This is a genomic window from Paracoccus homiensis, from assembly GCF_900111675.1.
GTDB lineage: Bacteria > Pseudomonadota > Alphaproteobacteria > Rhodobacterales > Rhodobacteraceae > Paracoccus > Paracoccus homiensis.
In genome coordinates this window covers 55,368-110,835 of record NZ_FOHO01000005.1, presented here as the reverse complement: position 1 = coordinate 110,835, position 55,468 = coordinate 55,368, and the positions used below count along the sequence as shown (strand labels likewise).

Below are 55,468 nucleotides of genomic sequence, written 5' to 3'. Positions count from 1 at the left end.
CGGCACGAAGATCGTCAGCGACGGGCGCGAGGTCGGCGCCCTGTTCACCCAATCGGGCGGCAAGGCGATTGCGCATGTCCGCTTTGACCGGCTGGCCGAAGGGATGCAGGCCGACACCGCCCGCCTGTCCCCCCTGCGCGTCGACAGCGAATGAGCCACGGGGCCGACATGGCCCCGGACCCGGCGGCCATCCGCAAGATCATCCATATCGACATGGATGCGTTCTTTGCCTCGGTCGAACAACGCGATCACCCGGAATTGCGGGGCAAGCCGGTCGCGGTCGGCGGGTCGTCGGCGCGGGGCGTGGTTGCGGCCGCCAGCTATGAGGCGCGGGTCTACGGGGTGCGCTCGGCCATGCCATCGGTCCGGGCCGCGCGGCTTTGCCCGGACCTGATCTTCGTCAGGCACCGGTTCGAGGTCTACCGCGCGGTCAGCGCCCAGATCCGCGACATCTTTGCCGATTATACGCCGCTGATCGAACCCCTCTCGCTGGATGAGGCCTATCTGGACGTGACCGATCACCTGTGGCCCGGTCAGACCGCGACCCAGGTCGCCAAGGAAATCCGCGCGCGGATCCGCGACACCACACAGCTGACAGCCAGCGCGGGGGTCAGCTATAACAAGTTTCTGGCGAAGCTGGCCTCGGATCAGAACAAGCCCGACGGGCTTTGCGTGATTACCCCTGACCGCGGGCCGGACTTCGTGCTGACGCTGCCGGTGGGTAAGTTTCATGGCATCGGCCCGCAGACCGCGCGCAAGATGAACGCGATGGGCATTCAGACCGGCGCCGATCTGCGCGCGCAGGATCTGGACTTTCTGCTGCGGCGCTTTGGCAAGGCCGGACGCTATTACTGGAATATCTCGCGCGGGGTCGATCACCGCAGGGTCAGCCCCGACCGGGTGCGCAAATCGGTGGGGGCGGAAAATACCTATTCCGCCGATCTGATGCAGATGGATCAGATCGAACAGGCCCTGCTGCCGCTTGCCGACAAGGTCTGGCAGCATGTCGGCCGGCATGAATTGCAGGGCCGCACCGTCACGCTGAAGGTCAAGTTTTCGGATTTTCAGCAGATCACGCGCGCCCGCAGTCTTGGCCGCCCGGTGGCCTCGCAGGCCGAGATGCTGGCAATCGCGCTGGATCTGGCGGCCACCGTGCTGCCCGATCCGCGCGGGGTGCGGCTGCTGGGCATCACGTTGTCGGGTTTCGAAACCGATCACGACAATGCGCAGCTGGATCTGTTCGGGGGCGCGGATCCGGCGGGCTAGGGCGCGTGCAAAACGGGTGGCAGCGCCGCGATGTTAGCGATACAAGGTCGCGGCAATCACGAGGTGTCCCATGTCCCATTCCGCCGAACCCCGCCCGATGACCGCCAAGCGCAGCGGCCCCCTGACCGGCACGGCGCAGGTTCCCGGCGACAAGTCGATCAGCCACCGCGCGCTGATCCTTGGGGCCATGTCCGTCGGTGAAACCCGCATCACCGGGTTGCTGGAAGGTCAGGACGTGCTGGACACCGCCAAGGCGATGGCCGCCTTCGGGGCGCAGGTCGAACGCACCGGACCCGGCGAATGGGTGGTCAACGGTGTCGGCGTCGGCGGGTTCAGCGAACCCGAGGGCGTCATCGATTGCGGCAATTCGGGCACCGGCGTCCGTCTGATCATGGGCGCGATGGCCACGACGCCGATCACCGCCACCTTCGCCGGCGATGCCAGCCTGTCGCGCCGTCCCATGGCGCGGGTCACCGATCCGCTGGCTGAATTCGGCGCAAGTATCACCACCCGTGAAGGCGGGCGTCTGCCGATCACCATTCAGGGCGCTGCCGACCCGGTGCCACTGCGCTATCGCACGCCTGTCGCCAGCGCGCAGATCAAATCCGCGATCCTGCTGGCCGGTCTGAACGCCCCCGGCGACACCGTCGTGATCGAAGCCGAGCCGACCCGTGATCATTCCGAACGGATGCTGGCGGGATTTGGTGCGACGATCACGACCGAGACCACCGATGAGGGGCACGTCATCACCCTGACCGGTCGGCCCGAACTGCGGGCTCAGCCGGTTGCCGTGCCGCGCGACCCTTCCAGCGCGGCGTTTCCGGTGGCGGCGGCGCTGATCGTGCCGGGCTCGGAAATTCGCGTGCCCGGTGTCAGCCGCAATCCGACGCGCGACGGGCTGTATGTCACATTGCTGGAAATGGGTGCCGATATCCGTTTCGAAAACCAGCGCGAGGAAGGCGGCGAACCCGTGGCCGATCTGGTCGTCCGCCATGGTCCGCTGAAAGGGGTCAGCGTTCCCGCCGAACGCGCCGCCAGCATGATCGACGAATTTCCAATCCTGTCGGTGATCGCCGCCTTCGCCGAGGGCGCGACCGTGATGAATGGCGTGGCCGAGTTGCGGGTGAAGGAAAGCGACCGCATCGACGCCATGGCCCGTGGCCTTGAGGCGAATGGCGTCCGGGTCGAGGAAACCCGCGACAGCATGACGGTTCACGGCGCGGGCTCGGTTCCGGGCGGGGCGGTGGCGGTGACGCATCTGGATCACCGCATCGCCATGTCCTTCATGGTTCTGGGGCTGGCCGCCGACGCCCCGGTCAGCGTCGATGATGGCAGCCCGATCGCAACATCCTTCCCCGATTTCCTGCCTTTGATGCAGGGTCTGGGCGGCGATCTGGGCTGATGCCATTGACCGGGGCGATGTTCCCGGTCATATCCCGTCCCGCGCGGAGGGCTGGATGACCGCGTGGCACCGGGTCCAGGACCCGTCGCCGCGAGGAAAGTCCGGACTCCATGAGGCGACGGTGCCGGGTAACGCCCGGCGGGGGCAACCCCAGGGAAAGCGCCACAGAGAACAGACCGCCCGCGTCCGCGCGGGTAAGGGTGAAACGGTGGGGTAAGAGCCCACCGGGGGGCTGGCAACAGACCCCGCATGGCAAGCCCCACCGGGAGCAATGCCGAATAGGGACCGCGCGCGGGGGCAACCCCGCAGGGCCGCCTTGCCCCAGCAGGTCCGGGTAGGCAGCTAGATCCGGCCGGTAACGGCCGGGCCAGATGAATGGTCATCCAGAGGGGCAACCCCTTGGACAGAATCCGGCTTACAGGCCCTCCGCGCGTTTTGGTGCCGAATCGCTGTTTCATGCTAGCCTTGTGCCCGTTGTTTGCAGGTAGGGGGTGAAAGATGTGGAAAATGGTGGTGGCGGTCGGCATCGCATGCGGCACGGGGCTGCCCATGTCGGCGCAACAGCTGGACGTGCCGGTCGTCGAACATGAAGGCGACGGTCAGGCGGCAAGCTGTGGTCTCAGCGAGGTGCGTGGTCTGAAGGCTGGGGGCGACGGTTTTCTTGCCATCCGCAGCGGCCCCGGCACGACATATCGCAAGATCGGCGAATTGCATAATGGCGACCGGGTCAATCAGTTCAGCGCCCAGGGCGACTGGGTCGGCATCGCCACCAGCGACGGCATCATCGACCAGCCCGGCGTCTGTGCCAATGACGGGCCCGCGCGCAAGCTGACCGGCACGGGATTGGGCTGGGTTCACAGCGATTGGCTGTTGTGGATCGCACCCTGAGCCCCGCGTTTTCCGCATAGCTGCATTTCGGTGCCGCTTTTACCGGTTTTCTTGGCGATTCGCGGTTGACTTCATGCCGATGCGGGCTACAAGGCGGCTTCACACGAATTCCACGGGGTTTGCAGGCGTCTTTCCCCGAAGCAGGAGCGACGACTATGGCGAAGCCGACGACCATCAAGATCCGGCTGAACTCTTCGGCCGGGACCGGGCACTTCTATGTGACCAAGAAGAATGCCCGTACCATGACGGAAAAAATGACCGTTCGTAAATACGATCCGGTTGTCCGTCAGCACGTTGAGTACAAGGAAGGCAAGATCAAGTAAGATCTCGCCCTTTTTGTGACGCGGTAAGGCCGCACCCGTTTGGGTGGCGGTCTTTTCGCATTTTCGGGCTGCCGTAAAGGCAGGCGAATTCGGCGCAGATGCTTCCTTGCGGAACGGCGGGCCTGTACCTAGCTTGGGCGCATGCAAGTTACCGTGAACGGCCAGACCCATGATATCGACGCCGACCCGCAGATGCCGCTGTTGTGGGCGCTGCGCGAGGTGCTGAACCTGACCGGCACGAAATACGGCTGCGGCATCGCGCAATGCGGTGCCTGCACGGTGCATGTCGATGGCATGGCGGTGCGATCCTGCCAGCTGCGGCTGGGCGATCTGAACGGCGAGGTGACCACGATCGAGGGGCTGGGCCAGCCGCAGGCTTTGCACGCGGTCCAGGCCGCCTGGATCGATCATCAGGTTGCACAATGCGGCTATTGCCAATCGGGGCAGGTGATGTCGGCGGCGGCGCTGCTGATGCTGAACGCGTCCCCGACCGATCAGGATATCGACCGCGCCATGTCCGGCAACCTGTGTCGCTGCGCCACCTATCCGCGAATCCGCGCGGCCGTGCACGATGCCGCGCGTCGGCTGGCGGGCAGCTGATGTCGCGGGCGGGGCGGATCGCGCGGCGCGGCTTTCTGATCGGCTCGGCCGCGGTGCTGGGCGGTGTGGCTTTCGGGGCGTGGCGCTATGGCCGGCCACTGCCCGACCCTTTCATGGGCGATCTTCCGCAAGGCCAAAGCGCGCTGAACCCCTATGTGCTGATCGATGGCGAGGGCGTGACCCTGATTGCGCCACGGGCCGACAAGGGGCAGGGCAGCCGCTGGATGCAGGCCGCGCTGATCGCCGAGGAACTGGATGTCGACCCGGCCACGGCACGGATCGAGGCAGGTCCGGTCAGTGCCGCCTATTACAACACCTCGGTTCTGGGCGAGAGCCTGCCGTTCCGGCCCACGGATCGCGGCTGGCTGGCCGAGGCCGCGCGCGGGGCCGTGGATGTGCCCTCGCGCCTTTTGGGGTTCCAGATCACCGGCGGCTCGTCCTCGGCGCCGGACAGCTTTGAAAAGCTGCGCCTTGCCGGTGCCGTCGCGCGCGAGACGCTGAAACAGGCCGCCGCGCTGCGCGAAGGTCTGGATCGCAAGGACCTGTCCACGGCGGACGGTGCGGTCATCCTGCCCGACGGGCGGGCCATTCCCTATACGCAGCTGGCGACGGAGGCCGCGCAGATCGACCCGATCGATCAGGTGGTTCTGCGCGACAAATCGCAATGGCGCTGGCTGGGTCGGAAGATGCGTCGCGGCGATATCGTGGCGAAATCCACCGGCACGCAGGTCTATGGCGCGGATCTGCGCCTGCCCGACATGCTGTATGCCTCGGTCCGGGCGGTGCCGCAGGGCGGGCGGATCACCAGCCTCGACAGCGCGGATGCCGAACAGATGCGCGGCGTGCGTCGCGTGTTGCAGATCGGCGAGGCCGTGGCCGTCATCGCCGAGACAAGCTGGCACGCGATGCAGGCCCTTCAGGCGGTCGATCTGCAATGGGCCGCGCCGGACACCGCGGGCAATCAGGATCAGATCTGGGACAGCCTGACGCAGGCCTTGGATCAGGGCGATGTGGACAGCCGCCTGCGCAACGACGGGGATGTGGAGGCCGCGTTGGCCGATGGCCAGCCGGTGACGGCCGAATATCGCGTGCCGTTTCTGGCCCATGCCCCGTTAGAGCCGATGAACGCCACCGTGCGCGTCGATGCCGATCGCTGCGAGATCTGGACCGGGACACAGGTGCCTGATTTCGTCGTCTCGCATGTCGCCGATCTGACCGGTCTGCCGCAGGATGCGATCACGCTGCACAACCAGATGATGGGCGGCAGCTTTGGTCGGCGGCTGGAACTGGATTTCATCATGCAGGCGGTCCGCATCGCGGCCGAGATGCCCGGCCAGCCGATCCAGATGATCTGGAGCAGGGCCGAGGATTTCACCCATGACCAGCCGCGTCCGGCACAGATCGCGCGGGGCAGGGGGCTGGCCGACAAGACCGGCATCCGCGCGCTGGACCTGGCCGTCGCCTCGCCCTCGGTCACGGCGTCGTGGTTCGGGCGCGTCTGGATGGCGCCGCCAGGGCCGGACAACACGATCACGGCGGGCGCATGGGATCAGCCCTTCGCCATACCCGATTACCGCGTCACGGGGCATCGCGCCGCCGAAACGGTGCCGGTCAGCAGCTGGCGTTCGGTCGGCGCCTCGGCCAACGGGTTTTTCCACGGCAGCTTCATGGACGAGTTGTTCGATGCGGCGGGGATCGATCCCTTGCAGGGTCTGATCGACGCCTGCGACGATCGGGTCTCGCGGCTGGTGCTGGAAGAACTGCGCGAACTGTCGGGCTGGACCGGGCGCGATCTGAGACCGGGGCGCGGACGCGGGGTGGCCTTTTGCCTGTCCTTCGGCGTGCCCTGCGCCGAGGTGGTCGAGGTGACCGAAACGCCACAGGGCATCCGTCTGGATCGCGCCTTTGCCGTCGCCGATATCGGCACCGTTCTGGACCCCGTCAATGCCGAGGCGCAGCTGTCCGGCGGCATGCTGTTCGGGCTGGGCCATGCGATGAATTGCGAACTGACCTATCGGGATCACATGCCGCAGCAGACGAATTACCACGCCTATCAGGCCATGCGCCTGTATCAGGCCCCGCAGGTGCAGGTGCGCCTTCTGGAAAATGGTCCCGTGCGCGGACTGGGCGAGCCGGGCGTTCCGCCTGCGGCCCCGGCGCTGGCCAATGCGATCCATGCCGCCACCGGCATGCGGGTCAGGGAATTGCCGATGACCCGGCAGTTGCGCTTCGCATGAGGTGGGCTGCGCTGCTTCTGGCGCTTGCCGCCCCTGCGGGGGCCGAGGTCATGCCCTCGGTCGTGGCCCCGCCCGAGCCGGGATCCGTCAGCATCACGGACGGGTTGGCTGCATGGGCCCGCGTCTACGAGGTCGTGTCGCATCCGCGCTGCGCCAATTGTCACACCGGTTCAGATCATCGCCCGATGTGGTCCGGCCCCGAATATGACAATGCCGGGCCGCATGGCATGAACATCATTGCCGGGGAAAGCCGGATGGGCATCGAGACGCTGCCCTGCGCGACCTGCCATGTCACCGCCTCGACGCTGGACAGCGCGCCCCATGCGGCGCCCAACGCCATGATCGACTGGCGTCTTGCCCCCGTCGAGATGGAGTGGTTCGGCCTGACCAGCGCTCAGGTCTGTGCGCAGATGTCCGATCCCGAACGCAATGGTGATCGCGACTGGATAGAACTTGCCCGGCATCTGCAGGAAGACGCTGCCCATGGCGGCTTCGTCGCCTGGGGGTTTCAACCCGGCGGAGACCGCCAACCGGCGCCCCACGGGTTGCAGTCTCACATTGATGACGTCCTGAAATGGGGCGCGGCGGGGCAACCATGTCCGGAATGATGATGGATCCGTTCGATGCGCTTGCGGCCCGTCCGGGCGGTGCGCTTGCCCTGCTGATCGACGCCAGGGGTGGCTTTCCACGCAAGCCCGGTGCGGCAATGGCGCTGTGGCCCGATGGTGGCCGGGTGGGCCGTCTGGGTGCGGGCTGCATCGACGCCGATATCGCGACCTATCTGGAGGCAGGGCAGCCTGTCATCCATCTGACCTATGGGCAGGGCGGCCCGGTCGATCTGCCCTTGCCCTGCGGTGGCTCGGTCCGGATCGCGTTGATCCGGCGGCCCGATGCCGATTTTCTGGCTCAGGTTGCGCAGGCGCGGCGTGACCGTCTTCCGCGGCGCTGGCATGTCGATTTGACGACCGGTGCCGTCCGGGCGGATGATCCCCGCGATCCGGGTCTGTATCCCGATGGCTTCGTGTTGCAACTGACCCCGCCGCCCGCGCTGCATGTTCACGGCGAAGGGGACGAGGCCACCGCGCTGGCCGCGCTGTGCCGGGGATTGTCGCTGCCCCTGCATCTGGGGCCGGATCAGCCCCGACCCGATCCCTATAGCGCCGTCGTGACCCTGTTTCACGATCACGACCGGGAACTGCCCGCCCTGATCGCGGGACTGAACAGCCCGGCCTTCTATGTCGGTGCGCTGGGATCGCGTCGCGCCCAGCTGGCGCGGCAATCGGCGCTGTCGCAGGCCGGTGTCGATGCCCGGGATCTGGTGCGTCTGCGCGGGCCCATCGGTGTCATCGCACCGGTGCGCGATCCGCGTCTGCTGGCAAGTTCGGTCCTGACCGAAGTTCTGGACGCCTATGAAAAGGCCTTCGGGTGATCCTGACAGGTCTGCTGCTTGCGGCGGGGTCCTCGCGGCGCTTTGGTCCGTCCGACAAGCTTCTGCATCCGTTTCGGGGTCGTCCCCTGATCGCCCATGCCGCCACGGCCATGCGGCAGGCGCGGCTTGACCACCGCGTCGCCGTGATCAGCAATCCCGCGCTGAGCGTGCATCTTCAGGGGTTTCAGGTGATCCGGATCGTGCCCGCCGCCATAGCCGACAGTCTCAGGGCCGGGCTGGCTGCCGTGACGGGGACCGATCGGTTGCTGATCGCCCTGGGCGATATGCCCTTCGTGACGGCGGCGCATCTGGACCGGGTCGCCCGGACCGCGACCCCGGACCGACCAGCGGCAAGCGTCGATGACGGCCCACCCATGCCGCCGGCCTGTTTCCCCGCAGCGTGGTTGCCTCGGCTTGCAGAGCTGTCGGGGGATCAGGGTGCAGGCCGGCTTTTGCGGGATCTGTCACCAGATGCGCTTGTCGCCGGGCATGGCCTGCTCGGCGATATCGACCGTCCGGGCGATCTGCCCGGATAGCGATGCAGGGGCCATGGGCGCGACCCGCAGGGGGTCCGGGGGATGCGAAATCCCCCGGCCGTCGCGGGACGCAAGGTCACGGCCCGATGGTCAGCCCAACACCTCGGCAATCGCGTCCTTGGTGATCGACACGATCTGGTCCGCCTCGGCCCTGGTCAGGCACAGCGGCGGGGCAAAGCCGATGATGTCGCCCTGCGGCATGGCCCGCGCGATCAGCCCGCGCTTCAGCATCGCGGCGACGACCTTGGCGCCCTTGCCTTCCGAGGCTTCGAAGAACTGCCGCTTGTCCTTGTCGGCGACCAGCTCGACCGCGCACAGCATGCCTTCGCCGCGCACCTCGCCGACATGGGCATGTCCGCCGACCTCGTCGCGCATCGTCTGCCAGAAATAATTGCCGGTCTCGCCCGCATTCTTCACCAGACCCAGATCGTCGATCAGCTTCAGGTTGGCGATCCCGGCGGCGGCGCCGATCGGGTGGGCGGAATAGGTCCAGCCATGGCCCAGCACGCCATATTCATCGGTGCCCTGCATCAGCACATCCCACATCCGCTGGCCGACGATGCTGGCCGACAGCGGCGCATAGGCGCTGGTCAGACCCTTGGCGCTGGTGATCAGATCGGGCTTCATGCCGTAATGATCGCTGCCGAACATGCTGCCCAGACGGCCGAAGCCGGTCACGACCTCATCCGCGATCAGCAGGATGTCGTGCTTGTCCAGTACCTTCTGGATCGCGGGCCAATAGCCTGCCGGGGGCGGCACGATGCCGCCGGTGCCCAGAACCGGCTCGCCGATGAAGGCGGCGATGGTGTCGGCCCCCTCGGCGGCGATCAGCTCTTCCAGCTTCCGGACGCAATGGGCGACGAAATCGGCCTCGGACATGTTCGTGTCCTCGCGGCGATAGTAATAGGGTGCCTCGGTGTGGATCACCTGCGTCAGCGGCAGGTCGAATTTCTTGTGGAACAGCTCCAGCCCGGTCAGGCTGCCGGTCATCAGGCCCGACCCGTGATACCCGCGCCAGCGGCTGATGATCTTTTTCTTTTCGGGGCGGCCAAGGATGTTGTTGTAATACCAGACCAGCTTGATGTTGGTTTCATTCGCGTCCGATCCGCCAAGCCCGAAATAGACCCGCGCCATGCCTTCGGGCGCGCGGTCCATGACCATCTTGGCCAGGGTGATATTCGCCTCGGACCCGTGGCCGGCATAGGAATGGTAATAGGCCAGCTCGCGCGCCTGATCGGCGATGGCCTCGGCGATTTCCTTGCGGCCATAGCCGACATTCACGCAGTAAAGCCCGGCGAACCCGTCCAGCAGGCGGTTGCCGTCGCGATCGGTGATGAAAACGCCTTCACCGCCGGTCACGATACGCTGCGCGGCCTCGCCGCGGGCGAATTGCCCCAGATGGGTCGAGGGATGGAAAAAGCTTTCGCGGTCCCATTTGGCCAGTTCGTCATTCGTCAGCATGTTCATTCCTTTCTTTCCCGGGCCTCGCCCGTTCGGCGCTGAAAAAGGTCCGCGGACCTTTTCCCGGGCGCTTGCTCATCCCCAGTCGCGGCAGATGTATTTGATCTCGGTAAAGGCCTCGAGGCCCTGACGGGCGCCTTCGCGGCCGATCCCCGATTGCTTCATGCCCCCGAAGGGGATCGGTGCGCCGGTGACCTTGGTGCGGTTCACCGCGACCATGCCATATTGCAACGCCCGCGTCGCCCGATAGATCCGGCGGGGGTCCAGGCTGTGGACATAGGCGACCAGCCCGTATTCGGTTGCATTGGCGCGGGCGAACACCTCGTCCTCGTCGTCAAAGACGCTCAGCGCGGCGACCGGGCCAAAGGTTTCCTCGGACATGATCGCGGCTTCGTCGGTGACATCGGCCAGAACGGTCGGCTGGAAGAACAGCGGCCCCTTGTCCTGATCGACACCGCCCCCGGTCAGCAGCCGCGCGCCCTTGGCCAGCGCGTCCTGCACATGGGCGTTCTGCTTGTCGATCTGGCGATCATGGATCAGCGGCCCGATATCGGGGTCGTCCATGCCGTGACCAAGGGTCAGGCCCTGAACGGCGGCGGTGAATTTGGCGCAGAATTCGTCATAGATCTCGCGCTGGATGTAAAAGCGGTTGGCGCCCAGACAGTCCTGGCCCGAGGTGGCGAATTTCGCCTTGATCCCCTCGGTCACGGCGCGGTCCAGATCGGCGCCCTTGAAGACGATGAAGGGCGCGTGCCCGCCCAGCTCCATCACCAGACGTTTCACCGTATCCGCCGACTGGCGATACAGCAGCCGCCCCACCTCGGTCGAGCCGGTGAAGGACAGCGCCCGCACACGGGCATCGGCAGTCCATTCGCCGACGATGGTGGCGGCATCGCCGATCACCGTGTTCACCACGCCTTCCGGAAAGCCCGCGCGCCGCGCCAGTTCCGACAGCGCAAGCGCCGACAGCGGCGTTTCGGCCGAAGGGTGGATGACCACCGTACAGCCCGCCCCCAAGGCGGCCGCGGCCTTGCGGGTGATCATCGCGCAGGGAAAGTTCCACGGCGTGATCAGCGCGGCCACGCCGACCGGTTCGCGCCACAGCTCCATTTCCGCGTCGGGCAGGTGGCTGGTCACGCCTTCGATATTCGGGCGCAGCGCCTCTTCGGCATAGAACTGGACAAAGCTGGCGGCATAGTCGATTTCGCCGCGCGCCTCGCTGATCGGTTTGCCCTGTTCCGCGACCATGATGCGGGCCAGATCCTCTTTTGCGTCAAGGATCATCGCGTGCCAGCGATGCAGCACCTGCGCCCTATGCTGGGGCAGGGTCATCGACCAGCCGGCAAAGGCCGTCTGCGCGGCATCCACGGCGGCACGAGCCCCGGTGGCGTCGCTGATCCCGACCTGGGCGATCAGTTCGCCCGTGGCGGGGTCGCGCACGGCCAGACGGCCATCGCCCGAAAAATCGCCCTTGACCGGCAGCAGGCCGGGATCGGTGATCCGGTCGGTCAGTCGGGATGTCATATCGTCCAGCATCGCACACCTCCTTGCTTGGTCAGCAAGATGCGCGGGACGGCGCAGGCGATTTCACCAAAGAACGGCGGCGGGGCAGAGGATTCCTCTGATCCCGGCATGGCGGGCGGCAAAAAATCTGGTCAGTCGGCCAACAGCGCCAGAGCCGGGGGCAGTTCCTTGACCGGTTTGGTCACGATATAGCTGAAATACCGGCGCACCCCCGCGCGGCTTTCCAGCAGCCCGTCCATCAGCGTCTGAAAGCTGGCGACATCCTGCGTGACCACCTGCATCAGGTAGTCATAGCCACCGCCGATGGCCCAGCAGCCGACGACCTCGTCGATGCGGTCGATGGTGCGTTCGAAGATCTGAAAGCTTTCGGCGCGATGGCTTTCCAGTTCGACCGTGACGAAAACCTGCACATGCGGGCCAAGGCCGGCCAGGTCGATTTCGGCGCGATAGCCACGGATCAGCCCGGCCTTTTCCAGCCGCTTCATTCGTTCCCAGCAGGGCGTCGGCGACAGGTTCACCCGCGCCGCCAGATCGGTCTTGGCGATGCGCCCCTCGCGGCACAGCGTGGCAAGTATGGCGATGTCGCGATCATCAAGGCGGGTGGACTGCATAAGTCGCTTGTTTCCGCCGGGATCGGCTTTGTCAATCTGGACAAGTCTGTTTCGCTTGGCGATTTTGGCGACATGTCGCATTGGCCGCTTCGCAAGGAAGATATCACCCGCCCCGCCTATCGCAGTCTTGCGCAGGGGATTGCCGCCGCAATCGATTCGGGCAGCCTGCGACCGGGCGACCGACTGCCGCCCCACCGGGATCTGGCATGGCGGCTGCATCTGTCCGTCCAGACCGTCAGCCGCGCCTATGAGGAACTGATTCGCGCCGATCTGATCTCGGGCGAGGTGGGGCGCGGCAGTTTCGTGAAATCCGGTCCGCGTGAAACGGTCGAACTTCCGTGGTTCCGCGCCGCCACCGAACGGCCGCCGATCGACCTGTCGATGATGACGCCGGTGGCGTTGCCGCAGGTCACGCAGGCCTGGTCGGACAGCCTGCAACGGATCGCGACCCGGTTGCCGCATTCGGCGATGCATTCCTTTCGACCCCGTCAGGCGATGGCGCTGTATGGCGGCATGGCGGCGGGCTGGCTGGCGCGCTGCGGCATGGTGGTGCCCGCGCAGCGCATCATCATCACCAATGGCAACACACCGGCCTTCATGGTCGCGCTGATGACCGCGGCCCAACCGGGCGAGGAAATCGCCGTCGAAAGCTACAGCTGTCATGCGCTGAAACCCGCGATCCGGCATCTGCATCTGCGGATGCGCGGGATCGATTGCGATGATCGCGGCATGATCCCCCAGGCGCTGGCACAGGCGGCGCGGATGGCGGGGGGCAAGCTGCGGGCGGTTTTCCTGCTGCCCTCGGGGGCGGGGCCGCAGGCGCGAATCATCGACCGTGAACGGCGCGAGGATCTGGCCCAGACCGCCGCCGAACATGGGCTGATCATCATTGAAAACGACGCGCTTGGCCCGGTCGCGCCGCGCCGCCCGCCGCCCGTGTCCAGCTTTGCCCCCGAACGCAGCCTGTATTTCACCGGCCTGTCGAAATGCCTGTCACCGGGATTGCGGCTGGGTTTTCTTGCGCTGCCCGAAACTTTGGCAGAGCGGGCGATGAACCGTCATCTTTCGGTTGCATGGATGGCGACGCCCATGGTCGCCGAGATCGCCAATGACTGGATCACCAGTGGTGTCGCGGATGACTTGCTGGTGGCGCAACGGCAGGAGCTTGCGGCCCGCAACCGCATGGCCCAACGCATCCTTGGACCGCTGAGCGCGGGGTTCGGGCATGGTCTGCACCGCTGGATCGCCCTGCCCAACGATGTCGATGACCACGATCTGTTGCAGGCCGCGCTGGATCGCAATGTCGCGGTGACGGCCTCGACCGGCTTTTCGGTCAGTGACCGCAGCCCCGCCCTGCGGTTGTGTCTGGGCGGCCCGACACGCGGCGATCTTGAGCAGGCGCTGACGACCATTGCCGGAATTCTTGGCAACTGATCCGAGGATCGGCGGGCGTGATTGGGGCAGCTTGTTTGACACTCTGCCGCCAAATTGTCATGATTTAATATGCCGATTGACTTGAATTGTCATTGTCCCGAAGTCTCGGGCCAAGAGATGCGGGGCTTTGTTCCCCGATCCTGAAACCATCGGGGAAGGGCTGCGTTGCATCCCGAACGTCCCGAACAACAGGAGGTATCATGACCTATAAATCCCTGACCGCAGCCAGCCTTGTCGCCCTGATCATGGGTGCCGGCGGTGCGATGGCCGACACCTGGCGCTATGCGTTCGAAGAGGCGATGGAAGAGGTGCAGGGCAAGTTCGCCCAGAAGTTCAAGGAAGAGATCGAGGCGAATTCGGACCACGAAGTTCAGTTGTTCCCGTTCGGGACGCTGGGTGAATCCGCCGATATCATGGAACAGGCCCAGTCGGGCATCCTGCAATTCGTGGACCAGTCGCCCGGCTTTACCGGCGCCCTGATCCCCGAGGCGCAGGTATTCTTCGTGCCTTATCTGCTGCCGGCCGATCAGGATGAACTGGTCGAATTCTTCCGCAGTTCCAAGACGATCAAGGAACTGTTCCCGCCGCTTTATGCCGATCAGGGGCTGGAACTGCTGACCATGTTCCCCGAGGGCGAGGTCATGATGACCACTACCAACGAGGTGACGTCGCCAGCCGACCTGAACGAGGTCAAGTTCCGTGTGATGACCAACCCGTTGCTGGTTGAAGGCTACAAGGCCTTCGGCGCGACGCCGACGCCGCTGCCCTGGGGCGAGGTGTATGGCGCGTTGCAGACCGGCATCATCCAGGGTCAGGAAAACCCCGCCTTCTTCATCGAGTCGACGAAGATGTACGAGGTGACCGATTACATCACCCGCGCCGGGCACAACAATTTCACGACTGCGGTGATGGCCAACAAGGAATTCTTTGACGGCCTGCCCGACGAGGACAAGCAGCTGGTGCAGGACGCCATCGCGGCCTCCTTCGATTATATCGTGGATTATCAGGACGGTCTGACCGAAACCTCGCTTGAGAAGATCAAAGAGGCCAAGCCTTCGATCACGATCACCAACCTGACCGAGGAACAGCGCCAGCCGTTCCGCGACACGGCCGATGACGTGGAACAGCAGTTCCTGGAAATCGGTGGATCGCAGGCACAGGCCATTCTGGATCAGATGAAGGCCGATCTGGACGCGGTTTCGGGCGGTGCTGCCGATGCGGAAGGCGAAGCCGACGCCGACGCGGAAGCCAAGGCCGAAAACTGACCTGTCAGCCAGGGGGCCGGGCGCATGTGTCGCCCGGCCCGACCCAAACTTGCAACGAAAGGTTGCAGCATGACGCTTGATGACAAGCACACCCCCAAGCCTGATCCCGATGTCATCGCCGCCGCCGAGGCCGTTTCGGTCGATGACGATATCGACGATTCCGCCTATGTGTCGGGCCTGCCCGGCATTCTGGGCGTCGTCGATGTCGCCATCGCCCGAATAGAGGCCGTGTTGCTGGCCGTCGGCGTCCTGTTGATGGCGGTGAACACGATGGCGAATGTCGTCGGCCGCTTCGTGCTGGGACGCAGCATCTTCTTTACCGAGGAACTGAATCAGGCGCTGATCATCCTGATCACATGTGCCGGGATCTCTTATGCCGCGCGCCACGGGCGCCATATCCGCATGTCGGCCTTTTTCGATGCCGCGCCCTTCGGGCTGCGCAAGGCGATGATGGTGCTGATCGCCGTGGTGACGGCGGCGGCGATGTTCCTGCTGGCATGGTACAGCCTTGATTACGTGCTGACGCAGGCGTCGCGCGGGCGGGTTCTGCCGGCGCTGCAAATTCCGCAATGGTGGATCATTGTCTGGGCCCCCCTTGGGTTCGCCCTGACCGGGCTGCAATACGCCCTGACCGCCATCAAGAACTTTCTGGACAAAGACATCTGGCTGTCGACCAGCACGCTGGAAGGCTATGACGACAGCGCGGAAGAGGAGGTCTGAGCGATGACCTGGGCCATCTTCGGGACGATGATCGTCCTTCTTCTTCTGGGCTTTCCGATGATGATCCCGCTGATCGCGGGGTCATTGATCGGGTTTGTCGGGCTTTTCGGCGGCTTCGGGCAGCTGGATACGATGGTGCAACAGATCCTGGGCGGCATTCGTCCCGCCAGCCTGATCGCAGTGCCTATGTTCATCTTTGCCGCCGATATCATGACGCGGGGCCAGTCCGCGACGCGGCTGATCGACCTGGTGATGGCCTTTGTCGGCCATCTGAAGGGCGGGCTGGCCGTATCGACCGCCACGGCCTGCACGCTGTTCGGGGCGGTGTCGGGGTCGACACAGGCGACGGTCGTTGCCGTCGGTGGGCCGCTGCGGCCACGGATGCTGAAGGCGGGCTACAAGGACAGCTTCATCCTGGCGCTGATCGTCAATGCGTCCGACATCGCCTTCCTGATCCCGCCCTCGATCGGGATGATCATCTATGGCGTGGTGTCCGGCACCTCGATTTCGGAACTGTTCATCGCGGGCATCGGGCCGGGGCTGCTGATCCTGCTGATGTTTTCGATCTATTCCTACATCTATGCCGTGCGCAACAATGTCCCGGTCGAGGAAAAGGCCACATGGGCCGAACGTGGCGCGGCTGTGCGGCGCGCGCTGTGGCCGCTGGGTTTTCCGGCGATCATCATCGGCGGCATCTATGGCGGCATCTTTTCCCCGACCGAAGCCGCCGCGGCCTGTGTCCTGTACGCCCTGTTCCTGGAAATGGTCGTCTTTCGCGAGATGAGCATGAAACAGCTGTACTCGACGGCGAAATCGACCGGGTTGATTACCGCCGTGGTGTTCATTCTGGTCGGCGCGGGCGCGGCTTTTTCCTATGTGATCAGCTTTGCGCAGATCCCGCAGCAGATCCTTGCGGGGATCGGCATCAATGAAATGGGCCAGTATGGCGTGCTGTTCACCATCTCGATCGCGTTCTTCATCGGCTGCATGTTCGTCGATCCGATCGTGGTGATCCTGATCTTCGTGCCGATCTTTGCGCCGGTCGTGTCCTCGGTCGGTCTGGACCCGGTGCTGGTCGGCACGATCATCACCCTGCAGGTCGCCATCGGCAGTGCGACGCCGCCCTTCGGCTGCGACATCTTCACCGCGATCGCGGTGTTCAAGCGGCCCTATGTCGAGGTGATCAAGGGCACGCCGCCCTTCATCTTCATGCTGCTGTCGGTGTCGGTGCTGCTGATCTTCTTCCCGCAGATCGCCCTGTTCCTGCGCGATCTGGCCTTTGCGAAGTAAGGAGTGTCCGCGATGTATAGCAAGATCCTGGTGCCCTATGACGGATCCAGCGGGGCCGAGCGGGCGCTGATGCAGGCGGCGGAACTGGCCAAGCTGTGTGACAGCCAGCTGATCGTCGTGACCGTCTATCGCCATCATTCCATGCTGGAGGCGTCGCTGTCGATGGTGCGCGGCAGCCTGGAACCGGGCGGCAATCTGGATGAAACCATGCGCCAGACCGCCCGCGACGCCGCCGATTACGCCAAAAGCCACGCCCGCGACGCCGGTGTGGAGAAGGTCAGCGCCTTCATCAAGGCCGGGCCGCCCGCGCGGACCATCGTGCAGATGGCGAAGGAAAAGGAATGCGACCTGATCGTCCTTGGCTCGCGCGGGTTGGGTGCGACCGAGGGCTATCTGCTGGGCTCGGTCAGTCACAAGGTCACGGGGCTTGCCCATTGCCCCGTTCTGGTCGTTTAGCGAAAGGTCCGTCTGTTGATGTGGCGCGATAATTACCACCGGTTCGGGCTGATTGCCCTTGCCACCGACGCAACCATCGAGGGCGACGCGCAGCGCCTGCTGCCGCCGGGCTGCCGCCTGCATGTGACCCGCATCGCCTTTGAAAACCCGACCACCGCCGAAAACCTGCGCCGCACCGGGCCGATGCTGAAACAGGCTGCCGCACTGCTGGTGCCGGGGTTCGAACTGAAGGGGGTGGGCTTTGCCTGCACCTCGGCCTCGGCGGTGCTGGGCGATGGCGTGCGCGACGCCTTGGGCGACCGTGCCCCGATCACCACCCCGGTTGCCGCCGCGCTGCGGGGCTTTGCCGCGCTGGACGTGACCCGAATCGCGCTGATGACCCCCTATCTGGCCGAAACCACCGATCTGGTCGGCGATCACTTCGAGGAACATGGTCTGGGCGTCGTCACCCGCCACTCGATGGGCTTTCCCGACGATCGCGACATGGCCGTGCTGCCTGGTCAGGAGATCGTCGATTTCGCGGTCGAGGCGGACCACCCCGATGCGCAGGCGCTGTTCATTTCCTGCACCGCGCTGCCCGCCGTCGATGTCATCGAAGAGATCGAGGCGCGTCTGGGCAAGCCGGTCGTCAGTTCCAACCTTGCCATGTTCTGGTCCATGCTGGACATCGCGCGCATTCCCGCCGCCGGCCTTGGACGTCTGTTCAAGGTGCGGACATGGTAGAGTTGCGCGATATCCGTTCCGCCGCGGACCGGATCCGCGACATGGTGCGCCAGACACCGTCCAAGCCGTCCCCCAGCCTGTCGCAGATGGCCGGGGGAGAGGTCTGGCTGAAATGCGAACATGAACAGGAAACCGGTGCCTTCAAGCTGCGCGGCGCCTCGAACGCGGTGGCGCGGTTGGGCAAGGTGGCGGGCGTCACCACCGCCTCGACCGGGAACCACGGCCGCGCCGTTGCCTATGCGGCGCGGCAACTGGGACTGCCGGCGGTGATCTGCGTGTCGCGGCTGGTTCCGGAAAACAAGGTGCAGGCGATCCGCGATCTGGGCGCCGAGGCGCGCGTGATCGGTGACAGTCAGGACGCAGCCTTTGTCGAGGCCCATCGCCTGGAACGCGAGGAAGGCTTTGCCCTGATCCCGCCATTCGACCATGAGGACGTGATCGCCGGTCAGGGCACGCTGGGTCTGGAGATCGTCGAGGAATTTCCCGACGCCGCCACCATCGCCGTTCCCCTGTCGGGGGGCGGGCTTCTGTCGGGGGTCGCGCTTGCGGCCAAGTCGCTGCATCCGAAGATCCGCATCGTGGGCATCGGCATGGAGCGCGGCGCGGCCATGGCCGCCAGCCTGAAGGCGGGTCATCCCGTCGAGGTGCGGGAACTGGACAGCCTGGCCGACAGCCTTGGCGGCGGGATCGGGCTAGACAATCGGCTGACCTTCGACATGACGCGGCGTCTGATGGATGACCTGATCCTGTTGACCGAGGATGAGATCGCCGTCGGCATCCGGCATCTGTGGGACCGGCATGGCGACATGGTCGAGGGCGCGGGCGCCGTCGGCGTCGCCGCGATCCTTGCGGGCAAGCTGCGCGGCGACGAGGATGGCCCGCTGATCGCAATCCTCAGCGGCAGGAATATCGACCCCGCCCGTCACGCGGACATCGTCAAGCCGGAAGGCGCATGAGCGATATCCGCATCCTGACCGAAGATCAGCTGCGCGACCGGCTGACGCTGGATCAGGCGGCGGTGGATGTGATCGAGAATGCCTTCGCGACGCTGGCGCGGGGCGGGGTGGTGATGCCGCCGATCCTGTCGATGCACATGCCCGATGTGAACGGCGAACTGGATGTGAAAACCGCCTATGTGCCCGGACTGCCGGGTTTTGCGGTCAAGATGTCGCCGGGGTTCTTCGATAATCCGCGCAAGGGGCTTCCCTCGACCTCGGGGATGATGGTGGTTCTGTCCAGCGATACGGGCCGGGTGCAGGCGGTGCTGCTGGATAATGGCTATCTGACCGATCTGCGCACCGCGGCGGCCGGGGCGGTCGCGGCGCGGCATCTGGCGCGATCCGATGCCAGACGGGCGACGGTGTTCGGGGCAGGTCTGCAGGCGCGGATGCAGTTGCAGGCCCTGCGTCTGGTCCGGCCGATAGATCAGGCGGTGATCTGGGCCCGCGATCCCGACAAGGCGGCCACGTTGGCGCAGCAGATGACGGGGCAGGGGTTGCAGGTCAGCGCCCAGCCCGATCCCGAACAGGCCGCGCGGTTCGGCGACATCATCGTCACCACGACCCCGGCGACGCATCCGATCCTGCGCGCGGACTGGCTGCGTCCGGGACAGCATGTGACCGCCATGGGCAGCGATCAGGCCGGCAAGAACGAACTGGACCCGCATTGTCTGGACCGCGCCGATCTGTATGTCGCGGACCGGATCGGCCAGACCCGCCTGATGGGCGAACTGCGCGCCGCGCTGGAAGCAGGCATCTTCAGCGGGGCGGGCGATCTGCCCGAACTGGGCGATATCATCATTGGCCGCCATCCCGGCCGAACCCATTCCGATCAGATCACCATCGCGGATCTGACGGGAACCGGCGTGCAAGACACCGCCATTGCCACCCACGCGCTTGCCGCGTTTTCGAAAGATCCCTGAATGCCAGAACTGCAAAGGACCCCCGAGCGTTTCTCGACCGAGGAATACGAGGAACGGTTGAAGAAGACCCGCGCCAGCATGGAGAAGCTGGGCCTCGATCTGCTGATCGTCAGCGACCCGTCCAACATGGCCTGGCTGACCGGCTATGACGGCTGGTCCTTCTATGTCCACCAATGCGTCATCGTGGGGCCGGAGGGGCCGCCCATCTGGTACGGTCGCGGCATCGACGCGCCGGGCGCGCTGCGCACCGTCTGGATGCCCGAAGAGTGCATCGTCGGCTATCCCGATTACTACGTCATGTCGGTCGAGCGGCACCCGATGGATTACCTGTGGGCGCAGCTGGCCGACCGGGGCTGGCATACCGGCTTCATCGGCGTCGAGATGGACAATTACTGGTATTCCGCCAAGGCACATGAACGGCTGGTCTATGGTCTGCCCGACGCGCAGATCCTGGATGCGACGGGGCTGGTCAACTGGCAGCGGGCGGTCAAGACGCCCAAGGAGCTGGCCTATATGCGCAAGGCCGCCCGCATCGTTGAACGCATGCACCGCCGCATCGCCGACAAGATCGAGGTGGGGATGCGCAAATGCGACCTCGTGGCCGAGATCTATGACGCGGGGCTGCGTTACGACGAATGGTCCCAGCATGGCGGCGATTACCCCGCCATCGTGCCGATGCTGCCTTCCGGCCCCGACGCGGCGGCGGCGCATCTGACCTGGGACGACCTGCCGCTGAAGCAGGACGAGGGCACCTTCTTCGAGATCGCCGGCTGCTATCAGCGATACCACGTGCCGCTGTCGCGCACGATCTTCCTGGGCACGCCCCCGCAGGAAATGCTGGACGCCGAGAAGGCCGTGCTGGAGGGCATGGACGCGGGCCTCGAGGCCGCGCGCGCGGGCAATACCTGCGAGGATATCGCCAACGCCTTCTTCACGGTCCTCGACCGATATGGCATCGTCAAGGACAACCGCACCGGCTATCCGATCGGGCTGTCCTATCCGCCCGACTGGGGCGAGCGGACCATGTCCCTGCGCCGCGGCGACCAGACCGAGCTGAAGCCCGGCATGACCTTCCACTTCATGACCGGCCTGTGGATGGAAAGCTGGGGCTATGAGACCACCGAATCCATCGTCATCACCGAACGAGAGCCGGAGCTGTTCTGCAACATTCCGCGCCGGATGCTGGTGAAATCATGACCGCGAACCCGATCAGTCCGACGATCCCGCTGGACCGGCCCGGCAAGCATCACGGATTTCTGCGGCTGCCCTATTCGCGCAATGACAGCGCCTGGGGCAGCGTGATGATCCCCATCACCGTCATCGCGAACGGGCAGGGGCCGACCGCCCTGTTGACCGGTGGAAATCATGGCGATGAGTACGAGGGGCCGATCGCCCTGCAATCGCTTGCCTGGCAGATCGAGCCCGAGCAGATATCGGGCCGGATCATCATTGTCCCCTATATGAACTATCCGGCCTTCCGGGCGGGAACGCGGGTCAGCCCGATCGATCAGGTCAATATGAACCGCTGTTTCCCGGGCCGCCCGGACGGCACCGTCACCCAGAAGATCGCGCATTATTTCAACGATGTGCTGGTGCCGATGTCGGATGTGGTCCTGGACTATCATTCAGGGGGCAAGACGCTGGATTTCCTGCCCTATGCGGCGGCGCATTATCTGGACGATGCCGAACAGCAGGCCGCCTGCGTGGCGGCGATGCAGGCCTTTGGCGCACCCTATTCGATGATGATGCGCGAAATCGACAATGTCGGCATGTTCGACACGGCGGTTGAATCGCAAGGCAAGCTGTTCGTTACGACCGAACTGGGTGGCGGTGGCACTGCGACCGCACGCTCGGCGCGGATCGCGACGGATGGGGCGCTGAACCTGCTGCGGCATGTGGGTATCATGTCCGGGCCGGTCGCCCCGTCCGGGGACGGCGTTCTGTTGGACATGCCGGGTGATGACTGTTTCCATTTCGCGACCCGCGACGGGCTGATGCAGCCGCTGGCTGATCTGGGCGAGGCGGTGACGAAAGGGCAGCCGCTTGCCCATATCTGGCCTTCGGATCGCAGTGGCGTCGCCCCGGTCGAGGTTTTGGCCAATATGGACGGCATTGTCGCCGCGCGGCATTTCCCCGGCCTGATCCAGACGGGCGACTGTCTGGCGGTGCTGGCCGTCACCTGAATTGGGGTCTTGGCGCATGGAACGGGCCGTGCTAACGCTTGGCCCGTTCTCAGGGCGGGGTGCAATTCCCCACCGGCGGTTACAGCCCGCGAGCGCCCTTGCCGTCCGGCAAGGGGTCAGCAGATCCGGTGAAACTCCGGGGCCGACGGTCATAGTCCGGATGAAAGAGAACCGAGGCCGTCCGTATCCCACGGGCGCGTCCAAGGCTCGTGCTCTGGGACCTGACGCTGTTTAAACGGAAGGTTCCTTCGATATGACTACCCAGACCCCCCGCATCGCCTTTATCAAAGCCCGCTGGCACGCCGATGTCGTGGATCGCGCATATGACGGTTTCACCGCCAAGGCCGCGACCCTGATTCCGGGCGCGACCGTCGATGCCTATGACGTGCCCGGCGCGTTCGAAATGCCGCTATTGGCGAAGAAACTGGCCCAAAGCGGCAAATACGATGCGGTCGTGGCAGCCGCGCTTGTCGTGGATGGTGGCATCTATCGCCATGATTTCGTGGCCGCCGCTGTCGTGAATGGTCTGATGACCGCCGGGCTGGAAACGGGCGTGCCGTGTTTCTCGGTATCGCTGACGCCGCATAATTATCAGGAAACCGAGTTGCTGACCCAGTTCTATCGCGATCATTTCGTGACGAAGGGCGAAGAGGCCGCCGAGGCCGTGCGCCAGATGCTGGCACTGGATGCACGCATGGCCGCCGAATCCCGCGCCGCCGTCGCCTGATGCCTACCCGGCGCCGCCCTTGGGGCGGCGTCGTCATTTCACGGGGTTGTCCATGTCCTTCGCCTTTGCCACCGCAACGGAAATCCTGTTCGGGCGCGGTCAGTCCCGCGCTGCCGTCGGGCGGATCGCGGCACTTGGGCAACAGATGTTGCTGGTTCATGGCAGCAACCCGGCGCGCGCGGCATGGCTGCGCGATGCGCTTCAGGATCAGGGCTGTGCCGTGACCGGGCTTGCCGTTGCCAGCGAACCCGACCTGCCGATGATCGAAACAGGCGTGGGCCTGGCCCGTCAGGCGAACGCGCGGGCGGTGGTGGCCCTTGGCGGCGGGGCGGTCATCGACGCGGGCAAGGCGATTGCCGCGCTTGTCCCCGCCACGCGGCCGGCGCTGGATCATCTGGAGGTCGTGGGACAGGGCCTTGCGCTGGACCATGCGCCCTTGCCCTTCGTCGCCATGCCGACGACCGCGGGAACCGGGGCCGAGGTGACGCGAAATGCGGTGATCGGCGTGCCCGAACATCGCCGCAAGGTCAGCCTGCGCGATCTGCGGATGTTGCCGCGACTGGCCGTTGTCGATCCGGCGCTGACCGATGACTGTCCGCGCGGCATCACGCTTGCCTCGGGGCTGGATGCGATCACGCAGGTGATCGAGCCGTTCATCTGCACAAGGGCCAACGCGATGACGGATGCGCTGTGCCGCGACGCGATCCCGCGCGGTCTGGCGGCGCTGACGCGGCTGATGCAGGCCGAGGATGCCGTCGCCCGCGACGAGATGGCATGGGTCAGCCTGTGCGGCGGTCTTGCGCTGGCCAATTCCGGGCTGGGCGCAGTGCATGGGCTTGCGGGGCCGTTGGGCGGTCTGTCAGGCGCTGCGCATGGCGCGATCTGCGGGGTATTGCTGCCGCATGTGCTGCGCGCCAACAGGCGCGCGGTCGAAGATGGCGGCACGCGTGCACGGATGGATCAGATCGGCGCGTGGATCGGACAGGCGCTGGGGCAACCGGGCATCGAGTTCGACGATGCGGTCACGCTGTTGGCCGACTGGTCGCGCCGGGCGGGCCTGCCGACGCTGACCCAACTGGGCATCGACCGCGATGCCATGCAAAATGCCGCCGATGCGGCGGCAAGTTCATCTTCGATGAAGGCAAATCCCGCGCCCCTGACTGCGCAGGACCTGCTGAAGCTGATGCAGGCCGCGGGCTAGCGATCAGTCCAGCAGCGCATCGACCACGCGCAGAATGGACAGGATCTGCCCGGTACGCCCGTCAACGCGAACCAGCCGGCCATCCTTGACGACATACAGATCGCCCTCGGGCGGATTGCTGAGCCCATAGCGCCCCGGATGCGACACCACATGGGCGCGGCGGATGTCGATCACATCGCCGACGACAAAACCGCGCGAAATCTTCTTGGCCTGCCCCGGCGGCACGCAGGACGGCGACTTCTTGGCCAAGCCCGGCGGACAGCCCTGCGCCACGACCAGATTTCGGTCGCCCTGCGCGTGAAAGGGTTTCGCGGTGGCCTGAAACGGGCCAATGCCGAAAATCGTGATAAGGGCGACCGGGGCCGCCAGCGCACTTAATTTCATGTCAAAATTCCCATTCATATCCGGATCAACCTGCCGCTTGGCGCGTGGGTTCCGTTCCCCTGACGCGTCAGGCGGCCGTTGTGACCTTCTGCCGAAACGACCGGTGCAAACAGGCTGTTCCCCGCCGATTACTTGTCGCGCATTCCATGTGTCATCGCTGGCAAGGCTGTGTGAACGCGAAACGGCGCCGCGGGTTCCGCAGCGCCGTCGAATAATATTGGTGACAGCTACGCCTTGGGCGACAGATAGGGCAGGATGGCCGAAAAATCGCGCCCCTTGCCGTCGTGGTTCTCGACGAAATCCTCGTAAAGTTGGCGGGCCTTGTCACCCATCGGCACCGATGCCCCGACAGAATCCGCCGCCGCCAGTGCAAGCTTCAGATCCTTCAGCATCAGTTCGGCGGCGAAACCCGGCTGGTAGTCGTTATCCGCGGGCGAGGTCGGGCCGACGCCCGGTGCCGGGCAATAGGCGTTCATCGACCAGCTGTAACCCGAACTGGTCGAGACGACATCGAACATCTTCTGCCGGTCAAGGCCCAGCTTGTCGGCCAGTGCAAACGCCTCGCAGGTGACATGCATGGTCGCGCCAAGGATCATGTTGTTGCAGATTTTCGCGGCCTGTCCGGCCCCGGCATCGCCGCAATGCACGGTTTTCTGGCCCATGATCGCCAATAGCGGCTCGACCGTGGTGAAGGCCTGCGCGTCGCCGCCCACCATGAAGGTCAGAGTACCGCCCTGTGCGCCGCCGATCCCGCCCGAAACCGGCGCGTCCAGCGCGCCAAGGCCCGCGTCATGCGCCTGCTGCGCGACGGCGCGGGCGCTGTCCACATCCACGGTCGAGCAGTCGCACAGCACCGCGCCAGGCTTCATCGCCGGAATGATTTGTTCCGCGACCAGGCGCAGGATCTGGCCATTGGGCAGCATGGTGACGACCACATCGGCGTCCTGTGCGGCCTGGGCCGCGCTGGCGGCGGCGGAAACGCCTGCGGGTGCGGGCGCGGCGGTGTCATAGCCCATCACCTCATGGCCAGCGGCGGCCAGATTGGCGGCCATCGGCGCGCCCATGTTTCCCAGACCTATGAAGCCGATCTTCATGCCCTAAATCTCCTCCCATGTCAGTTCATCGTCGCCCAGGGGCGACAGCAGCGCATCGACGGCCAGTGGCGACGCGTCGGCCTGCCAGTTCGGGTTGCGATCCTTGTCGATGATCTGGGCGCGGACGCCTTCCAGAAAATCGGTCTGTTCGGTCGCACGATAGGTATAGCGGTATTCGCGGCTCAGCGATTCCTGCATCCGGCGATCGCCCCGCGCGGCCCGCACCAGGGCCAGCCCCGCCGCCATCGACAGGGGCGAGTTGCGGCGCATCGGTTTCAGCGCCTCTTCATCGCCCGCAGCCTGCAACGCGGCCATGATGTCGGGGGCGTGGCGTTCGCCGAAGGCCGCCAGATCACGTGCAGCCAGCGGGGAATCAGGCGGGGTCACCCCCTGAATGCGGGTGGCATCGCCATGCTGTTCCAGTTCCGCGATCAGGGCCGGCCATTCGGCCTCGGGCAGGTAGCTGTCGGCAAAGCCCGCATGGATTGCATCGCCCGGTCCCATGCGCCCTGCCGTCAGTGCCAGATATTCGCCGATCCGCCCCGGCGCGCGGCTAAGAAGCCATGTCCCGCCGACATCGGGGATCAGCCCGATATTCGATTCGGGCATCGCGATCCGGGTCGTGTCGCCGACGATGCGGTGGCCTGCATGGCCGCCAATGCCGACCCCGCCGCCCATCACGAAGCCCTGCATGAAGGCGACGATGGGCTTTGGGTAATCCGCGATCGTCGCGTTCATCAGGTATTCGTCGCGAAAGAAGTCGCGACCGACCTGATGATCGCCCTTCAGCCCGGCCTGATACACCGCGGCGATATCGCCCCCGGCACAGAAGGCACGGTCGCCTTCGGCGTCGATGATGACCAGCGACACGGCCGGATCGTCGCGCCACATGTCCAGCGCGGCCTTCAGATCCAGCGCCATCTGATGCGACAGCGCATTCAGCGCCTTGGGCCGGGTCAGGGTGATGCGGCCAGCACGGCCCGAGATGCGGATGTTCAGTTCTTCCAAAAGCTACCCCCGTTCGGCCAGCATGGCGCGGCCGACGATCAGCCGCATGATCTCGTTCGTGCCTTCAAGGATCTGGTGAACCCGCAGGTCGCGGACGATCTTTTCGACGCCGTAATCGGCCAGATAGCCATAGCCGCCATGCAGCTGAAGGCACTGGTTGGCGACCTCGAAGGCGCGGTCGGTGACGTAAAGCTTGGCCATCGCGCAGAACTTGGTTGCATCCGGGGCCCCGTTGTCAAGCTTCCAGGCGGCCTGACGCAGGAAGATCCGGGCCGATTGCAGCGCGGTTTCCATCTCGGCCAGCCGGAACTGAAGCGCCTGGAACTGATCCAGGCTTTTGCCGAATGCCTTGCGTTCGCCCATATATGCCAGCGTCTGATCCAGCGCGCTTTGCGCCCCACCCAGTGCACCCGCTGCGATGTTCAGGCGCCCGCCATCCAGACCGGCCATCGCATAGCCAAAGCCGCGCCCCTCTTCGCCCAGCAGGTTTTCAGCCGGAATCACGCAATCGTCGAACTGGACCTGCGCCGTCGGCTGGGCCCGCCAGCCCATCTTGTCTTCCAATGCGCCGAAGGACAGGCCGGGCGTGCCATCTTCGACGATGACGGCGCTGATGCCCTTGGGACCGTCCTGGCCGGTGCGGACCATGGCGATATAGGCGTCGGAATAGCCGCCCCCCGAAATGAACGCCTTGGTGCCGTTCAGGCGCAGCCCCTGATCCGTACGCTCGGCCCGGCTGCGCAGCGCCGCCGCGTCCGAGCCGCTGCCCGGTTCCGTCAGGCAATAGCTGAACACTTTCGTCATGCTGCACAGGTCCGGCAACCAGCGGTCCTTTGCCTGGTCCGAGCCGAACTTGTCGATCATCCCGCCGCACATGTTGTGGATCGACAGGAACGAACCGACAGCCGGATCGGCCATGGCCAGCGCCTCGAAGACCAGGGTCGCGTCCAGCCGCGACAGGCCGGTGCCGCCGTAACCCTCGCTGACATACAATCCGCCAAAGCCAAGCTGGGCGATTTCGGCCCACAGATCCTTCGGGATCGTGCCCTTGGCTTCCCAGTCGCGCGCGTGGGGCGCGATGCGGGTCTGGCCGAAATCGCGGGCCATATCGAAAATGGCCTGTTGTTCCTCGCTCAGTGCAAAATCCATGCCGCGTCCTCCCCTTCGCCAGCCTTGAATTGAACATCTGTTTAATTGCCGATCCGGGGACCGAAATGCAAGCGTTACAGATCACGGCCGCATTCGTCGATCAGATAGATGGTGACGACCTGCATCATCCCGCCAAGTCTTGACTGGGCTTGCAAGGCCTGCCGCGCCTATTACCGCGGAACCCGATCATCGCGGGCCAGTCAATCACAAGAAGTGGACGCGAATCACGATATGCAGAGATGGTGACGCCGCTGCCCGCCAATGCGTTGCTGTCGATGGTCGATATGGGTGGTCTGGCAGCGATGGTCGCCGCAGGACATCGTAAACCGATCTCACGCCTCATGACAAAGGCAGGGCTGGATCCCGCCTTTTTCATATCCACAGGGTGCCGCGATGTCGGGGGCCTGCTGTCATTCATTTGGTAAGGTGGAGCGGGTGATGGGAATCGAACCCACGTCTTCAGCTTGGAAGGCTGCGGCTCTACCATTGAGCTACACCCGCGCTGAGCTTGGTATAAAAGCTGTGCGCGGAAGGTGCAAGCTATCGAATGCCGCGTTCCGTCAAACTGTCGTGCAGCGCCGCGGCATCGGTGAACAGGATCGCGTCCATGCCGACCGCCTCGGCCCCGGCGACATTTGCGGGGCTGTCGTCGATAAAGAGGCAATCGACGGCCTTCAGTCCGTTGCGGCGCAGCAGGCAGTGATAGATCGCAGGTTCCGGTTTCAGCAGCCGTTCGATGCCCGATACCACGATATCCTCGAACATGGTGTCGAGGCGCGGGTAAAGCCGCTGTGCGGCGGGCCAGTTGTCGGCCGACCAGTTGGTGATCGCGAACATGCGGTGACCGGCAGCCTTCAGATGCTCGGCGATCTGCCAGGTGCCTGGCATCGGGCTCGCGATGGTGCGGTCGAAATGCGGGGTGTAATCCGCCAGCGGATCGGCCAGTGCGCCGAATCCGTCACGCATCGCCTGCAAGCCTTCGTGCAGCGGACGCCCGCCATCCTGCGCGCGGTTCCAGACGTGAAAATCGATCTGCGCCATCCAGTCGCGCGCCTTGTCCGGGTCGGGGAAATGCGCACGGAAGGCCAGTTCGGGCTGCCAGTCGATCAGCACGTGACCAAGGTCGAAAACGATATGTTTCATCGGCGGGCCTTGAAGAAATGTTGCAACAGATCGCGCGACGGGGCAGCGGCGATCCCGTCATAGACGATGGGCCGGTGGTGGCATTGCGGATGATCGAAGACGCGGGCGCCATGCGCAACCCCGCCCATGCGCGGATCGCCTGCGCCGTAATACAATGTCGCGATGCGTGCGGCTGAAATCGCGGCAGCGCACATCGGGCAGGGTTCCAGCGTGACCCACAGGTGATACCCCGGCAGCCGTTCGGAACCCAGCGCGGCGCAGGCGCTGCGGATCGCCAGAATTTCGGCATGGGCGGTCGGGTCGGACAGTTCGCGGGTGCGGTTTCCCTCGGCCGCCACGACGCGGCCCTGTGGATCGGTGACGACCGCGCCCACCGGAACCTCGCCACGTTGGGCGGCGGCGTGCGCCTGTTCCAGCGCCAGCGTCATATGCGAGGTAAAGTCCATACGCGCTTGTCGCAAGGCGGCCATGCAGGCGCAAGATCGCATTTCCCCTTCCCAGACGCCGCGCCGACCTGTAGAAAGCCCGCTTTGCCACCGCAGAGATGCGCAGGAGAGATCGCATGACCGATACCCCCGAAAACACCCCAGCCAAACCCGAAAACGCCGACCGTATCGCCAAGGTCATGGCCCGCGCTGGCGTCGCCAGCCGCCGCGAGGCCGAGCGCATGATCATCGAGGGCCGCGTCACCGTGAACGGCCGCAAGATCGACAGCCCCGCGCTGGACGTTCTGCCCTCGGACCAGATTACCGTCGACGGCAAGAAGCTGGACGAAAAGCAGGACACGCGGCTGTGGTTGTATTACAAGCCGACCGGTCTTGTGACCTCGGAGTCGGACGAAAAGGGCCGCCAGACGATTTTCGACGCCCTGCCGCGCGAACTGCCGCGTGTGATGACCGTCGGCCGGCTGGATTTGAACTCTGAAGGTCTGCTGCTGCTGACCAATGATGGGGAATTGAAGCGTCGGCTGGAACTGCCGGCGACCGGCTGGCTGCGCCGCTATCGCGTTCGGGTGAATGGAAATCCCAGCGATCTGACCTTTGCGCCGCTGCGCCGTGGCGTGACCATTGATGGCGAGGAATTCGCGCCGATGGAAATTCGTTTGGACAGCCAGCAAGGGGCGAATGCCTGGCTGACCGTCGGCATCCGCGAAGGCAAGAACCGCGAAATCCGTCGCGCGATGGCCCATGTCGCACTTCAGGTGAACCGCCTGATCCGCATTGGCTATGGCCCGTTCAAGCTGACCGGGCTGGAAAAGAACGAAGTGACCGAGGTCAAGCGCCGCGTGCTGCGGGATCAGCTGGGTGGTCTGCTGACCGGTGAGGTCGAGGAAAAGGACCGCGAAATGCGCCCGCGTGGGGCCGAGGCGCCGCGCAAGCCGCGCAGCTTCGGGTCGGATCGGCCCGAACGCGGCGACGGCGGCCCGCGTCGCTTTTCGTCGGATGGTCCGCGCCGTGACGGCGACCGCGACGACAGGCCGTTCCGCAAAAGTTTCGGCACCGGTCCGCGCCCGGAACGTGGCGACGGCGAGGGTCGTCCGCAGCGTCGCTTTGGTGGCAAGCCGGGCTTCGACGGGCGTGATGGCGACAAGCCGGGTCGCGGTCCGGGGCGTGGCGGCTTTGGCGGCCAGCGCGGCGACCGTGACGGCAATCGGGGCGAGGGTCGTGACTTTGGCCCGCGCGGTGATCGCGACGGTCCGCGCAAGGATCGCAAGGATTTCGCCCCGCGTGGCGACGGTCAGGGTAAACCGGGCGGCTTCCGCGCCCGGCCCGCAGGCGAAGGTGGCAAGCCCGGCGGCTTCCGCGGGCGCCCGACGGGCGAAGATGGGGGCAAGCCGGGTGGCCGTCCCTTTGGCAAGCCCGGACAGGGGAAGTTCGGCGGATCGAAGCCGGGCGGCGGCAAATTCGGCGGCCCGCGTTCGGGTGGGCAGAAGCCCGAAGGAGGACGGTCCAGCGGCCCGAAATCGGGTGGGGGCAAGCCCGGCGGGCGGCCCTTTGGCGGGCCGGGCGGCAATCGTCCGCGTGGACCCAAGCCGCAGTGATCGAAAGGGGCGCGTTCTGCGCCCCTTTTTCGTGGCTTCTACTTCGTCAGGATCAGCTTGCCTGCGCGGGTGATGCGCAGTTGATAGACCTGTTCATCCAGAACGATCAGCGCCTGGTTGCCACCGCGCGTCAACTCGGTCGCGTCATGCTGGGGCATCCGGGCAAGAACGGCGGTGCCGGGGCGGGAAAAATCTGCGGGGCGCGTAGCGGTCATTGTCGGCCTCATGCTTGCGGGTTGCGTAAGCTAAACCTGACCAATTCGCTTGGGAATGTCAAAGAAAAAGAGTCGGAATTATCCGAAAGCCGCCAATCCTGCGGCTTTCGTGAATTTCTTACTTTTACTTCAGGCAGTTGGTAAGCGTGTTGGCCATATTCGTCAGCACCGCTTCGTACAGCGCCGCCCCGCCGTCCAGCCCGCGCCCTGCGGGGGACAGTTCGTCCCCGATCGTCGCGCCGCTGCCTTCGATCACGCGTTCGACCAAGGCGGCCGAGTGGCCGTATTCCGGAAAGGCGCAGGTGACGCCGCTGTCCGCGATCTGGTCGCGGACCTTGCTGAGATGCGCGGCGGACGGCTCGGAAGCATCGCCGAGCGACACCGCAATTGCCGGCGTCAGGCCGAAGTGATCGGTGAAATAGCCGTAGGCGTCGTGGAAAACGACGAAGGGTTTGTCGGCCAGGGGCCGAAGCTGTGCCGTCAGCGTTTCGTTCAGTTCAGCGATCCGTTCGGACGTAGCGGCGGCATTGGCCTGATAGGTTTCGGCGTTTTCAGGATCCTTTTCCGCCAGTTCCCTGGCGATCTCTTTCAGCCAAAGCTGCGCGTTCAGCGGGTCCAGCCACGCATGCGGATCGGTGCCGCTGCTGTGGTCGTGGCCTTCATGGTCATGACCTTCGTAGGCATGATCTTCGTGGTCGTGGTCGTGGTCGTGGTCGTGGTCGTGGTCCGCATGGTCATCATGCCCGTGATCGTCGTGATCGGCATGGTCACGACCTTCGTGATCCTCGCTCTCATGTTCGGCATGTGCGTGCCCTTCATGATCTTCGTGGGCATGATCATGGATTTCGGGGCCGTCGCCATAATTGCGCAGATGGCTGCCGTCGATGGCCAGCAGGCGCAGCGCGGTATCGCTGCCAAGGTTCGACGAGGCGCGTTCCAGCCACGGGGTCAGCTCGGGCCCGACCCAGACCAGCAACTCGGCCGATTGCAGGTTGCGCGCATCCGAAGGGCGCATCTGATAGTGATGCGGGTCAGCGCCCTTATCCATCAGCACGGACACCTGGGCCAGATCGCCCATCACGGACTGGACCAGCGACCCCACGACAGGGGTATCCGCGATGACCTTGGGCGGGGCGGCAATCGCCGCAGGCGCGGTCAGGGCAAGAAGGGGCAGGGACAGAAACAGGCGCATGGTGACCTCGTGGTGTGGAATTGCGGGGCATTGCTTCCCATGTTACAGAATAACAAGTCAACCAGCATGTGATAAGGTAACAAATGGCACAGGGTAACGACCCCGCGCATGCCTTCGCGCCCCATGACCACGCCGCCTGCCAGGCGCGTGGCCTGGACGAGGCCGAGGCGCGCTTGGCCCGGCAGGGCGCCAAGCTGACGCCCGTGCGCCGACGGACACTGGAGATCCTGCTGGAGGCCCATCGCGCGATGGGGGCCTATGAGGTGCTGGACCGGCTGGCCGAAGACGGTTTCGGCAAGCAGCCGCCCGTCGTCTATCGTGCGCTGGAATTTCTGGTTCAGCACGGGTTGGCCCATCGGTTGCAGCGGCTGAACGCCTTTGCCGCCTGCGCCCATCCGGGCCATGAACACGCGCCGGTTTTCCTGATCTGCCGCTCCTGCAACCGCGTGGCCGAAACCGAGGCCGCGCCTGTCCGCGATCGACTGTCCAAGGCCGCGCAAGCCCATGATTTCACGGTCGAACGCGCCACGATCGAGGCCGTCGGCCTGTGCGGCACCTGCGCCGAGGCCGGCCGGGCATGAGCGCATTGATCGCCGCGCGGCACCTGACCACCCATCGCCCCGGCACGACCGACCCGATCCTGCGAAATATCGATTTTCGCATCGACCCGGGCGAGATCGTGACCGTCGTCGGGCCGAACGGATCGGGAAAATCCTCGCTGATCCGGGCCTTGCTGGGCCATATGCCTCTGGCGCAGGGGCAGGTGGATCGCAGGCCCGATCTGCGCATCGGCTATGTCCCGCAGCGGGTGCAGCTGGATACCGCGATCCCGCTGACGGTCCGGCGCTTTCTGTCGCTGCCGCGACGGGTCTCGGCTGCGGCTGCGGAACATGCGTTGCAGCGGACCGACGTGGCCGGCCTGCAACAGCGTCAGCTGAGCCAGTTGTCGGGCGGCCAGTTTCAGCGCGTGCTTCTGGCCCGCGCATTGCTGCATGACCCGCATCTGCTGGTCCTGGATGAGCCGACCCAGGGGCTGGATCAGCCGGGGATGGTGGCCTTCTACCGTCTGATCGAAGAGGTGCGGCGGCAGACCGGGGCGGCGGTGCTGATGGTCAGCCATGACCTGTTGGTGGTCATGCGTTCATCGGATCGGGTGATCTGCCTGAACGGTCATGTCTGCTGCGAGGGCACGCCCCAGCATGTCAGCACGGCGCCCGAATACCGCGCCCTGTTCGGCGGCGAGGCCGAGGGAACATTGGCGCTGTATCGCCATCGACATGATCATGACCACGACCATGTGCATGATCACCATGACTGCGCGGCGCATCACTGACGCCGGGGATTTGATTGATGCTGGATGATTTTCTGATCCGTGCCGTTCTGGCGGGACTTGGGCTTGCCGCGGTGGCCGGTCCATTGGGCAGCTTCGTGGTCTGGCGGCGCATGGCCTATTTCGGCGATTCGACCGCACATGCCGCGATCCTGGGCGTGGCGCTTAGCCTTGCGTTCAGTTTTTCGATCTACGCGGGCACGCTGGCCATTGCGCTGACCATGGCGGTGCTGGTGACGGTGCTGTCGATGCGGGGGCAGGCGATGGATACGGTTCTGGGCGTGCTGGCCCATTCCGCGCTGGCGCTGGGTCTGGTGGCGATCAGCTTTGTCCCCCAGGCGCGGGTCGATCTGAACAGCTATCTGTTCGGGGATATCCTTGCCGTGGGGCGCGGGGATCTGGTCTGGATCTGGTCGGCGGCTTTCGTTGTCCTGGGCCTTCTGGCGTGGCGCTGGCAGCGGCTGGTGACGGCATCGGTCAACGAGGAGCTGGCGATGGCGGCGGGAATCGACCCGCGGGTCGAGCGTCTGGTCCTGTCTCTGGCGCTGGCGTTGGTGGTGGCGCTGTCGATCCGAATCGTCGGATCGCTGCTGATTTCCGCGATGCTGATCATCCCTGCGGCGGCGGCCCGCCCATGGGCCCGCACACCCGAGCGGATGGCCGCCATCGCCTCGTTGGTGGCGGCGCTGGCGGTGTTCGGCGGCATGGCGTCCAGCCTGTATCTGGACAGCCCCGCAGGACCGTCGATTGTCGTCGCGGCGGCGTTGTTTTATGCAGCAGGACAGGCGTTTCGCCGCAATTAAAGCATTTTTGCAACACCTGCTGCTGGGTCGCATAAAGGCAGGAACCACAGGACTGCGGGGGTGTTGGCGAATATGCAACAGTGACCCCAAGCCCGCGTCGGATTTGAATTAATCCAGCTTTTCAAGTTCTCGGGATTGTGTAACTGTCGCATCGATGTTGCCGGAGACGGCAGCTTTCAACGAAACGGAGCATGATCATGACCAAATTCGCTACTTTCGCTGCCGCTCTCGGCCTGACCGCTTCCTCGGCTCTGGCCGGTGGCTATGTCGCACCCGTCGTCGACGTTGAACCCGTCGTCGTCGAAGAAGAAGCTGCAAGCTCGAACGCCGGCCTGGTTGTTCCCGCCCTGCTGCTGCTGGGTGTGATCGCCGCCGTCGCTTCGGACGACGACGACAGCTGATTTCGGGACGGATCGGAAATTTCCGGTCTGTTTCAAGAGGGCTGGCCTTCGGGCCGGCCCTCTTACCATTTTGGCTGATGCGATCCGGCCCGCGACAAATGTCGTGATCAACGAAAAAAAGCCGGCTCAGACAAGAGCCGGCTTTTCTGTCGCCGTGGTGCCGGTTCAGGGGCGCAATGTCTGAATCGTCACATATCCAAGGGCGGGTCCGATCCACTGGCGCGAGACGGCTATCTGACCGCCCTGCACCATATAGCTGTTCTGGAAGCTGATCCCGTGACCTTCGCAGGTCTCGACGGTCACACCTGGATTGGGACCGGCGCCGACCGCGCAGGCGAACTGCAGCGGGCGTTCCAGACCATCGCCGCTGAAATAGCGCATTACGCGCTGTCCGCTGCCAGCGCGGCCCGAGCGGATCAGGGAATCGGTCTGCGGTTCGGCAACCGACAGGTCGTTGCCCAGACCGCGTGTCCCGACAAGCATCCCGTTACGCAGGATCAGCGCGTCTTCGGCCGGAGTCATATAGGTCCGCATGGCGCCGTTCTGGCCGGTCATCGCCATGATCTGCGTTTGCCCAAGCGACTCGAACCCCGCCATGATCAGCGGGCCGGGATTGACGCGCAGCGCCTCGGCCGCGCGCTGTTCGGGCGTTCGGGCGGGGGCGGCGGGCTGATCGGCAGAGGTGCGCGTCGCCACGATATCTTGCGCTGTGCTGGCCAGAACCCCCCACGGGCCATATTCGGTCTCGTCACCATTGACGTTGCCACAGGCCGACAGGGCGGCCAGCGCGGCGGTGGCCAGCGTGATCTTGTGCGCAGGTTTCATCGCCAGAACCTCCCCCAGCCTTGATAGAGTTTGACGGAATGGCTGTCCCGGACCCGATCGTACAGGCGGCCCTTCACGTTCAGCTGCGCACCGCCGTCGCGGGCCAGCGACCTGATCGTGGTCGTCGCCCGCTCGCGCGAGGGCTGCCCGGTCGCCCAGGACAGCGGGATCGACAGCATCACGCCCTTGTCAAAGCTGCCCTCGCCGAACTCTTCGTCCGAAAGGTCGGTCTTGGTCGCGAAGGCGCCGATCTGCCAGCCATTCGCGAATTCGCGGGTCAGCGTCAGCGTCGCGCCCTTGTCGCCGGCCAGATACTTGCCGACGTCAAGCTGTGCGGTGAAGCCCTGCGAGAACTCGTAATAGGCCGACACATGGCCCATCGTCACCTCGTAGTCGCGAAAGCTGAGAAGCTGGTCGAAATCGCGCTTCTTCACGCGGTTGATTTCCGCCCCGAAACCGAATGGAGAGTCGGCGGGCTTCCACAGGACCTCGGCGGAAACGCCGCCATAGGCGCGTTCCAGCAAGCCGGTGGTGACGCGGGTATAGACGTTCTGCGCTGGCTTGGCATACCACGCCAGCGTCATCTCCGGGATCACCGGAGAGGTGTTGCCGGTATACATACGCGTGTCGGAACGCACCCGCGGAACACCCTCGGGCGTGGTTTCAAGGCTGGGATCGGCCTCGTATTCCGCGGGGGTATAGTATTCGCCCCGTCTGCCCGGGATGCCTGGGCCGCGATCGTCGATATTGCCGATCACACGTTGGCGCACGGCGCCGGTCAGTTCCAGCCCGGGCATGATCTCGTAGGTTGCGCGGGCTTCTGCGCCGGTTTCGTATCCCAGACGGTCCTCGGCACTGAAGATGCCCAAATCCAGATAGGGCTGAATGTTCCAGCGGAAGCGGGGATAGACGTCCTCGCTGCGCACGAGGCCAGCGGGATAGGGCACGGCATCGGTCAGCTGCGATGCGGCGGCGATGCGCCCAGCTTCGGTATTCTCAAGCCGCTCGACATCGCTGCGGCGCATGGTCACCGACGACGTGGGCACGCCATCCTCGCTGGTCGTGATGACGAAGGTTTCGACCGAGGGGGGCAGCGCGCGCGTCATCAGCCGCGCGGTGCGGCCCACGGCTTCGGCATGCTGGATATAGCGGGTGTTGCGGATGCGAACCTCGGCCCGGTTGGCCGACAGGGCCATGGATTCAAGCAGCTGGCCTTCATCCGCCAGCGCATCGCCAAGCGCGGTCTGGATCGCGGGTTGCGCGGTCGGATCCTGCGACCAGGCCCCGGACCAGCCTTCGGGATCGGCCCCCGGCGAGGGGCGCGGCCGCACCGGCGCGGGCGACTTTTCCAGACCCGAAGGATAGGGGGCCTGACGCGGGTTCAGCGCGAAGGAAAATTGCGCCCCGACCTTTTTCGTGCCGATGGTGTAAAGGCCGACCTCGTAATTATCGGCAAAGGTGTAATAGGCACCCAGATTGATGCTGCTGTCCGGTTTTCCACCCTGCTGGTAAACGCGTCCATTATTGTATTGGGCGATATACTCGTCGTGCGAATATTCGGCCACCAGGCTTAGTTTCTCGGTCGCCTGCCACGCAACCGAAGCAAAGGGTTTGGGGCTGCCGGAAAACCAGTCTTCCACATTCGGTTTGCCGCCCTGATCGCCTGCGTCGATCACCCGCGGCTTACCGGCCAGTGTGCCCCAGCCCAGACCGGCCGAGGCGCGGATCGTGGGGGTGACGTTCTTCGTCGCGACGATATATTCGCCCGAATAGACGCCGGTGCCCAGAAAGTCCTGAAGGCCGATAGCCACGGCCGGTCGCCAGCCCTGTTCGTCCAGCGCCTGAAAACGCAGATCGAATGAGCGGTCCAGGATATAACCGTCATTGCGGTAATCGTTGATCCCGTCGACCTTGGAATAGCGCAGCGCGGTGGTCAGGCGTGGCAGCGCCTGAAAGACCACATTGGTTCTGCGCGCATAGTCCGAATAGGACACCGTCGCGCCAAGCGTGCCATCCGGCAGCGCCTCGGCGGTGGGTGTATCGATCCCGCCGGGCATGCCATAGGTCGACATGTTGCGGGCCATCAGCGGGTCGGCAATCGCGGTCGAACTGACCGAGCCGATGACCAACGCGGCCGGAAGGGTCGTCGCCAGAAGGCGTCTGAAAAGGGGCGAGCGGCGCATCAGGTGTCCTCGTTCGACATGTGCCACGATCATAGGGCGCATGACCTTTCTTGTGCAGCCCGCCGTGAAAAACTCTCGGCGGGTGCGTCTTGTATGTCGCAGCGGTCGGCGGGTTATTCGCTGGCAGCGGCGTCGTCGGCGTCGTCGACCGAGGGCGGCGTCGCGGGCAGCGTCAGCGCCGGTGCGGGCAGGCTGGCTGCGGGCGCGGCGGTTTCCGCAGGGGTTTCTGCCGGGGTGGCCGTGGGCGCCTCGGCGGGTGCGGACGGGGTCGGGCTGTCCGGCGTCACGGTGCGGATCTCGGGCAGATCGACCTCGGTTTCGGCGCTGTCGGCAGCCGGCGTCGGCTGGGGCGCGGGCGTCGTGTCGGCGGCCGGTTCGGGCTTGTCCGCCACCGGGGCGGGTGCCGGGCGCGCCTTTGCGGGCTTGGGCTTGGCGACGGCTGCGGGTTTCGGCGCGGCCGGGGCCGGGGCCTTGATCGCGGCAACAGCCTGCGCCACCTCGGGCGAGGCCGGACCGGCACAGCCCTGATTGCGGCGACCGCCGACCTTCAGTTCTGCCGTCATCGGGAATTTCTGGCCTGACATGTCGTCGGTGCAGTCGCGCCCGCGTACGGTCAGCACGAAGGGGCTGCCATCCAGCACGCCGATATATTCCACGCCCTCGGCAAAGGTCAGGCGTTCCACGCGCACGGCACGGCCCTTCTGGTTCGACGGCGTCTTGTAGATCGCGGTCTTGCCCGATGCATCGACCGACCAGAACGGCTCATTTCCGCGGGCAGTGAAGGCGTTGGTGTTCAGGGTACGCGCCTCTGCGGTCGAAACGGCGGCGCCTTCGGCCCCGGTTTCGATCGGCGCGTCCAGCGGTGAAACGCCCGGAGGGCCCTTGTGGCCCTGTTCCTCGACGGGGGCGTCCTTGGACATCCCGGGAAGCCCCGTGCCTTCACATGCGGCAAGCGACATGGACATAAGGGCGATGAGTGCGAAACGCGAAGACATCTGTCGGCCTTTTATTGAACTGCTCTGGATCACTGTCACGCAAGCGTTAGCAATCGCAGCCCCTCGGGGCAAGCTTCGCACGCGCGGGACGGCAAGGCCCCGCTTGGCCCGATCAGCAGTTTGGTACGTTCACCGCAAGGCCGCCAAGCGAGGTTTCCTTGTATTTCTCGCTCATGTCGCGGCCGGTCTGGCGCATCGTCTCGATCGCGGCATCCAGCGGCACGAAATGCTGACCATCGCCGCGCAGGGCAAGGCTGGCGGCGCTGACGGCCTTGATGGCGCCCAGGCCGTTCCGTTCGATGCAGGGGACCTGAACCAGACCTTTGACCGGGTCGCAGGTCATGCCCAGATGATGTTCCAGCGCGATTTCTGCCGCGTTCTCGATCTGCTGCGGGGTGCCGCCCAGAACCGCCGCCAGCCCGGCCGCGGCCATGGCCGATGCGCTGCCGACTTCGGCCTGGCAACCGCATTCCGCGCCCGAGATGCTTGCATTATGCTTGATCAGCCCGCCGACGGCGGCGGCGGTCAGCAGGAAATCGGGCAGTTCGCGTTCGCTGGCGCCCGGAACATGATCCAGCCAATAGCGGATGACGGCCGGCACGACGCCCGCCGCGCCATTGGTCGGCGCCGTGACGACCTGCCCGCCGGCCGCGTTTTCTTCGTTCACGGCCATGGCATAGGTCGACATCCAGTCATTGATGACATGGGGCGCGGTCAGGTTCATGCCACGCTCGGCCAGCAGTTTCTGGTGAATGCCCTGCGCGCGTCGCCGCACGGCCAGCCCGCCGGGCAGCGTGCCGCCCGCCGACAGGCCGCGATCCATGCAGTCGCGCATCACCTGCCAGATCCGCATCAGCCCGTCGGTCAGGTCGGCCTGATTGCGATAGGTCAGTTCATTCGCACGCTTCATCTGCGCGATCGAACTGCCTGATTTTTCGGCCATCGCCAGCATTTCGGCGGCGCTGGCAAAGGGGTAGGGCACACGCGGAACGGCATCGCTGCGATCCTCGTCCCCCTTGCGGCTGAGTTCTTCTTCGGTCAGGACAAAGCCGCCGCCGACGGAATAATAGATCCGGTGAAAGATCACGTCGCCCTGCGCATCGGTCGCCGACAGGGTCATGCCGTTGGCGTGACCGGGCAGGGCATTGTCATAGTCGAATCGCAGATCGGCGTCAGGGTCGAAGGCCAGGTCGCCCAGACCGTCGGGGGTCAGCATGCGGCTGTCGCGGTTGCGGGCCAGTGCGGCCTCGGCCTCGTCGGCGTCGATGGTGGCCGGAACAAAGCCCGCCAGGCCAAGAATTGTCGCGCGATCAGTGGCATGACCCTTGCCGGTGAATGCCAGGCTGCCATGCAGGCTGGCGCGCAGCCCGTGCGCCTTGAAGGGCTGCTGGCGCAGGTCCTCAAGAAAACGCGCCCCGGCGACCATCGGCCCCATCGTATGGGACGAGGAAGGCCCGACCCCAATCTTGAAAAGATCGAACACCGAAAGAAACATCTGTCCCCCTTGCATCTTGCACCCCATCTAATCAGGAAGGCGCCTTCGCGCCATGGCGGATGCGACATTTGCCTTGCACGGATGCGACATGCCTTGAAAATAGGCTGCATCATTTTGCGGCAACCTGATTAAATTTTGGGCGATCCTTATCGGGTCGCGGGAACATGGCCGTCCGCGGACAGGGTCGCGCTTGCGGTGGATGGCACCAAGGGTAAAGGAACATAGTCATGCAATTGCCTGACCCGATCATGATTGGCGACGTGCCCCTTGGACCGCCCGTGTTTCTGGCGCCGATGGCGGGGATCACCGATCTGCCCTTTCGCCGCGCGGTGGCGCGTCACGGCGCGGGGCTGCTGGTCAGCGAGATGGTCGCCTCGACCGAAATGGTGACGCCGCGCCCCTCGACGCGGGCGGCGGTCCGCGCCAAGGCGCTGACCGAAGGCGCGTTGCCTGTCAGCGTGCAGATCGCCGGGCGCGAGGCGCAGGCGATGGCCGAAACCGCGCGGATCGTCGCGGATATGGGCGCACGGATCATCGACATCAACATGGGGTGCCCGGCCAAGAAGGTGACGGGCGGACTGTCGGGTGCGGCGCTGATGCGGGATCTGGATCACGCGCTGGGGCTGATCGAGGCCGTGGTCGGTGCGGTCGATCTTCCGGTGACGCTGAAGATGCGGCTGGGCTGGGATGACAGCTGCCTGAACGCGGCAGAACTGTCGCGCAGGGCCCGCGATGCGGGCGTGCGGATGCTGACCGTGCATGGCCGGACGCGGGCGCAATTCTACAAGGGGCAGGCCGATTGGCGGCGCATCCGCGAGGTGGCGAACCTGCCCGGGCGGCCACCGCTGGTGGCGAATGGCGATGTCACCGACGCGGCCTCGGCCCGCGCGGCGCTGGATCAGTCGGGTGCCGATGCGGTCATGGTCGGTCGCGGCGCGCAGGGGGCGCCGTGGGTGCTGGCGCAGATCGCCCATCAGCTGTGGGGCACGTCCGCGCCGGTCATTCCGCAGGGGGCCGCGCTGGCCGATGCGGTCGAGGAACATTATTCCGACATTCTTGATCTTTACGGCGCCGAACTGGGCCTGCGCGTCGCGCGCAAGCATCTGGGCTGGTATGCCGATGCCAATGGCGCGCCCTTGCGGGCCGAGATGCTGCGCGCGCCGTCGGTCCCCGAAACGCTGCGGCTGATCCGCACGGCTTTTGCCGATGCCGCGGGTGTTGCCGCATGACCTGCCCCCGGCCCTCTGATTTCCGCGAGGCCGAACCCGGTCCGGCATGGGTGCAACTGCCCCTGCCATCGCTGATCCTTGATCGGCAGGGGCGGGTCGCGGCGATGAATGACGCGGCAGAGGTCTGGCTGAACATTTCGCGCAACTCGACCCTTGGCAAGCGGCTGGAGGGCGACCGTCTGGCGACGCGGCTGCGGATCCGGCCTTCGCTGCGGCCGCTGTTCACGCGCGTGATCGATGGCGACGAGGCGCTGTATCAACCCGGCGTCCGGTTCGAGATCGGCGATCGCGCGGGCGGGCATCAGGCGCGTCGCGCCGCGGTCCATGCCGGACCTGCCGATGGCAGCGGCGGCGCGGTGTCGATCCTGATCGTCCCCGAGGACGAGGCCGGGATGATCTATCACAGCCGCGCGGTCCGCACCGCCGCACGCAGCGCCATCGGCATGGCCGAAATGCTGGCCCATGAAATCAAGAACCCGCTGGCGGGCATTCGCGGCGCCGCCCAGATCATGGGCATGAATGCCAGCGCCGAGGACAGCGAAATGGCCGAACTGATCGTCAGCGAGACCCGCCGCATCGTCGCGCTGCTGGAACAGGTCGAGCGTTTTGGCGACACCTCGGCGCCGAAACTGGCGCCGGTGAATGTGCATGACGTGCTGGAACAGGTGCGCCGCTCGGCCGCGGTCGGCTTTGCCAAGACCCTGTCGATCGTCACCGATTACGACCCCTCGCTGCCCCCGGCACTGGCCGATCAGGACCAGCTGATGCAGGTCTGTCTGAACCTTGCCAAGAACGCCGCCGAGGCGCTGACCGGCAGCGGGCAGGGCAGCACCATCCGCCTGCGCAGCTTTTACGACCACACGCTGCGGATGCCGCCCGATGCCGATTTTCCCAAGGGCCGTCCCTTGCCCTTGCAGATCGAGATCGAGGATGACGGCCCCGGCCTGCCCGACGCGATTTCCGATCAGGTGTTCGAGCCCTTCGTCTCGGGGCATGAGAACGGCACCGGTCTGGGGCTGGCGCTGGTCAGCAAGATCATTACCGACCACGGAGCCCTGATCCGGGTGGACAGCCGCCCCGGACGCACCGTGTTCAGACTTTCACTGCCAAAGGCATAAGGATCCCTCGCCATGGACGGAACCGTTCTGATCGCCGATGATGACCGCACGATCCGCACCGTGCTGACGCAGGCGCTGACCCGTGCGGGTTGTCGGGTTCATGCGACCGGCAGCCTGGCGCAACTGACCAAATGGGTCGATGAAGGGCGCGGCGATCTGGTGATCACCGATGTGATGATGCCCGATGGCAACGGCATCGACCGCATCCCCGAAATCCGCGAAACCCGGCCCGACCTGCCGGTGATCGTGATTTCGGCCCAGAACACCATCGTCACCGCGATCCGCGCGACCGAGGCCGAGGCCTTCGAATATCTTCCCAAGCCCTTCGATCTGCCCGACCTGATGGCCAAGGCCAATCAGGCGCTGTCGCGACGGGTGCGCAAATCCGATCCGCTGCCCGAAGGCGGCGCAGTGACCCGCGACAGTGCCGATCCGACCATGCCGTTGATCGGCCACGCGCCCGCGATGCAGGCGCTGTTTCGGATGGTGGCGCGGGTTCTGAATGCGGATCTGCCGGTGCTGATCGCGGGCGAGCCGGGTGTCGGCAAGACCATCATCGCGCGATCCTTCCACGAATTGTCGGATCGCCGCGAACGCGGGCTGGCTTTTCTGACCTCGGCCGATGCCGGGGACGAGGCATTCAGCCGCGCCGCCGAAAAGGCACGGGGCGGCACCATCGTGATCGAGAATCCCGCCGGTTTCGATCAGGCGGCACAGGCGCGGCTGATCGGCATGATCGAATCCATCGAGGCCGGCCCGGATCGCGCCATGGCCCCGCGCATCGTTGCCACCACCGGTCCCGAACCGCAGGCCGATGTCGCGAATGGGCGGCTGCGTTCGGACCTGTATTACCGTCTGGCGGGGGTGACCGTGTCGGTGCCGCCCCTGCGTGCGCGGGTCGATGACATCCTGCCGCTGGCCGCGCATCTTCTGGCCCGCGCGGCATCGCAGGGCCTGCCGGAACGCAGCCTGTCCGACGAGGCGGCGTCGCTGCTGCGCGTCCATGCCTTTCCCGGCAATGTGCGCGAACTGGAAAACATGATGCGGCGTCTGGCCCTGACCGCCAGCGGTGCCGCCATCAGCGAGGCCGAACTGCGCGAGGCGCTGTCCCAGCAGGGCGGTGCCGCCCCCGCGATGCCGGTCGTGGCCGCGGCCACCGCCAGCCCCGCCACCGTCAGCGCGCCATCGCCCGGTCCCGCGATGACCGGCGGCACCGGTCGCCTGTCCGACAGCGTCGAGGCGCATTTGCAGCGCTATTTCGACCTGCATGGCGACGCCTTGCCGCCACCGGGCCTGTATGACCGCATCCTGCGAGAGGTTGAACGCCCGCTGTTGCAGGTGGCGCTGGACGCGACCGGGGGAAATCAGCTGAAATGCGCCGATCTTCTGGGGATCAACCGCAATACACTGCGCAAAAAGCTGACCGAGCTGAATATTGAGGTGACAAGGCGTCGCAAACTGATGTAAAACCGCCACAGGTAGCAGTGTCAGAGTCACGGCGCTGCAACAATAAAGCCGCGAAAGACGGCGAGTGGGGGTTATGGCAGGCTCTGTTATCGGGCTGAGCTGGGACAGGCTGGCACGGATCCGCGTCCGGCGACAGTGGCGCGGAATACTGACCTGGGGATTGCTGGTCGTCGGGGCCGTTCTGGCCGTGGCGACGATGACGGTTCTGGGTCCGCTGAGCGTCGGCGCACATGGCCGGATGCTGCGGCTGGTGCTGTTGCTGGACCTTCTTTACATCATCGTTCTGCTGGGGCTGGTGATCGCCCGGCTGGCCCGCCTGATCGCCGCGCGGCGCGCCTCGGCGGCCGGGTCGCGGTTGCATAGCCGACTGGTCGTGGTTTTTGCCGGGCTGGCGCTGATCCCGACCGTTCTGGTGGCGCTGTTCGCGGGCTTTTTGGTCAATATCGGTCTTGAGGGGTGGTTTTCGGACCGTGTTCAGCAGGTTGTCACCACCTCGCAATCCGCGGCCGAGGCCTATCAGCAGGAACACCGTCAGGACCTGACCGAGGATGCCAGCGCACTGGCCGCCGTTCTGGTTCAGGCCGGGCGAGCGAACCCGCTGATCGAGGACGGCGAGATGCGGCAGTTGCTGGCGCAGGGGCAGTCGCTGATCCAGCGAGGCCTGCGCGAGGCCTATATCATCGACGGTTCGGCCAAGATCCGGTCGCGCGGCGAACGCAGCTATCTGTTCTGGTACGAAGCCCCCAGCAGCGAAGAACTGGATCAGGCCAAGTCCGAAGGGCTGGTCCTGATCGAGGATTGGGCCAATGACGAATTTCGTGCACTGGTGTCGCTGCCACCGTTGGCCGACCGCTATCTTTACGTCACCCGCGATGTCGATGGCGATCTGCTGAGCCTTCTGGACGACACCCGCCAAACCGTCGGCGATTATCGTCAGCTGGAACGCACGCGCGGGCAGGTTCTGTTTGAATTTTCGCTGGTCTATCTGGGTTTTGCACTGCTTCTGGTGGCGGCCTCCGTCTGGCTGGGCCTGTGGTTCGCCAGCCGCCTGTCGCGCCCGATCGGGGCGCTTGCGCTGGCCAGCGAACGCGTGGGACGTGGCGATCTTGATGTGCAGGTGCCCGTGCCCGACACCGGTGACGAGATCGAAACGTTGGGCGCCAGTTTCAACCAGATGACCCGTCAGTTGAAGGCGCAGCGCGAAGAACTGGTCGAAAGCTATCGCGCCAGTGACGATCAGCGCCGCCTGTTCGACAATGTGCTGTCCTCGGTCACCTCGGGCGTGATCGGTCTGGACGCGGCGGGCGAGATCGACTTTCTGAACAGGTCCGCGACCCGTCTTCTGGGGCTGGAACCCAGCCGCGATATCGACGCGCTGCTGTCCGAAGCCGTGCCCGAATTCGGCCCGCTGTTCGAACGGTTGTCGGGATCGGTGAACGAGGCCGTCCAGGACGAGGTGCGCCTAAGCCGCGAAGGCCGAATGGAAAGCCTGCTGGTGCGGATGGCCGTGCGGCGCGGGGCGGATGGTGCGCTGGAAGGTTATGTGGTCGCCTTTGACGATGTGACCGAACTGGTCAGCGCCCAACGCATGGCGGCCTGGGGCGATGTGGCCCGCCGAGTCGCCCATGAAATCAAGAACCCCCTGACCCCGATCCAGTTGTCCGCAGAGCGGATCCGCCGCAAGTTCTCGGCCCTTGCCGATCCCGAGGAAAAAGCCGCGCTGGATCAATATACCGAAGTGATCATCCGCCAGACCAATGATCTGCGTCGCATCGTGGATGAGTTCAGCCGCTTTGCCCGGATGCCGGAGCCCGACCGGGCCGAAACCGATCTGGCCGCGCTGCTGCGCGATGCCGTGCTGATCCAGCAAGACGCCCTGAAAGGCGCGGTCAGCGCCGATATTCCGGATCAGCCGGTGATCGTGGACTGCGATGGCGGCATGCTGCGTCAGGCGCTGACCAACCTGCTGAAGAACGCGGGCGAAGCGGTTGAAGAGGTGGCCGAAAATCCGCCCGACGGCTGGTCGCCCTCGGTCCGGGTGGTGATGGAGGCCGCGCCCGATACCGTGACCATCCGCATCACCGACAACGGCACCGGACTGCCCGCGGATCGCAGCCGGTTGTTCGAACCCTATGTGACGATGAAATCGCAGGGCACCGGCTTGGGCCTGCCGATCGTCAAGAAGATCGTCGAAGAGCATGGCGGCAGCCTGCAACTGACCGACGCCGCCGACCATCGCGGCGCGATGGCCGAAATCCGTTTGCCGCGGGAACGACATCCCGTCCGCGGCGCGCACCGAAAATCCAAACACGAAAAAGACGAGGCAGGGACGATATGAGTGACATTCTGATCGTCGATGACGAACGCGACATCCGCGAACTGGTGGCCGATATCCTGAAGGACGAAGGCTTTGCGACCCGCACGGCGGCCAATTCCGACGAGGCCGTCACCGCGCTGAACGACGAGGAACCGGCGCTGATGATCCTGGATATCTGGCTGAAGGACAGCCGGATGGACGGGATCGATATCCTGAAACAGGTCAAGCGCAACAATCCCGACGTGCCGGTGATCATCATCTCGGGGCATGGCAATATCGAAATCGCGGTCGCGGCGATCAAGCAGGGCGCCTATGACTTTATCGAAAAGCCGTTCAATATCGACCAGTTGATGGTGGTCATCAACCGGGCGATGGAGACCAGCCGCCTGCGTCGCGAAAACAGCAGCCTGAAACGCGGTGGCACGCAATTGGGCGAAATGCTGGGCCAGTCGCCGGCCTTCAAACGGTTGCGCGACAATCTGGACAAGGTGGCCAAATCCAACGGTCGTGTCATGCTGTCGGGCGAACCGGGCAGCGGCAAGGAAATGGCCGCCCGCTATATCCATGCCCACAGCCCGCGTGCGAATGCCCCGTTCATCACCGTGCCCTGCGCCACGATCGAACCCGACCGCATGGAAGAGGTTCTGTTCGGCCGCGAAAGCAGCGATCGCGGGGTCGAGCCGGGCCTTCTGGAACAGGCTCATGGTGGCGTGATCTATTTCGACGAGGTCGGCGACATGCCCACCGGCACGCAATCCAAGATCCTGCGGGTGCTGACGGAACAGCAATTTGCGCGGGCCGGTGGTTCGGACCGGGTGCGTGTCGATCTGCGGGTGATTTCCTCGACCAACCGCGATCTGCCCGCAGAAATCGCCGCGGGTCGGTTCCGGCAGGAACTGTTCGACCGGCTGAACGTGGTGCCGATCGTGGTGCCTTCACTGGCCGAACGGCGCGAGGATATCGCCGCGCTGGCCCATCACTTCATCGACTATTGCCAGCAGACGCAGGGGCTTGCCGCGCGCGAACTGCCGGATGAAACGGTCGCCGCGCTGCAATCCATGCGCTGGCCGGGCAATATCCGGCAGTTGCGCAACGTGATTGAAAGGGTGCTGATCCTGGCCGAGGAAAGCGGCCCGATCCAGCCTGCCGAACTGGAACCGCAGGGCGCGACGCCCGACAACAGCGATGTGCTGAGCCTTGGGCCGCAGGTCACCGCCATGCCGCTGCGCGAGGCGCGCGAGATGTTCGAGCGGGAATATCTTCTGGCCCAGATCAACCGTTTCGGCGGCAATATCAGCCGCACCGCGCAATTCGTCGGGATGGAACGCAGCGCCCTGCACCGCAAGCTGAAATCGCTTGGCGTGGTGGGCGGTATGCGCGGCGAGGATGAGCTGGTGACCGGCAAGTAAGGCCGGTTGTCCAACGACCGACGGCGGGTTTTGACCTCCGCCGCCGGTCGCCCCGGCGTCAAGTTGCGCCTGACGGTGTTCGGGGATTGAACGGCTCGGACATCGAAACAGGACAGGAAGCAGACGAAACCCTGTTTGCTTGATGCTGCGATGCCGTCAGGAACGCCTCTTTGGCCGGGTTGGACGATGTGCCCCAAGGGCCGAGTGTAGTCAGCACGCCCCCTGGCATTTTGCGAATGTCGAGGTGATGACCGCGAACCGTTCGGTTCGGCAAACCGCACCGTCCTGGGCGGGCATCGCGCTCTCAACATGGTTAATTTTACCCAAGCCGTCCGGCTTCCGCAAGGGAAGCTTGTAAATCACACGCAATTTGCGGTTGTGGATATGTGCGCCCATTCCAGGCGCTGTTGCAGGGCGCGGCCACCACGACAGTTGCACCCGGCGACCTTGCAGCATAGTCAGAGAAACGGACAAGACGCCGTTTCTGCACGAGGGCAGGCATGAAGATCATCATCTGCGGGGCAGGGCAGGTCGGTTGGCAGATCGCCCGTCACCTGTCGGGCGAGCGCAACGATGTCACCGTCATCGACAATAATGGCGAACTGATCCGGCGCGCGACCGACGCGCTGGACGTGCAGGGGGTGACCGGATTTGCCAGCCATCCCGACATTCTGGACCGGGCCGGCGCGCGCGATGCCGATCTGCTGATCGCGGCGACCCATTCCGACGAAGTGAACATGGTCACCTGCCAGATCGCGCATTCGGTGTTCCAGGTGCCGCGCAAGATTGCCCGTCTGCGCAGCAGCGCCTATCTGGACGCGATCTATTCCGATCTGTACCGCACCGATCACCTGCCGATCGACGTGGTCATCAGCCCCGAATCCGAGGTCGCAAAGGCGGCGCTGCAACGCCTGTCCGCGCCCTCGACCTTTGATGTCGAAACCTTTCTTGGCGGCAAGATCCAGTTGCTGGGCATCGTCCTGGAAGATGACTGTCCGGCGCTGAACACGCCCCTGCGGCAGTTGAACGAGATCTTTTCCAGCCTGCGCGCCATCGTCGCGGGCATCCGCCGCGACCGGCGTCTGTTTGCCCCCGATCCGGGCGATCAACTGTTTGCGGGCGATCAGGTCTATATCTTCAGCCATGTCGATGATGTGGCCCGCACGCTGGAAATCTTTGGCAAGCCGCCCCTGAAACAGGAACGTGTGGTCATTATCGGGGCGGGCAATGTCGGCCTGTCGGTCGCCCGCACGCTGGAGGCGCGGCCCGACCGGATCCGTGCCAAGCTGATCGAACGCGACCGTTATCGCGCGGAATTCGCCGCAGATCGTCTGGAACGGACCATCGTGCTGAATGGCGATGGCCTGTCCGCCGAATTGCTTGAGGAAGCCTCGGTTCCGTCTGCGGATGCGGTTCTGGCCGTCACCGATGACGACAAGACCAATATTCTGGCCGCCGTGCGTGCGAAACAGGCGGGGGCCAAGCTGGCGATCACGCTGATCAACGATCCGACGCTGGTGCCCTTGATGGGCGCGCTGGACATTGACGCCTATATCAACCCGCGCGCCACCACCGTGTCGACCATTCTGCGCCATATCCGGCATGGCAGGGTGCGCGACATCTATTCCATCGGCGATGCCGAGGCCGAGGTGATGGAGGCGCAGGTCATGTCCACCTCGTCCATGTCGGGGCGGGCGATCCGCGATATCGAATTTCCCGAAGGCGTGCTGATCGGCGCGGTCCAGAAGGGCGACCGGGTGTTGAAACCCTCGCCCGACATGCGGCTGGAAGAGGGGGATATCGTCCTGATCTTCGCCCTCAGCCATGACGTCCCCGAGGTCGAGCGCCTGTTGCAGGTCTCGATCGACTTTTTCTGAGGCGCCCGGTGGCTTTTCTTGCCCGCCTGCCGATCCTGTTGCAGCTGTCGATCATCGCCGCGCTGGCGATGCTGATTCCGGCGATCTATGCCTCGTCCATCGATGAACATGCCATTGCGCGCAACTTCTTCTACTGGTGCAACCTGACGCTGGTGGTGACCGGGATGATCGGGCTGGCCGGTGCCGCAAATCGCCGCCGTCAACAGGCGCGCCGCGATCTGGTCAGTTGCGTCGCGATATTGACGGTGCTGCCGCTGGTTCTGGCGATGCCCTTTGCCGAAAGCCTGCCCGATACCGGCATTTTCAACGCATGGTGGGAAATGGTGTCGTCGCTGACCACGACGGGGGCGTCGCTGTATTCGGCCGATCTGCTGCCGATGCCGCTGCATCTGTGGCGCGCTTTGGTCGGCTGGCTGGGCGGGCTGTTCATGCTGGTTGCCGCGGTCGCAATCCTGGCGCCGCTGCGCGTGGGTGGGTTCGAGATCATGTCCTCGCCCTATGGTCGCAGCGAACAGTTCGAAAGGCTGCCTGCCTCGTCCGATCCGCTGGTGCCGCAGTCGCACCTGTCCTCGCCGCTGTTTCACACTGAACTGGCCGATCCGCGTCAGCGCCTGTTTCGCGCCACGCAAGAGGTTTTGCCGATCTACGGGCTGCTGACGCTGATCCTGTGGATGGTGCTTCTGATGCTGGGGGACAGTTCGCTTGTGGCGCTGTGCCGGGCGTTGGGTACGCTGTCGACCAGCGGCATCAGCGTGACACTGGATACGGCGGCGACCGGGTCGGGTGTGCTGGGGGAGATGGCGATCTTTCTGTTCCTGATCCCGGCCCTGTCGCGGCGTTTCTGGCCCGGCGGGGCCGAGTTGCGGGCGACCGAGAAACTGCGCCACGACCCCGAATTGCAGATGGCGATATTCCTTGTCGGGCTGGTGGCCGTGATGCTGTTTGCCCGCCATTTCATCGCCGCGATCGAGGCCGGATCCGACACGCCCGGCCCGCTAAGCCTGGGCGATATTCAGGCGGGGCTGTCGGCCTTCTGGGGCGGGCTGTTCGGGGCGCTCAGCTATCTGACGACGACGGGCTGGTCATCGGCGGATTGGCAGGGGGCGCGGGCCTGGTCGGGGCTAAGCACGCCGGGGCTGATCCTGGCCGGTCTGGCGATGATGGGCGGTGGCGTCGCCACCACGGCGGGCGGGGTCAAGCTGTTGCGCGTCTATGCCCTTGCGCGTCATGGCGAGCGGGAACTGGAACGGATCATCCATCCCAGTTCGGTCGCGGGTGGTGGACGCATCGCACGCAGGCTGCGCCGCGAGGGGGCCTATCTGGCCTTCATCTTCTTCATGCTGTTTGCGACCTCGATCGGGGTGACGGTCATGCTGGTCTCGATCCAGCAGATCGAGTTCGAAACCGCCACGATCCTGTCGATTGCGGCGCTGACCAATACCGGTCCGCTGGCCTCGGCCATCCCGTTGACGCCGGTTTTCGAGGGCTCGGCCGGGATCGCCTCGGCGCCGTGGGAAGGGTGGTCGGGCCTGTCTGTGATCACAAAGGCTTTTCTTGCCGGGGCGATGATCGTCGGGCGGTTGGAAACCCTGGCGATTCTTGCGCTGTTCACGCCCGAATTCTGGCGCCGCTAGACCGTGGCGTGGCAATTTCGCCCGATTGATTTTCAACAAGTCCCACGATCTTGCATGGCTGCGCACAGTCGCTTAGATGTGAACATGCAACTTACATAAAACAATGCGGACAGAGCGAAATATGGCCAGCGACAAGCAGAATCTGCAGGACGCATTTTTGAACCACGTCCGCAAGGCCAAGGTTCCCGTCACAATCTTCCTGATCAATGGCGTGAAACTGCAAGGCGTCATTACGTGGTTCGACAATTTCTGCGTGCTTCTGCGCCGTGACGGCCAGTCGCAGCTGGTCTACAAGCATGCGATCAGCACGATCATGCCGGGCCAGCCGATTTCGCTGTATGAAGGCGAGGACTGATTGGCGGAACCTACCTCGACCGAGGCCAAGCCGACACGCGCCTATGTGATCCATCCCGATCTTGGCACTGCCCGGACCCAGCGGCGTGAACCCGAACACGCATTGGCCGAGGCGGTCGCCCTGGCACATGCGTTGCCCGGAATCGACATCGTGGGCGAGGAAGTGGCGCGGCTGCGCGATCCCAATCCCGGCATGCTGTTCGGCAAGGGCAAGCTGGCCGAAATCGGTACGCGACTGACGGCTGTCGAGGCCGAGCTGGTGCTGATCGACGGCCCGGTGACGCCGGTGCAGCAGCGCAATCTGGAAAAGGACTGGGGCGTCAAGCTGCTGGACCGGACCGGGCTGATCCTGGAAATCTTTGCAGACCGTGCGCGGACGCGCGAAGGCGTGTTGCAGGTGGAACTGGCTGCGCTGTCCTATCAGCGCACACGCCTGGTCCGGGCCTGGACCCACCTGGAACGTCAGCGCGGCGGTCTGGGCTTTGTCGGCGGGCCGGGGGAAACCCAGATCGAGGCCGACCGCCGCGCCATCGACGAACAGATGACCCGCCTGCGCCACCAGTTGGAGCGCGTGGTCAAGACGCGCACGCTGCATCGCGCGGCGCGCGCCAAGGTGCCCTATCCGATCGTCGCGCTGGTGGGCTATACCAACGCGGGGAAATCGACGCTGTTCAATCGCATGACCGGGGCCGAGGTGATGGCCAAGGACATGCTGTTTGCGACGCTGGACCCGACCATGCGGGCGATCCGTCTGCCGGACGCGCGGGGCGGGGCGTCGGGGCGCAAGATCATCCTGTCGGACACGGTGGGGTTCATCAGCGATCTGCCGACGGAACTGGTCGCCGCCTTCCGGGCCACGCTGGAAGAGGTCCTGGAAGCGGATCTGATCCTGCATGTGCGCGATATCAGCCACCCCGAAACCGAGGAGCAGGCCGCCGATGTGGCCGAGATCCTGGACAGTCTGGGCGTGGACGAGGATGTCGAACTGATCGAGGTCTGGAACAAGATCGATGCGCTGTCGCCCGATATGCGGGCCGCGCTGCGCCGCACCGATGCCCGCACCGAGGGTGTGCAGGCGGTCAGCGCGCTGTCGGGCGAGGGGCTGGAGGATCTGGTCGCCGCCATCGACGCCCATCTGTCGCGCGCGCTGGACGAGCCGCGCGAGGCTGCCGTGCTTCGGCTTGATTTCAGCGATGGCCGCCGCCGTGCATGGCTGCACGAAGCGGGCGTGGTCGAGCGCGAAGAGGCCGGCGAGGATGGTCTGACCCTGCATCTGCGCTGGACCGCGCGGCAGAAAGCCGGTTTCGAAGCCCTGGATCAGCCGGACGCGTGACGATTGCGTCCCGCGGCGGCCGGGGGGCTTCGCGCCCCCCGGCCCCCCACGGCACTTTATCTGAAATCCTGGCTTCAGGCGGGCATCTCGGACGCCCAGGGCGGGTTCGCACCAGCGCGGGACACGGTCACGGCCGCAGCCTGCGCACCCAGGGTCAGGGCGCTGCGCAGCTGATCCGCCGTGATGCCCGCGATGCCGTCTTTCGACAGCACCCCCTGACGACGCAGACTGGCCAGAACGCCCGCGTTGAACGTGTCACCCGCGCCGATCGTGTCGGCCACGGTCACGCGAACGGCGGGGGCGTTGACGGTTTCGCCGGCCCAATAGGCATGCGCCCCGGCCGCGCCGCCGGTTTGAAGCACGATGCGGGGGCCCATCTGCAGCACTTTGCGTGCCGCATCGGCCAGATCCAGAGCCGGAAACAGCCATTCGAAATCATCCGCCGACAGTTTTACGATATCTGCCATCGGCAGCAGCCGGTTCAGGCGCGCGCGATAGCTGTCGGGATCGGTGATGAAGAAAGGCCGGATATTGGGATCCAGCATGACGGGCAGGCGGTGGTGATTGCGCTGGATCAGCGACTCGATCGCGCCGCCGCAGGGATCGGGAACAAGGCTGATGCCCCCGGCAAAGATGGCCTGCACATCCCCGGGAAGCTCGGGAATGTCGTTTTGCGACAGCATTCGCCCGGCCGAGCCTTCGTCATAGAAGGAATAGCGCGCCTCTCCGCCGGTCAGGGTGACCAACGCCAGCGTGGTCAGCCGGTCGGATCGCGGGCAGAGATCGGTATTCACCCCGGCCTCGATCAGCGGGCGCAGCAGAATCTCACCGAACGGGTCGCGGCTGATCGGCCAAAGATAGGCTGTCGGTTCGCCCAGCCGGCCCAAGGCGACGGTGGTGTTATAGACTGCGCCGCCGGCCAGCGGGCGAAAGGCGCCATCCTCGGGCACCATGTCGATAAGCGATTCTCCTGCGCACAAGATCATTGGCGTCCCCCTTCGCATAGGCTCGGCGCGCGTCCCCGGGCGGGGCGGGCCGATGAAATTACCCTGTCACCCTGGCCAGATACAGCATCGCCGCTAGCGCTACCAGTCCGGCGATCACGGCCAGCGCGATTTTCCAGGCCGAGTAGGGTCGCTCACCCTGCACCCGCCCGGACTGTCCATTGACGAGAAAGCGGTAGCTTTCGCCGTTATATCGATAGGCTGCCGTCCAGATCGGCAGCAGGATATGCTTGAACGTCTCATCGCGATAGTCGGTGTCGATGTGATCGACACGCTGTTCGTCGCCGCCGATGTCGCGCCGCGCGTCGTTCAGGATCACGCCCGCCATCTGTTCGCGGGCGATCCGGTGGCCCTGTTCCAGCGGGATGGTATAGCCCTCGGCCTCGAACCCGGACAGGTAGTCGGGCCGATAGGGACGCAGATGCGACAGGTCCCACGGTGTCAGCCCGTCCGAGAACCTGCGCGGCAGCGAAGCCGAGGCCAGAACCAGAACATCATTGAAACGACGCGCGACGCGGCCCGCGGCCGGACGCCAGCGGATGCGCCGCACCTTCTGCGCGACACGTTTGCTGCGGCCATTGACCTGCCGCGTGACATGGACCGTTTCGTAATAGGCATCGCCGCGCTGACCGCGATAGTCCGACCGGGTGGCCGCGTCGAAGGTCCAGAAGGGGGAATAGACGCCCGTCATCTTGCGGCCGCGCCGGGCGTAATCCAGCAAGCCCGAGGGCGCGAACCACAGCCCGCCCAGCCAATCCTCCATCGCGGCGTGGGCCTGTTCCTCGGTCAGGCGAAAGGGCAGCACGCCCTGCGGTTTGATCCGGCGGGTGGTGCCGGTATCGGTGACGACGGGCGTGGCGCAGAAGGGGCATTGGCTGGCGTGGTGATCGTCGTCCAGATCCAGCCGCGCGCCGCAATTTGGGCAGGACAACGTGCGCACATCCTGCGCGATATCGGGATCGTCGCGATCCAGCCGCAGCCCCTTCTGCAACGGGATCTCGGCCAGATCACCGGCCTTGTGACCCGCGTCCCATTGCAGGGCGCGACCGGTTTCGGGGTCGCGCAGGATCAGCGCCTCGGCCTCGGCACCGCCGCGCGACTGGCGGGCAGGGGCGCGGGCCGCACCCTTGCCGATCTGCTGGTCATGGCCGCAATAGTCGCAATGCAGCATGTCCTGACCGGGTGCGAAACGCAGGCTGGCGCCGCAGTTTTCGCAGGGATAGCGGTATTCGCTTGGCGGCGTCGGCATCGGGCGGATCAGCCGGGCAGGG

55 protein-coding genes, 1 tRNA gene, 1 other RNA gene and 1 riboswitch (2 of these 58 only partly in view) are annotated in these 55,468 nt (G+C 65.2%); of the genes, 38 read left to right on the top strand and 19 right to left on the bottom strand.

Annotated features, from left to right (window positions below; genetic code table 11):
• From ygfZ to BMX67_RS08920, 11 genes are all read left to right on the top strand, one after another.
• Positions 1–154, top strand: the 3' portion of a protein-coding gene (gene ygfZ / locus BMX67_RS08970; protein WP_090734205.1) for a CAF17-like 4Fe-4S cluster assembly/insertion protein YgfZ. The gene continues 581 nt to the left of window position 1, outside the view; the window shows 154 of its 735 coding nt (coding positions 582–735); its start codon lies off the left edge, out of view; its stop codon occupies positions 152–154.
• A complete protein-coding gene (dinB, locus tag BMX67_RS08965) occupies positions 151–1,266 on the top strand; it encodes a DNA polymerase IV (protein WP_245739355.1) in 1,116 nt (371 codons plus the stop codon). Before ygfZ ends, dinB begins: the two co-directional genes overlap by 4 nt.
• Positions 1,267–1,336: 70 nt before the next feature.
• Complete coding sequence (gene aroA / locus BMX67_RS08960) at positions 1,337–2,668, top strand: 3-phosphoshikimate 1-carboxyvinyltransferase (RefSeq protein ID WP_090734202.1); 1,332 nt, start codon at positions 1,337–1,339, stop codon at positions 2,666–2,668.
• Between the two features lie 43 nt (positions 2,669–2,711).
• Positions 2,712–3,102: RNase P RNA component class A (gene rnpB / locus BMX67_RS08955), an RNA gene on the top strand.
• Positions 3,103–3,166: 64 nt separating this feature from the next.
• The gene (locus BMX67_RS08950) at positions 3,167–3,556 is read left to right on the top strand and encodes an SH3 domain-containing protein (RefSeq protein WP_090734200.1); all 390 of its coding nucleotides are present in this window, start codon (positions 3,167–3,169) and stop codon (positions 3,554–3,556) included.
• A 155-nt stretch (positions 3,557–3,711) separates the two neighbouring features.
• Positions 3,712–3,879 carry a 50S ribosomal protein L33 gene (rpmG, locus tag BMX67_RS08945; protein WP_089344652.1) on the top strand — a complete coding sequence of 56 codons (168 nt, stop codon included), beginning with the start codon at positions 3,712–3,714 and terminating at the stop codon, positions 3,877–3,879.
• 141 nt (positions 3,880–4,020) lie between these two features.
• Positions 4,021–4,479, top strand: a complete 459-nt coding sequence (locus tag BMX67_RS08940; RefSeq protein WP_090734199.1) for a (2Fe-2S)-binding protein — start codon at positions 4,021–4,023, stop codon at positions 4,477–4,479.
• Positions 4,479–6,716 carry a xanthine dehydrogenase family protein molybdopterin-binding subunit gene (locus BMX67_RS08935; protein ID WP_090734197.1) on the top strand — a complete coding sequence of 746 codons (2,238 nt, stop codon included), beginning with the start codon at positions 4,479–4,481 and terminating at the stop codon, positions 6,714–6,716. The genes BMX67_RS08940 and BMX67_RS08935 overlap by 1 nt, the downstream gene beginning before the upstream one ends.
• Entirely contained in the window at positions 6,713–7,324 is a 612-nt protein-coding gene (locus tag BMX67_RS08930) for a hypothetical protein (RefSeq protein ID WP_090734196.1), read from the top strand. Before BMX67_RS08935 ends, BMX67_RS08930 begins: the two co-directional genes overlap by 4 nt.
• Positions 7,321–8,145 carry an XdhC family protein gene (locus BMX67_RS08925; RefSeq protein WP_175479862.1) on the top strand — a complete coding sequence of 275 codons (825 nt, stop codon included), beginning with the start codon at positions 7,321–7,323 and terminating at the stop codon, positions 8,143–8,145. Before BMX67_RS08930 ends, BMX67_RS08925 begins: the two co-directional genes overlap by 4 nt.
• Positions 8,142–8,681, top strand: coding sequence for a nucleotidyltransferase family protein (locus BMX67_RS08920; protein ID WP_090734193.1), 540 nt, complete (start codon positions 8,142–8,144; stop codon positions 8,679–8,681). Before BMX67_RS08925 ends, BMX67_RS08920 begins: the two co-directional genes overlap by 4 nt.
• Positions 8,682–8,771: 90 nt before the next feature.
• On the opposite strand, the gene BMX67_RS08915 is transcribed toward BMX67_RS08920, so the two are convergent.
• The 3 genes from BMX67_RS08915 to BMX67_RS08905 form a co-directional block, all read right to left on the bottom strand.
• Positions 8,772–10,142 (bottom strand): aspartate aminotransferase family protein, encoded by a 1,371-nt coding sequence (locus BMX67_RS08915; RefSeq protein WP_090734413.1) that lies wholly within the window; start codon positions 10,140–10,142, stop codon positions 8,772–8,774.
• Between the two features lie 75 nt (positions 10,143–10,217).
• Positions 10,218–11,678, bottom strand: coding sequence for an NAD-dependent succinate-semialdehyde dehydrogenase (locus BMX67_RS08910; protein WP_090734192.1), 1,461 nt, complete (start codon positions 11,676–11,678; stop codon positions 10,218–10,220).
• Positions 11,679–11,797: 119 nt separating this feature from the next.
• A complete protein-coding gene (locus tag BMX67_RS08905) occupies positions 11,798–12,277 on the bottom strand; it encodes an Lrp/AsnC family transcriptional regulator (RefSeq protein WP_090734412.1) in 480 nt (159 codons plus the stop codon).
• 72 nt (positions 12,278–12,349) lie between these two features.
• Here BMX67_RS08905 and ehuR point away from each other — a divergent pair, with 72 nt between their 5' ends.
• The 12 genes from ehuR to BMX67_RS08845 all read left to right on the top strand — a co-directional run bounded on the left by ehuR (position 12,350) and on the right by BMX67_RS08845 (position 24,197).
• Positions 12,350–13,711, top strand: a complete 1,362-nt coding sequence (ehuR, locus tag BMX67_RS08900; protein WP_090734190.1) for a MocR-like ectoine utilization transcription factor EhuR — start codon at positions 12,350–12,352, stop codon at positions 13,709–13,711.
• A gap of 200 nt (positions 13,712–13,911) precedes the next feature.
• Positions 13,912–14,976, top strand: a complete 1,065-nt coding sequence (locus BMX67_RS08895) for a TRAP transporter substrate-binding protein (protein ID WP_090734189.1) — start codon at positions 13,912–13,914, stop codon at positions 14,974–14,976.
• Between the two features lie 69 nt (positions 14,977–15,045).
• Entirely contained in the window at positions 15,046–15,696 is a 651-nt protein-coding gene (locus BMX67_RS08890; RefSeq protein ID WP_090734187.1) for a TRAP transporter small permease, read from the top strand.
• Positions 15,697–15,699: 3 nt separating this feature from the next.
• A complete protein-coding gene (locus tag BMX67_RS08885) occupies positions 15,700–16,986 on the top strand; it encodes a TRAP transporter large permease (RefSeq protein ID WP_090734186.1) in 1,287 nt (428 codons plus the stop codon).
• Between the two features lie 12 nt (positions 16,987–16,998).
• Entirely contained in the window at positions 16,999–17,442 is a 444-nt protein-coding gene (locus tag BMX67_RS08880; protein WP_090734184.1) for a universal stress protein, read from the top strand.
• 18 nt (positions 17,443–17,460) lie between these two features.
• Positions 17,461–18,165: a maleate cis-trans isomerase family protein gene (locus BMX67_RS08875; RefSeq protein ID WP_090734183.1), complete on the top strand. Its 705-nt coding sequence runs from the start codon at positions 17,461–17,463 to the stop codon at positions 18,163–18,165.
• The gene (gene eutB, locus BMX67_RS08870; RefSeq protein WP_090734181.1) at positions 18,159–19,121 is read left to right on the top strand and encodes a hydroxyectoine utilization dehydratase EutB; all 963 of its coding nucleotides are present in this window, start codon (positions 18,159–18,161) and stop codon (positions 19,119–19,121) included. Before BMX67_RS08875 ends, eutB begins: the two co-directional genes overlap by 7 nt.
• The gene (locus tag BMX67_RS08865; RefSeq protein ID WP_090734180.1) at positions 19,118–20,086 is read left to right on the top strand and encodes a cyclodeaminase; all 969 of its coding nucleotides are present in this window, start codon (positions 19,118–19,120) and stop codon (positions 20,084–20,086) included. The genes eutB and BMX67_RS08865 overlap by 4 nt, the downstream gene beginning before the upstream one ends.
• The gene (gene doeA / locus BMX67_RS08860; protein WP_090734179.1) at positions 20,087–21,283 is read left to right on the top strand and encodes an ectoine hydrolase DoeA; all 1,197 of its coding nucleotides are present in this window, start codon (positions 20,087–20,089) and stop codon (positions 21,281–21,283) included.
• On the top strand, positions 21,280–22,269 hold the full coding sequence (doeB, locus tag BMX67_RS08855; RefSeq protein ID WP_090734177.1) for a N(2)-acetyl-L-2,4-diaminobutanoate deacetylase DoeB: 990 nt from the start codon (positions 21,280–21,282) through the stop codon (positions 22,267–22,269). Before doeA ends, doeB begins: the two co-directional genes overlap by 4 nt.
• 41 nt (positions 22,270–22,310) lie before the next feature.
• Positions 22,311–22,445: riboswitch (FMN riboswitch) on the top strand.
• 77 nt (positions 22,446–22,522) lie between these two features.
• The gene (locus BMX67_RS08850) at positions 22,523–22,996 is read left to right on the top strand and encodes a 6,7-dimethyl-8-ribityllumazine synthase (RefSeq protein WP_090734176.1); all 474 of its coding nucleotides are present in this window, start codon (positions 22,523–22,525) and stop codon (positions 22,994–22,996) included.
• A 52-nt stretch (positions 22,997–23,048) separates the two neighbouring features.
• Positions 23,049–24,197 (top strand): iron-containing alcohol dehydrogenase, encoded by a 1,149-nt coding sequence (locus BMX67_RS08845; protein WP_090734410.1) that lies wholly within the window; start codon positions 23,049–23,051, stop codon positions 24,195–24,197.
• 3 nt (positions 24,198–24,200) lie between these two features.
• On the opposite strand, the gene BMX67_RS08840 is transcribed toward BMX67_RS08845, so the two are convergent.
• From BMX67_RS08840 to BMX67_RS08825, 4 genes are all read right to left on the bottom strand, one after another.
• On the bottom strand, positions 24,201–24,581 hold the full coding sequence (locus tag BMX67_RS08840; RefSeq protein ID WP_175479861.1) for an RcnB family protein: 381 nt from the start codon (positions 24,579–24,581) through the stop codon (positions 24,201–24,203).
• A gap of 227 nt (positions 24,582–24,808) precedes the next feature.
• The gene (mmsB, locus tag BMX67_RS08835) at positions 24,809–25,675 is read right to left on the bottom strand and encodes a 3-hydroxyisobutyrate dehydrogenase (protein WP_090734173.1); all 867 of its coding nucleotides are present in this window, start codon (positions 25,673–25,675) and stop codon (positions 24,809–24,811) included.
• A gap of 3 nt (positions 25,676–25,678) precedes the next feature.
• Complete coding sequence (locus BMX67_RS08830; protein WP_090734171.1) at positions 25,679–26,683, bottom strand: 3-hydroxyisobutyryl-CoA hydrolase; 1,005 nt, start codon at positions 26,681–26,683, stop codon at positions 25,679–25,681.
• 3 nt (positions 26,684–26,686) lie between these two features.
• Positions 26,687–27,832 (bottom strand): acyl-CoA dehydrogenase family protein, encoded by a 1,146-nt coding sequence (locus BMX67_RS08825; RefSeq protein ID WP_090734170.1) that lies wholly within the window; start codon positions 27,830–27,832, stop codon positions 26,687–26,689.
• A 239-nt stretch (positions 27,833–28,071) separates the two neighbouring features.
• On the opposite strand from BMX67_RS08825, the gene BMX67_RS19775 reads away from it, so the two are divergent.
• Entirely contained in the window at positions 28,072–28,257 is a 186-nt protein-coding gene (locus BMX67_RS19775; RefSeq protein ID WP_090734168.1) for a hypothetical protein, read from the top strand.
• A gap of 2 nt (positions 28,258–28,259) precedes the next feature.
• Here BMX67_RS19775 and BMX67_RS08815 read toward each other — a convergent pair.
• The 3 genes from BMX67_RS08815 to BMX67_RS08805 all read right to left on the bottom strand — a co-directional run bounded on the left by BMX67_RS08815 (position 28,260) and on the right by BMX67_RS08805 (position 29,421).
• Positions 28,260–28,333 (bottom strand) — tRNA-Gly (locus BMX67_RS08815).
• Positions 28,334–28,372: 39 nt separating this feature from the next.
• Positions 28,373–28,975: an HAD family hydrolase gene (locus BMX67_RS08810; protein WP_090734167.1), complete on the bottom strand. Its 603-nt coding sequence runs from the start codon at positions 28,973–28,975 to the stop codon at positions 28,373–28,375.
• A complete protein-coding gene (locus tag BMX67_RS08805; protein ID WP_090734165.1) occupies positions 28,972–29,421 on the bottom strand; it encodes a nucleoside deaminase in 450 nt (149 codons plus the stop codon). Before BMX67_RS08805 ends, BMX67_RS08810 begins: the two co-directional genes overlap by 4 nt.
• A 116-nt stretch (positions 29,422–29,537) precedes the next feature.
• On the opposite strand from BMX67_RS08805, the gene BMX67_RS08800 reads away from it, so the two are divergent.
• The gene (locus tag BMX67_RS08800; protein ID WP_090734164.1) at positions 29,538–31,016 is read left to right on the top strand and encodes a pseudouridine synthase; all 1,479 of its coding nucleotides are present in this window, start codon (positions 29,538–29,540) and stop codon (positions 31,014–31,016) included.
• Positions 31,017–31,054: 38 nt separating this feature from the next.
• Here BMX67_RS08800 and hemP read toward each other — a convergent pair whose 3' ends face one another.
• Both hemP and BMX67_RS08790 read right to left on the bottom strand, forming a co-directional pair.
• Positions 31,055–31,174, bottom strand: coding sequence for a hemin uptake protein HemP (hemP, locus tag BMX67_RS08795; RefSeq protein ID WP_411958260.1), 120 nt, complete (start codon positions 31,172–31,174; stop codon positions 31,055–31,057).
• 181 nt (positions 31,175–31,355) lie between these two features.
• The gene (locus BMX67_RS08790; protein WP_090734161.1) at positions 31,356–32,423 is read right to left on the bottom strand and encodes a zinc ABC transporter substrate-binding protein; all 1,068 of its coding nucleotides are present in this window, start codon (positions 32,421–32,423) and stop codon (positions 31,356–31,358) included.
• Positions 32,424–32,506: 83 nt separating this feature from the next.
• On the opposite strand from BMX67_RS08790, the gene BMX67_RS08785 reads away from it, so the two are divergent.
• The 4 genes from BMX67_RS08785 (at position 32,507) to BMX67_RS08770 (ending at position 34,957) form a co-directional block, all read left to right on the top strand.
• Positions 32,507–33,004, top strand: a complete 498-nt coding sequence (locus BMX67_RS08785; RefSeq protein WP_090734159.1) for a Fur family transcriptional regulator — start codon at positions 32,507–32,509, stop codon at positions 33,002–33,004.
• The gene (locus BMX67_RS08780) at positions 33,001–33,756 is read left to right on the top strand and encodes a metal ABC transporter ATP-binding protein (RefSeq protein ID WP_090734157.1); all 756 of its coding nucleotides are present in this window, start codon (positions 33,001–33,003) and stop codon (positions 33,754–33,756) included. Before BMX67_RS08785 ends, BMX67_RS08780 begins: the two co-directional genes overlap by 4 nt.
• Before the next feature lie 17 nt (positions 33,757–33,773).
• Positions 33,774–34,556: a metal ABC transporter permease gene (locus BMX67_RS08775; RefSeq protein WP_090734156.1), complete on the top strand. Its 783-nt coding sequence runs from the start codon at positions 33,774–33,776 to the stop codon at positions 34,554–34,556.
• 197 nt (positions 34,557–34,753) lie between these two features.
• Complete coding sequence (locus BMX67_RS08770; protein WP_425438974.1) at positions 34,754–34,957, top strand: hypothetical protein; 204 nt, start codon at positions 34,754–34,756, stop codon at positions 34,955–34,957.
• Positions 34,958–35,122: 165 nt separating this feature from the next.
• Here the strand turns inward: BMX67_RS08770 and BMX67_RS08765 are convergent, their stop codons facing one another.
• From BMX67_RS08765 to BMX67_RS08750, 4 genes are all read right to left on the bottom strand, one after another.
• Complete coding sequence (locus BMX67_RS08765) at positions 35,123–35,782, bottom strand: YjbF family lipoprotein (protein WP_090734153.1); 660 nt, start codon at positions 35,780–35,782, stop codon at positions 35,123–35,125.
• The gene (locus tag BMX67_RS08760; protein WP_245739346.1) at positions 35,779–37,965 is read right to left on the bottom strand and encodes a YjbH domain-containing protein; all 2,187 of its coding nucleotides are present in this window, start codon (positions 37,963–37,965) and stop codon (positions 35,779–35,781) included. The genes BMX67_RS08765 and BMX67_RS08760 overlap by 4 nt, the downstream gene beginning before the upstream one ends.
• Positions 37,966–38,078: 113 nt before the next feature.
• Positions 38,079–38,885, bottom strand: a complete 807-nt coding sequence (locus BMX67_RS08755; RefSeq protein ID WP_139206471.1) for a COG3650 family protein — start codon at positions 38,883–38,885, stop codon at positions 38,079–38,081.
• Between the two features lie 187 nt (positions 38,886–39,072).
• A complete protein-coding gene (locus BMX67_RS08750; protein ID WP_090734150.1) occupies positions 39,073–40,455 on the bottom strand; it encodes an L-serine ammonia-lyase in 1,383 nt (460 codons plus the stop codon).
• A 227-nt stretch (positions 40,456–40,682) separates the two neighbouring features.
• Between BMX67_RS08750 and dusB the strand changes: the two genes are divergently transcribed.
• The 9 genes from dusB (at position 40,683) to hflX (ending at position 53,193) form a co-directional block, all read left to right on the top strand.
• A complete protein-coding gene (gene dusB, locus BMX67_RS08745; RefSeq protein ID WP_090734149.1) occupies positions 40,683–41,684 on the top strand; it encodes a tRNA dihydrouridine synthase DusB in 1,002 nt (333 codons plus the stop codon).
• Positions 41,681–42,802, top strand: a complete 1,122-nt coding sequence (locus BMX67_RS08740) for a two-component system sensor histidine kinase NtrB (RefSeq protein WP_090734148.1) — start codon at positions 41,681–41,683, stop codon at positions 42,800–42,802. The genes dusB and BMX67_RS08740 overlap by 4 nt, the downstream gene beginning before the upstream one ends.
• A gap of 12 nt (positions 42,803–42,814) precedes the next feature.
• Complete coding sequence (locus BMX67_RS08735) at positions 42,815–44,269, top strand: response regulator (RefSeq protein WP_090734147.1); 1,455 nt, start codon at positions 42,815–42,817, stop codon at positions 44,267–44,269.
• A 73-nt stretch (positions 44,270–44,342) separates the two neighbouring features.
• Positions 44,343–46,607, top strand: coding sequence for a sensor histidine kinase NtrY-like (locus BMX67_RS08730; RefSeq protein ID WP_090734145.1), 2,265 nt, complete (start codon positions 44,343–44,345; stop codon positions 46,605–46,607).
• On the top strand, positions 46,604–47,995 hold the full coding sequence (gene ntrX / locus BMX67_RS08725; protein ID WP_090734144.1) for a nitrogen assimilation response regulator NtrX: 1,392 nt from the start codon (positions 46,604–46,606) through the stop codon (positions 47,993–47,995). Before BMX67_RS08730 ends, ntrX begins: the two co-directional genes overlap by 4 nt.
• A gap of 500 nt (positions 47,996–48,495) precedes the next feature.
• On the top strand, positions 48,496–49,872 hold the full coding sequence (trkA, locus tag BMX67_RS08720) for a Trk system potassium transporter TrkA (RefSeq protein ID WP_090734142.1): 1,377 nt from the start codon (positions 48,496–48,498) through the stop codon (positions 49,870–49,872).
• Positions 49,873–49,880: 8 nt separating this feature from the next.
• Positions 49,881–51,506, top strand: a complete 1,626-nt coding sequence (locus tag BMX67_RS08715; protein ID WP_090734141.1) for a potassium transporter TrkG — start codon at positions 49,881–49,883, stop codon at positions 51,504–51,506.
• A 121-nt stretch (positions 51,507–51,627) separates the two neighbouring features.
• Entirely contained in the window at positions 51,628–51,861 is a 234-nt protein-coding gene (hfq, locus tag BMX67_RS08710) for an RNA chaperone Hfq (RefSeq protein ID WP_090734139.1), read from the top strand.
• Positions 51,862–53,193: a GTPase HflX gene (gene hflX, locus BMX67_RS08705; RefSeq protein ID WP_090734138.1), complete on the top strand. Its 1,332-nt coding sequence runs from the start codon at positions 51,862–51,864 to the stop codon at positions 53,191–53,193. It abuts the gene before it with no gap.
• A 74-nt stretch (positions 53,194–53,267) separates the two neighbouring features.
• On the opposite strand, the gene BMX67_RS08700 is transcribed toward hflX, so the two are convergent.
• The 3 genes in view from BMX67_RS08700 to BMX67_RS08690 are tightly spaced (at most 58 nt apart) and all read right to left on the bottom strand, a layout consistent with a single transcriptional unit that may run on beyond the window.
• On the bottom strand, positions 53,268–54,179 hold the full coding sequence (locus tag BMX67_RS08700) for a carbohydrate kinase family protein (RefSeq protein ID WP_090734136.1): 912 nt from the start codon (positions 54,177–54,179) through the stop codon (positions 53,268–53,270).
• Positions 54,180–54,237: 58 nt separating this feature from the next.
• Positions 54,238–55,446, bottom strand: a complete 1,209-nt coding sequence (locus tag BMX67_RS08695; RefSeq protein ID WP_090734134.1) for a TFIIB-type zinc ribbon-containing protein — start codon at positions 55,444–55,446, stop codon at positions 54,238–54,240.
• Between the two features lie 8 nt (positions 55,447–55,454).
• Positions 55,455–55,468: the 3' portion of an SPFH domain-containing protein gene (locus BMX67_RS08690; protein ID WP_090734132.1), read on the bottom strand. Its footprint extends 1,099 nt past the window's final position; only the last 14 of its 1,113 coding nucleotides appear in the window; its start codon lies beyond the right edge, outside the window; its stop codon occupies positions 55,455–55,457.

What these genes read in the sequence shown, in the direction of transcription:
- BMX67_RS08775 (WP_090734156.1), top strand. Translation starts at nt 33,774, where the DNA reads ATGCTGGATGATTTTCTGATCCGTGCCGTTCTGGCGGGACTTGGGCTT.
- dusB (WP_090734149.1), top strand. Translation starts at nt 40,683, where the DNA reads ATGCAATTGCCTGACCCGATCATGATTGGCGACGTGCCCCTTGGACCG.
- BMX67_RS08755 (WP_139206471.1), bottom strand. Translation starts at nt 38,885, where the DNA reads ATGTCCAAGGACGCCCCCGTCGAGGAACAGGGCCACAAGGGCCCTCCG.
- hemP (WP_411958260.1), bottom strand. Translation starts at nt 31,174, where the DNA reads ATGCCCCAGCATGACGCGACCGAGTTGACGCGCGGTGGCAACCAGGCG.
- BMX67_RS08910 (WP_090734192.1), bottom strand. Translation starts at nt 11,678, where the DNA reads ATGCTGGACGATATGACATCCCGACTGACCGACCGGATCACCGATCCC.
- dinB (WP_245739355.1), top strand. Translation starts at nt 151, where the DNA reads ATGAGCCACGGGGCCGACATGGCCCCGGACCCGGCGGCCATCCGCAAG.
- BMX67_RS08915 (WP_090734413.1), bottom strand. Translation starts at nt 10,142, where the DNA reads ATGCTGACGAATGACGAACTGGCCAAATGGGACCGCGAAAGCTTTTTC.
- BMX67_RS08885 (WP_090734186.1), top strand. Translation starts at nt 15,700, where the DNA reads ATGACCTGGGCCATCTTCGGGACGATGATCGTCCTTCTTCTTCTGGGC.
- BMX67_RS08940 (WP_090734199.1), top strand. Translation starts at nt 4,021, where the DNA reads ATGCAAGTTACCGTGAACGGCCAGACCCATGATATCGACGCCGACCCG.
- mmsB (WP_090734173.1), bottom strand. Translation starts at nt 25,675, where the DNA reads ATGAAGATCGGCTTCATAGGTCTGGGAAACATGGGCGCGCCGATGGCC.
- BMX67_RS08865 (WP_090734180.1), top strand. Translation starts at nt 19,118, where the DNA reads ATGAGCGATATCCGCATCCTGACCGAAGATCAGCTGCGCGACCGGCTG.
- BMX67_RS19775 (WP_090734168.1), top strand. Translation starts at nt 28,072, where the DNA reads ATGGTGACGCCGCTGCCCGCCAATGCGTTGCTGTCGATGGTCGATATG.
- trkA (WP_090734142.1), top strand. Translation starts at nt 48,496, where the DNA reads ATGAAGATCATCATCTGCGGGGCAGGGCAGGTCGGTTGGCAGATCGCC.
- ntrX (WP_090734144.1), top strand. Translation starts at nt 46,604, where the DNA reads ATGAGTGACATTCTGATCGTCGATGACGAACGCGACATCCGCGAACTG.
- BMX67_RS08890 (WP_090734187.1), top strand. Translation starts at nt 15,046, where the DNA reads ATGACGCTTGATGACAAGCACACCCCCAAGCCTGATCCCGATGTCATC.
- BMX67_RS08800 (WP_090734164.1), top strand. Translation starts at nt 29,538, where the DNA reads ATGACCGATACCCCCGAAAACACCCCAGCCAAACCCGAAAACGCCGAC.
- BMX67_RS08695 (WP_090734134.1), bottom strand. Translation starts at nt 55,446, where the DNA reads ATGCCGACGCCGCCAAGCGAATACCGCTATCCCTGCGAAAACTGCGGC.
- BMX67_RS08895 (WP_090734189.1), top strand. Translation starts at nt 13,912, where the DNA reads ATGACCTATAAATCCCTGACCGCAGCCAGCCTTGTCGCCCTGATCATG.
- BMX67_RS08735 (WP_090734147.1), top strand. Translation starts at nt 42,815, where the DNA reads ATGGACGGAACCGTTCTGATCGCCGATGATGACCGCACGATCCGCACC.
- ehuR (WP_090734190.1), top strand. Translation starts at nt 12,350, where the DNA reads ATGTCGCATTGGCCGCTTCGCAAGGAAGATATCACCCGCCCCGCCTAT.
- BMX67_RS08925 (WP_175479862.1), top strand. Translation starts at nt 7,321, where the DNA reads ATGATGATGGATCCGTTCGATGCGCTTGCGGCCCGTCCGGGCGGTGCG.
- BMX67_RS08950 (WP_090734200.1), top strand. Translation starts at nt 3,167, where the DNA reads ATGTGGAAAATGGTGGTGGCGGTCGGCATCGCATGCGGCACGGGGCTG.
- doeA (WP_090734179.1), top strand. Translation starts at nt 20,087, where the DNA reads ATGCCAGAACTGCAAAGGACCCCCGAGCGTTTCTCGACCGAGGAATAC.
- BMX67_RS08740 (WP_090734148.1), top strand. Translation starts at nt 41,681, where the DNA reads ATGACCTGCCCCCGGCCCTCTGATTTCCGCGAGGCCGAACCCGGTCCG.
- BMX67_RS08750 (WP_090734150.1), bottom strand. Translation starts at nt 40,455, where the DNA reads ATGTTTCTTTCGGTGTTCGATCTTTTCAAGATTGGGGTCGGGCCTTCC.
- BMX67_RS08875 (WP_090734183.1), top strand. Translation starts at nt 17,461, where the DNA reads ATGTGGCGCGATAATTACCACCGGTTCGGGCTGATTGCCCTTGCCACC.
- aroA (WP_090734202.1), top strand. Translation starts at nt 1,337, where the DNA reads ATGTCCCATTCCGCCGAACCCCGCCCGATGACCGCCAAGCGCAGCGGC.
- BMX67_RS08785 (WP_090734159.1), top strand. Translation starts at nt 32,507, where the DNA reads ATGGCACAGGGTAACGACCCCGCGCATGCCTTCGCGCCCCATGACCAC.
- hfq (WP_090734139.1), top strand. Translation starts at nt 51,628, where the DNA reads ATGGCCAGCGACAAGCAGAATCTGCAGGACGCATTTTTGAACCACGTC.
- doeB (WP_090734177.1), top strand. Translation starts at nt 21,280, where the DNA reads ATGACCGCGAACCCGATCAGTCCGACGATCCCGCTGGACCGGCCCGGC.
- BMX67_RS08850 (WP_090734176.1), top strand. Translation starts at nt 22,523, where the DNA reads ATGACTACCCAGACCCCCCGCATCGCCTTTATCAAAGCCCGCTGGCAC.
- eutB (WP_090734181.1), top strand. Translation starts at nt 18,159, where the DNA reads ATGGTAGAGTTGCGCGATATCCGTTCCGCCGCGGACCGGATCCGCGAC.
- BMX67_RS08825 (WP_090734170.1), bottom strand. Translation starts at nt 27,832, where the DNA reads ATGGATTTTGCACTGAGCGAGGAACAACAGGCCATTTTCGATATGGCC.
- BMX67_RS08790 (WP_090734161.1), bottom strand. Translation starts at nt 32,423, where the DNA reads ATGCGCCTGTTTCTGTCCCTGCCCCTTCTTGCCCTGACCGCGCCTGCG.
- BMX67_RS08840 (WP_175479861.1), bottom strand. Translation starts at nt 24,581, where the DNA reads ATGAAATTAAGTGCGCTGGCGGCCCCGGTCGCCCTTATCACGATTTTC.
- rpmG (WP_089344652.1), top strand. Translation starts at nt 3,712, where the DNA reads ATGGCGAAGCCGACGACCATCAAGATCCGGCTGAACTCTTCGGCCGGG.
- BMX67_RS08770 (WP_425438974.1), top strand. Translation starts at nt 34,754, where the DNA reads ATGACCAAATTCGCTACTTTCGCTGCCGCTCTCGGCCTGACCGCTTCC.
- BMX67_RS08765 (WP_090734153.1), bottom strand. Translation starts at nt 35,782, where the DNA reads ATGAAACCTGCGCACAAGATCACGCTGGCCACCGCCGCGCTGGCCGCC.
- BMX67_RS08700 (WP_090734136.1), bottom strand. Translation starts at nt 54,179, where the DNA reads ATGATCTTGTGCGCAGGAGAATCGCTTATCGACATGGTGCCCGAGGAT.
- BMX67_RS08810 (WP_090734167.1), bottom strand. Translation starts at nt 28,975, where the DNA reads ATGAAACATATCGTTTTCGACCTTGGTCACGTGCTGATCGACTGGCAG.
- BMX67_RS08760 (WP_245739346.1), bottom strand. Translation starts at nt 37,965, where the DNA reads ATGCGCCGCTCGCCCCTTTTCAGACGCCTTCTGGCGACGACCCTTCCG.
- BMX67_RS08805 (WP_090734165.1), bottom strand. Translation starts at nt 29,421, where the DNA reads ATGGACTTTACCTCGCATATGACGCTGGCGCTGGAACAGGCGCACGCC.
- BMX67_RS08880 (WP_090734184.1), top strand. Translation starts at nt 16,999, where the DNA reads ATGTATAGCAAGATCCTGGTGCCCTATGACGGATCCAGCGGGGCCGAG.
- BMX67_RS08905 (WP_090734412.1), bottom strand. Translation starts at nt 12,277, where the DNA reads ATGCAGTCCACCCGCCTTGATGATCGCGACATCGCCATACTTGCCACG.
- BMX67_RS08845 (WP_090734410.1), top strand. Translation starts at nt 23,049, where the DNA reads ATGTCCTTCGCCTTTGCCACCGCAACGGAAATCCTGTTCGGGCGCGGT.
- BMX67_RS08780 (WP_090734157.1), top strand. Translation starts at nt 33,001, where the DNA reads ATGAGCGCATTGATCGCCGCGCGGCACCTGACCACCCATCGCCCCGGC.
- BMX67_RS08930 (WP_090734196.1), top strand. Translation starts at nt 6,713, where the DNA reads ATGAGGTGGGCTGCGCTGCTTCTGGCGCTTGCCGCCCCTGCGGGGGCC.
- BMX67_RS08935 (WP_090734197.1), top strand. Translation starts at nt 4,479, where the DNA reads ATGTCGCGGGCGGGGCGGATCGCGCGGCGCGGCTTTCTGATCGGCTCG.
- BMX67_RS08730 (WP_090734145.1), top strand. Translation starts at nt 44,343, where the DNA reads ATGGCAGGCTCTGTTATCGGGCTGAGCTGGGACAGGCTGGCACGGATC.